Below are 57,281 nucleotides of genomic sequence, written 5' to 3'. Positions count from 1 at the left end.
TCCGGGGCCTGGAGCAGCGTGGCTGGGACGACTTCTGGGGCCGGTTCTCGACCCTGGACCGGAAGGTGGCGCAGCTGGAGAGCCGGGCCCGGCACCAGCTCGGCACCCTCGGTGGGGGCAACCACTTCATCGAGGTCTGCGTCGAGCAGGACGGTCCGGACGCCGGGCAGGTCTGGTTGATGCTGCACTCCGGTTCCCGCAACATCGGTAAGGAGTTGGCCGAGCGGCACATCGGGGTGGCCCGTGCCCTGCCGCACAACGCCGACCTGCCCGACCGGGACCTGGCGGTGTTCCTCGCCGGCACCCCGGAGATGGACGCCTACCGGCGGGACCTGTGGTGGGCGCAGGAGTACGCGCGGCGCAACCGGGCGGTCATGCTGGCCCTGCTCTGCGGCGTGGTGCGGGACACGTTCCCGCAGGTCAGCTACGGGGAGCCGATCTCCTGCCACCACAACTACGTGGCCGAGGAGCACTACGACGGGGTGGACGTGCTGGTGACCCGCAAGGGGGCGATCCGGGCCGGCCGGGGGGACCTGGGCATCATCCCGGGGTCGATGGGCACCGGGTCGTACATCGTGCGGGGGCGGGGGAACGAGGACGCGTACTGCTCGGCGTCGCACGGGGCCGGGCGGCGGATGTCGCGGGGGCAGGCGAAGCGGACGTTCACCGTTGACGACCTGGCGGTGCAGACCGCCGGGGTGGAGTGCCGCAAGGACACCGGGGTGGTCGACGAGATCCCCGGCGCGTACAAGGACATCACCGAGGTGATGGCGCAGCAGGACGACCTGGTCGAGGTGGTGGCCCACCTCAAGCAGGTGGTGTGTGTGAAGGGTTAGACCGGCCGACGCCCCCGGGCGTCGGTCGTGAGCCCCGGTGGCGCAGCGGACAGCGCGCCGGTCTACGAAACCGGAGAGCCCAGGTTCGAATCCTGGTCGGGGCACGGTCTGCGGGGCCCGTCCGCGCCGCACGGTCTGCGGTGCACGGTCTGCGGTGCACGGGCCGGCGCTGCGCGGTCTGCGAGGGCTCAGCCCAGGTGCGTCATGCCCCCGGAGCCCAGGTCGTGGCGGCGTACCCTGATCAGCAGCAGGGTGCTGATCCCGGACAGCAGGATCAGCCCGGCACCCCAGGCGAAGGCGACGGTGTAGCCGTGCACCAACGCCCGGACCTGGGTGACCGGGTCCGGCACCCGGGTCGCCAGGTACGCGGTGACCGCGCTTGTGTACATGGTGTTGAGCAGGGCGGTGCCCAGTGACCCGCCGATCTGCTGGGTGGCGTTCAGGGTGGCGCTGGCCGCCCCGGCGTCGTGTTCCGGCACGCCGAAGAGGGCCAGGCTGGACAGGGGCACGAAGGTGAAGCCCAGGCCCAGGCCCATGACCACCTGCGCGGGCAGCAGGTGGGTGACGAAGGACGTGTCAACGTCGATCCGGGTGAGCAGCAGCATGCCGCCGGCGGCGAGGGCGGCCCCGGCCAGCATCAGCGGCTTCGCGCCGAGGCGGGGCAGCAGTTGGCTGGCCGCCCCGGCGGCGATCAGCACGCCCCCGGTGACCGGCAGCGACGCCAGGCCGGCCTCGACCGGGGTGTAGCGCAGCACCACCTGGAAATAGAAGGTCAGGAAGAGGAACGCGCCGAACAGGCCCGCGCCGATCAGGGTGGAGGCGAGGTAGGCGCCACCCCGGTTGCGGTCGAGCAGGATGCGCAGCGGCAGCAGCGGGTGGCGGGAGCGCCTCTCGATCACCACGAAGATCGCCAGCAGGACCACCCCCACGGCGATGAAACCGATGGTGGCGGGGGCGTCCCAACCGTCCTCGGCGGCCTTGGTGAAGCCGTAGACCAGGCTGACCAGCCCGGCGGTGACCGCGATGGCGCCGGGGACGTCGTACCGGGTGTCGCCGTGCGCCCGGCTCTCCGGCACCAGCGGGATCGTGGCGGCGAGGGCGACGGCGGCGATCGGGATGTTCACCAGCAGGCACCAGCGCCAGTCGGCGTACTCGGTGAGCACCCCGCCGAGGACCAGACCCACGGCCGCGCCGCCACCGGAGATGGCGCCGTAGACGGCGAACGCCTTGGCCCGCTCCGTCGTCTCGGTGAAGATCACCGTGAGCAGCGCCAACGCGGCGGGGGCGAGCAGCGCGCCGAAGACGCCCTGGAGGGCACGGGCGGCGAAGAGCAGGGTGCCGGTGGTGGCCAGGCCACCGATGGCGGAGGCGAGCGCAAAGCCCACCATGCCGGTGGCGAAGGTGCGCTTACGCCCCCAGAAGTCGGCGATCCGGCCGCCGAGCAGCAGCAGCCCGCCGAAGGTCAGGGTGTAGGCGGTGACGACCCACTGCCGGTCGGCGTCGGAGATGCCGAGTTCGGCCTGGGCCTGCGGGAGGGCGATGTTGACGATGGTGGCGTCGAGGACGACCATCAGCTGGGCGACGGCGATGACCGCCAGCACCAGCCAGCGTCGCGGGTGCGCCGCAGTCGACGCCCCGGCGTCGGATGCGCCCGGCCTGGCCGAGGAGGAACCGGGCATGACGCGCCTTCCGTGACGGTGGGAACCTGCCCGAGGTGGGGAAACCCGAGCCGATCTCGGCCTCACGTTATCGACGGGGTCGGTGACCCACAGCCGGATCTGGAGCCGGTCGCACTTTCGGGGCAACGACGCCGACGGCGCGGGGCCGGCCGGAGAACCTGGGTGCGGAGCCCCGGGCGGGCCCGGTGTGCCGGCGTCGGTGACTCAGGCGGCGGCGAGCCGGACGGGGATCCGGACCACGTGCTCCGGGACCCCGTCGCGCGGGGACACCTGGTAGACCTCGACCGCGCCGACGCCGTCCTCGGTCAGTCGGTAGCCGACGGTGCTCCGGTAGTCGCCGCGACAACCGGTGCCGCAGTCGGCCGTGGTGAAGCCGGTGCCGAGGATCCGCCCGGCGGCGTCGAGGATCCGCACGGTCACTGTCGCCTCGTACACGTCGGCGGTGCCGGCGACGGTGACCGGTGAGCTGACCCGCCGGCCGACGGTCGGCTCGGTGACCACGATCGGCGGCAGCAGGTCTGCCAGGTCCGCCCGGGTGAGCACCACGGCGTCGGCACCGGTGAAGACGACCCGGCGGACGGTGGGGAACTGGGTAAGCGTCCAGACCACCTGGGCGCGGCGCAGCCGCAGCAGCGGGGCGTCGGCGGCGGCGAAGGCGGTGGGCGTGACGACGGTCGCGGTGCCGCCGTCGATCCGGGTGACCGCCACCCCGGCCGGAACCCCGGTGCGCAGGCCGACGGCGGCCTCCTCGGCGGTGGGACCGGTCGCCAACTCGGCCAGTGCCAGCCGGGAGGTGGCGGGCGTCGCCGGGCGGGTCCGCCGGGTCGGCGTCAACGTCCCGTCCCTGGTGAACCACAGCTCGACGGTGACGGTCCCGGTCGGTTCCCCGCCGGTGGGGCCGGCCGGGGGCACCGGTGCCGGCCCGGTGTCGTCGGGAGCGGTCGGCCGGCCGGTCGGAGCCGACGGCAGGGGTGCGGCCGTGCCGGGGGCCGTGGCGGTGTGGGCCGGTGCGACGGCGGTGGGGGCCGGCCCGAGGGTGCCGGACCGGGCGTCGGCACAGCTGCCGGTCAGCACCGCGAGCGCGACGAACAGGACGACCGCCCGGCGGTTCACGGGCCACCGTCGCCGGGTGGCCCGTGGTGCGGCAGCGTCAACCGGAACGTCGTGCCGACGCCGACGGTGCTGGTCACGGTGAGCTGCCCGCCCAGCAACCGGGCGTTCTCCCGGGCGATGGCCAGGCCCAGCCCGCTGCCCCGCCCCGACCGGGCCGGGTCGGCCTTGTAGAACCGGTCGAACAGGTGCGGCAGGTGCACCGGGTCGATGCCCGGCCCCTCGTCGGACACCTCGTACACCAGCTTCCCGCCGCTGGTCGAGGTGCTGGCGCGCAGCGTGCCCTCGCCGTGCGCGACGGCGTTGCCGACCAGGTTGGCCAGCACCCGTCGCAGCCGACGCGGGTCGGTCCGCACGGTGGCGGCGACCCCGTCGACGCGGACCCGGCCGGCCCAGCCGTGCCCGTCGACGAGGAGGCGCAGCAGGGCCAGCGCGTCCACCGACCGGACGGCCAACGGCTCGCCGCCGGCATCCAGGCGGGAGATCTCCATCAGCTCCTCGACCAGGGCCCGCAGCCGCACCACGTCCGAGGTCAGCAGCTCGGCGGCCCGCCGGGCGTCCCCGGGCAGCTCGTCGAGCTGGTCGGCCAGCAGCGAGGCCGCCGCCACCAGCGCGGTGACCGGGGTACGCAGCTCGTGCGCCACGTCGGCGGTGAACTGCCGCTCCCGGGCCTGGGCCTGGGACAGGTCGGCGATGGTCTCCTGGAGCGCCTGGGCCATGTCGTTGAACGCCGCCGCCCAGTCGCTGAACTCGTCGCGGCCCCGCACCGGCAGCCGGGTGGCGAGCATCCCCTCGGCGAGGGCCCGGGCGGCCCGGCTGGCCCGGCCCACCGGTTCCAGGGTGCGCCGGGCCAGGGTGTGGCCGACCAGCGCGGCGACGGTCACCACCGTCAACCAGCCGACCAGCAACGCGGTACGGAGTTGGGTCAGCTCCCCGACGACCTCGGTCTCGTCGGTGATCGCGTACAACTCGGCGGTGGCACCGGGAATCCGCCCGCCCACCACGAGCAGTTGTCGATGGTCACCGGCGGCGATCCGTTCGTAGCCGAGTTGACCGGCGGCGACGGCCGACCGCAGCGCGGGGCCGGGGGAGGGGGCGTACGACGGGTCGGAGGCGACGGTGTCGTCGGTCACCAGCAGCACGTGCCGGCCGGTGCCCTCGAAGCTGGCCAGCAGCTCGGCGCGGCGGGCCTCGGTCAGCGGCGTGAACTGGCCGGCCAGCACCAGTTGGTAGCGGGCGTCGGCGGCGGCGCGCTGCACGGAGGCGTCCAACCGGGCCTGCCGCAGCATCAGGTACGCCCCACCGGCCAGCGTCCCGGCGGAGACCCCGGCGACGAGCAGGAACGCCACGGTCAGCCGGCGGCGCAACCGTCCCGGCGGTACGGCGTCCCGGGCGGCCACGGTGTCCTCCCGTCACGCCGGGTCGAGCTTGTAGCCGACCCCGCGTACGGTGCGGACCAACCGGGGTGCGGCCGGGTCGTGGTCGACCTTGGCCCGCAGCCGTTGCACCGCGACGTCGACCAGCCGGGAGTCGCCGAGGTGGGAGTGCCGCCAGACCCGGTCCAGCAGCAGTTCCCGGGTGAACACCTGACCGGGCCGGCGGGCCAGCTCCAGCAGCAGTCGGAACTCGGTGGCGGTGAGGGTCAGCTCCCGACCGTCGCGGCGGGCCACGAACCGGCCCGGGTCGACCTCCAGCGGCCCTATCGTCAGGACGGGCTCGGTGGGCCCGGCGTCGCCCCGGCGCAGCGCCACCCGGACCCGTGCCACCAGCTCCGGCAGGTCGAAGGGTTTACGCAGGTAGTCGTCGGCCCCGCACTCCAGGCCGACCACCACGTCGATGGTGTCGGCGCGCGCGGTGAGCATCAGGATCGGCACCTGGCTGCTGCGCCGGATCTCCCGGCAGACCTGGAGGCCGTCGAGGCCGGGCAGCATCACGTCCAGGACGATCAGGTCGACGGGTTGGGCCCGCCAGGCGGCCAGCGCGGCCCGACCGTCGACGGCGGTGCTCACCCGGAACCCGGCCCGACGCAGCCCGAGGGCGGTGACCTCCCGGATGGAGGCATCGTCCTCGACCAGCAGCACCCGGCCGTCCATGACGTCCTCAGCGTAGTGCCGGGACGGCCGGTCCCGCCCCGGCGCAACGGTCGGTGCCGGGGGGCCGGTCGGTGCCGGCCTCCCGGCCCGGTGGTCGCTTGCCACGAGCGCTCACTCCTGCCACTGGCGGGCTGTCACTCCTGCCACTGGTGGGCGATGTCCAGCACGATCCGGCTGTGCGTGCCGGGGCCGGCGAGCAGCAGCACCCGGAACGGCAACTGGGCCCGGACGCCCACGGCGAAGGTGCTGTAACCCTCGAAGGTGCCGCCGTAGACGACGTCGCGCAGGGTGCGGTAGCCGAGCACCGTCGCCACGTGGTCGCCGGCCCGGTACGGGTAGCCCACGGCCGGCTCCCGCAGCTGCACCCGCAGCACCGCCCCGCCCGCCGTGTACGGCGACATCGCCAACCCCTGCCCCTCGGTGAACACCTCGCCGTAGCCGACCGAGTAGCCGTCGGCGTTCCCGTCGAACTCGAAGACCAGCCGGTCGTAGCAGTCCTGTTGGCCGGTGCGGGTGGTCAGCAGTGGGGCCGGGTTCAGGTCGCCCCCGGCCTTCCCGGTGCTGCCCCAGGTGATCCCGCAGTAGGGTGCGGCGGTGGCACCGGCGCGGAGCCGGCCGGCGGCGGTCGCCGTACCGACGGTGGTGAGCAGCACGGCCAGCACGGCCGTGACCGCCATCAGGGTCCTGGTGGTACGCATGGTGTCCTCCCGGTCGACGGTGTCCGGCCACGGTGGCCGGTCGAGGTCGACGGTGCGCCGCCCGTGCCACAGCGCCCGCACCGTGACGTAACAGCGGGGCAACAACCGTGACAGGCTCCCTGTCGCGATTTCTAGCCGAGGTCGTGTACCTCCAGCCCTCGCATGATCAGCATCTGCATCGAGCCGAACCCGTGGAGATCCGCGTCGGATGACAGGTTCGCCACCTCGCGCAGCACCGGTTCGACGTCGATGGCGCACTCGCGGGCTCGGTTGCACAGCGACCAGATCGCCATCAGCTCGTCGCGCGGATCGGCACCCTGATCCATCGCGGAGACATGGACGAGTCGTCGGCGGAACTCTCCGACCGAATTCCACGCCACCGGTAGGTGGGCGGCCCAGCGGAAGGAGGGGTAGGCCCGAAAGATGTCTCGGACCTCCGCACGGGCCGGCGCTCCGCCGGTTTCGTACGCCTCCAACAGCGCATCGAGCGCGGCGGACGCCTCGGCCACCACCCCGGCTTCTTCCAGCGGCGGCGGCGCTTGCCGGAGCTCGGCCATCCAGTTCGGATCGTTGAGGTCGACCGGGCGCTCGGCGATGTACCGCAACAGATCGTCGATCACGGCGACATCCGCACGGACCGGAGAGAGATTCATGCCGTCATTGTGCTGCCCCACAGGAGATCCATGGCTGGTCCGGCGACCAGGTGCACAGGTCAGGGCCGGGTCAAGCCGATGGTGGCGGCGAGGCGGGTGACGTCGGCCGGGGTGGGGCCGGCGCGGAGCACGGCGGTCAGGGCGGCCCGGGCGGCTGGGCGGGTGCGGACTTCGGCGGGGGCGATGTGGTCGGCGGTGACCAGGGCCCGCCCGGCAGCGTCGTGGTCACCGAGGTCGAGGTGGGCCCGGGTGATGTCGATGAGGTGGGCGGCGCGGTGTTCGGCGGGGAGCCGCCGCCAACCCTCCTGGTCGGTGGCCCGGCGGTGCAGGGCGACGGCCCGATGGTGGTCGCCGAGGCGGGTCGCGGTCAGGGCACGGGCGAGGTCGACGCTGGTGGGGCCGAACGTCACGCCGTCCTGGTCGTACCGTTCGTGGTCGGCGGCGAGGTGGGCGGCGCGTTCGGTCAGGTCGTGGGCGGTGACGGCGTCGCCGTGACCGGCGGCGGCGAGGGCGGCCTCGACGAGCAGCGTCCCGGTCAGGGCCGCCGCCGGCGGGTGGCCGTGCGTCACCGCCGGGTCGAGTTGGCGTACGGCGGTGAGCGCGGCGTTCGTGGCAAGCCGGCCCCGCCGCAGCGCGCGGAGCGCCTGCGCGAGCGACACCGCCGCGAGCCCGATCCGCATCGGGTCACCGCGTGTAGCGGCCATCATGGCCCGGTCGGCGGCCAGCCAGGCCAGGTGCGCGTCGCCGAGCTTGACCAGTGTCTGGGCGGTGAGCCGATAGACCCGCACCAGCAGAGCGAGCACGGGCGGGTCCACCAGGCTGACGTGGCAGGCGTGGCGGCTGTCGACGAGGAGGTCGGGCAGCATCCGCAACACCTGGGGGTGCTGCCCGTTGCGGTACGCCGTCCACGCGTAGCCCGCCTGGTCGTCGAGCTGCCGTACCGCCGCCCCGACCGGGGCGGACGCCGGGGCGTCGTGCCGGGCGAGGGCGGCCCGGATCCGTTCCACGGCGGCACCGACGTCGGTGACCGGTGCCGGCGGGTGCCGACCGGTGAGCAGGAGCTGCGGCGCGACGCCGAGCGCCCCGGCCACCGTCTCGATGACGGAGAGCCGATCGAGGGTACGCACACCCCGTTCGACCTTGTCGACCCAGCTCTTCGACTTGCCGATCCGGTCGGCGAAGACCTGCTGGCTCATGCCCCGGCGGGCCCGTAACTCGGCCATCCTCCGTCCGATCGGCGGCTCGCTGCCGGTGCGCTGCCGGCCGGGGCCGGTCACCTGTCGTGCCCCGGCACCGGCAGGGCGTGGGTGGACTCGCCGCAGCGGGGACACCACCGGGACTTGACCCGGAACGCGAGCAACCCGAGCAGGAAGCCCGGCACCAACCCCCCGAACACCATCGACAGGACGTTGGAGATCACGAGCGCCCCCGCTTTCCGGCCCCGGCGGCGGGACTGCCTGCCCGGGTGTGGTGATGGGACCAGGGGTTTACGACAGACTCCTGCTGCATCGGGCTGTTCCTCCGTGGGGTCGATCCCGGGTGTGAACTGTCGGCAGGCCGGTCGGGTCGGGTGTCGTCCGAGGTCGTGCGGCCCGGTGGCGCTACTACCAGTCGGCTTCGGCTGGCACGGTTGCGGCACGTCGCTGCTGTACTTCTCGCGGCTGCCTGGTCCAGCCGATGAAGCGGCCGTGCAGGGGGCCGGCAGGTGCCCAGGGCATGTCCTCGGCCGCTTGGACGAAGGAGGCCCCGAGGTAGAGGGCCAGCGACACCGGCGCGTCGGCGTACTCGGCACGCAGTTCCTGCCGGCGGGTCTGACACGGCCAGGGCCGGTCGCATCCGCCGCAGCTCCAGATCGGCAGCACCGGGCCGTGGCTGGTCACCGCACACCGCCAGGGAACAGAGCGACGCGTACCCGGCCCTGCCGGCTGGTCACCCAGTCCACCTGCCAACACGGGTACACCGACAGCCGCGCCAACCACACTCGACAACCGACACACAAACCGTCGAGCCCGCGAAGCTGGACCGCGAGGATCGCCTGCTCCGCGCCGCTGGTCACCGTCATGTGGCTGGCCCCCCGTCCTCAGAGCACGGGGGCACCTGCTGACGTGCCTCGTTCCGCGCCCGGCTTCACTGAGGTCCAGCGTCACGCCAGGCAGGCCACCGATCCAGAGGGTGAACGTCCGCTAACCGAGTGTCCTGTCCGCTGCTGGCTACCGCCCAGGTGCGTACTCCATGCACGCGTCACGCAGTGTCGCTGCCTCTGGTGCTCCCGACTGCTCCACCTTGGCCAACAACTCCGCAGCCCGCCACCAGTTCGAGGGCACCACCCGTCCGGACGTCACCGCCTGCGCCCCCAGGGCAACCGCCTCGTCCGGCTGACCGGCGGCGACCAGGGCGAGACCGAGGTCGAGGCGGGCCGACGCGGACCGGCGGGGCCGTGCTCCACCGTCGCCGTCCGGGTCCAACTCGGTCAGCACCGCCCGTGCCACCTGCTCGGCACCGGGGTCACCCGCCCACGCCAAAGTCGTGGCCGTGTAGGCGGCGGCCTTGGCCGGGTCGTAGCGATAGTGGTGCTCGGCCCGCTCTGGAACGGGCAGATTCGCCGTCAGCCGCTCCACCCGGTCCAACGCTCGCCGGGTCGCACCGACGTCCCCGATCCGCGCCCACGCGCGGGCCTCCTGAGCAGTCGCCTGAATGCGGGCGGAACTCCCCTTCGGAGCGACTCGCTGCGCTTGTCGGGAGAGATCGAGTGCTGCCCGGTAGTCACCTTGGGTCAACACGTCCCAGGCCCGGGTTTCGAGACACCACGCCTGGATCTCGCCATGCTCGGCATGTTCGGCAAGATCACGAGCAGCTCGCAGGTGAGCGACCGCAGCAGTCCGCTGCCGCAGATCGATGTGAACCGTCGCTCGTAGCACCGCCAGCCAGCCACCGGCAACCAGCAACCGCCGCTGCTGCGCGAGCGTCACCCGTCCGTCCAGCAGCCGCCCTACGTACGAAAGATGCCTCCGCACCAACGGCAGGAGATCCGCCGGGGCCATCGTCGGATAGGAACTGGCCAGATCGTCGACGCCCTGCTCTATCCGATCGAGCACGTCCGCGCTGACATCGCTGGCGGCAACCCTCGCTCGCAGTTCACCGGCCTCGGCCGCGTGGTCGACTGGCGCATCCGCCAACCGAGCAAGCACACCTCCCGCTTCGAGGACCCGGTCGAGGTGACGCGCAGTGTCGACCGTCGGAGCCTTGAGCGCCGCCTCCAACTCGTGCAGATGACTCTTGCTCCGATGAGCAAGCTGTCCCAGGAGGCGAAGTGACAACCCTCGCCGCTGCCGAAACTCACGCAGAGCTGCGCCGAAGCGCGGATCGACGGACGAGGCCATAGCGCCACTCCAAGATCACGAGGCCCAGGCAACCGAACCGGCCGCCACCTCGTCGGACGGTACCCCGACATGCCGCGCGCCGAGTCCCCCCTCGCCTGCAACTTCCGGATGTTCCGTTGGGGTCCGTCCACGGACATCACCCTAAGTCGAGATGATCTATTCGGCCCGTCGAGTGCGCCGCACCTGATTGGCGTTGACCGCTGCATGGGGCACGCTGCGAGCACGGCTGGCTGAGTGCTTACGCTGATGCCCATGGAGGGCATCGGGGCTGGGGTCATGTTGCTGTGTGGCGCGCTAAGTTGCCTGTTCGTCTGCCTCATGCTTTGCGCCGCCGCTGCGGCTTGGGCACTCGGCCCGAACGTGGGCGCTGACCCCACGGATCGACCTTCGCATCCCGAACGAATGATCCGGATCGATCAAGAGGAACTGTGCAAGCAGCCGAAGAACCAACCTCTATCGTCTACAGCCTGCGAGCAGACGGAGTCACCGGCACAGGGACGGGCAGATGAACGACGACCACGACGCCGCCGGAGTCATGCGCTTCATTTTCGAGGCCGGCGTACTCAAGCGCGCCGCCCGCACCGGTTGGTGGTTCGCCGGCGTCAAAGACCCCGAATCCATCGCTGACCACTCGTTCCGGACCACGCTGATCGGGATGATGCTCGCCGCCATGGAAGGTGCCGACCCGGCCCGGGTGTCGATGCTGTGCGTCCTGCACGACACCCAGGAAACCCGGATCACCGACATGCCGCACATCGCCAGGCGCTATCTCGCCGCCGCACCCAACACCACGGTCACCGCCGATCAGGTCGCCGCCTGCCCGCCGGCCGTCGCGGACCTCGTCAACGCCGCCGTCGCCGAGTACGAAGCGGGCGAGACACCGGAGGCCATCGTCGCCCGCGACGCCGACAAGCTGGAATGCCTCGTTCAGGCGGTCGAATACCGCCACCAGGGCATCGGCGACGTCCAACGCTGGATCGACAGCTCACGCGCGGCACTGAGGACCGCCGGCGCGCACCGCCTGGCCGACGCCGCCCTCAGCGGTCAACCCCTCGGCTGGCTCACCCCGCCCCCGGTGTAACCCCAGGCGTAAGCTGCGGGACGTGGTCTCGCAACACGTGCTTTCGTCGTCGGCTGCGGGCGGGGTCTGCGCGGAGGTGCCGTACTGGTCGGAGTCGCCCTTGACCACGTACACCTCCCAGCGCTCGTCGCCGGGGCCGCGAACCCAGACCTTGTCCTGGAGGGCGTAGCAGCAGGAGGTGTCGTTCTCGGTCAGGGTGATCAGCCCGGCCTCGGTGAGTCGGTCGGTGGCGGCGGTGACCTGCGCGCCGTCGAACACCTCGACCCCGAGGTGGTCGATCGCGGTGGCCTGGTCCGGGGTGCCTTCGAGCAGGACCAGCTTCAGCGGCGGCTCCTCGATGGCGAAGTTGGCGTAGCCGGGCCGCCGCTTGGCCGGCTCGGTGCCGAACAGCTTCGAGTAGAACGCGATCGACCCTTCCAGGTCGGAGACGCGCAGGGCGAGCTGGACGCGGGACATCCCACACCTCCGGTTGTTTAGATAACTATCTAGGCAGAGGATTGCACTCTGGTTTGATGCTTGTCAAACTAGACGGGTGTCGAGACAACAACTGCCGGTCCTCGCCGACCCGTCGGCCTGCTGCGCGCCGATGGTCACCGAGGCCCTGACGGAAGACGCCGCCGCCGGTCTGGCGCGCGGCTTCAAGGCCCTCGGTGATCCGGTACGGCTGCGGCTGCTGTCCCTGATCGCCGCGCGGGCCGGCGGCGAGGTGTGCGTGTGCGAGCTGACCGACGCGTTCACCCTGACCGGCCCGACGATCTCCCACCACCTGAAGGTGCTGCGCGAGGCCGGGCTGATCGACTGCCAGCGCCGGGGCACCTGGGTCTACTACTGGATCGTCCCGGCCCGCCTCGCCGTCCTGTCCCAGCTCCTGGACGTCTCGGCTGCCGTTGCGTCGACCGGGCCGACCCGGTGACGCCCGACCCGCCGCACGCCGTGCTGCGCCGGGCGTCGGCGGAACTGGTCGGCACCGGCCTGCTCGTCACCGCCGTGGTCGGCTCCGGGATCGCCGCCACCCGCCTGTCGCCGGGCGACGTGGGGCTGCAACTGCTGGAGAACAGCATCGCCACCGCGTTCGCCCTCGGCGCGCTGATCCTCATCTTCGGCCCGGTGTCCGGTGCCCACCTCAACCCCGTCGTGTCGCTCACCGACTGGTGGCAGGCCCGCCGTACGGGAGCGGGTCTGTCGACCCGTGATCTCGGCGCGTACGTCGTGGCGCAGGTGCTCGGTGCGATCGGCGGCACGGTGCTGGCACACCTGATGTTCGGGTTGCCCGCCGTCACGATCTCCACCCGCCAGCGGGACGGGGGCGGACTGTGGCTGGCCGAGGTCGTCGCGACCGCCGGGCTCCTCCTGCTGATCGCCGCCCTCACCCGTGCCCGCCGGACCGCGGTCGCTCCGGCGGCGGTCGGGGCGTGGATCGGTGGCGCCTACTGGTTCACCGCCTCCACCTCGTTCGCCAATCCGGCCGTCACGATCGGCCGCATGTTCACCGACACCTTCGCCGGCATCGCCCCCACCTCGGCGGCCGGGTTCGTCGCCGCGCAGCTCGCCGCCGTCGGGATCGCGGTCGCCGCGATCACCTGGTGGTATCCGACGGTTCGACAGCCGGACGGCGTGGCGGTCGAGCTGGCACCGGCGCAGCCGGAACGGGCCGCCTCATGACCGGCGTCCGGCCGCCCCGCCCCGATCTCGTGCCGATGACCGACGAGCACGCCTCGGCGGTGCTCGACATCTACCGGCACGGGATCGCCACCGGCGACGCCACCTTCGAGACCGAACCACCCACCTGGGCCCGGTTCACCGGCACCCGCCTGCCCGAACACCGCTGGGTCGCCGTCGACCACCCGGCTGCCGACCGCGTACTCGGCTGGGTCGCGTGCACCCCGGTGTCCGACCGGTGCGTGTACGCCGGGGTCGTCGAGCACTCCGTCTACGTCCACCCCGACGCCCGAGGACGAGGCGTCGGCCGGCTCCTGCTCCACCGACTCATCGACTCCACCGAACAGGCCGGCATCTGGACCATCCAGTCCGGGGTCTTCCCCGAGAACACCGCCAGCCTCGCCCTGCACCACGCCTGCGGCTTCCGCACCATCGGCGTACGCGAACGCCTCGGCCGCCACCACGACCGATGGCGCGACGTCATCCTCATCGAACGCCGCAGCCCCACCATCACCTAGCCACGTCAGCACCGGAAGAGGTCCACCACCCATGAGCACCCCCGCCCGGCCCACCACGCCATCGGTGCTGTTCGTCTGCGTCCACAACGCCGGCCGCTCCCAGATGGCCGCCGGCTGGCTGCGCCACCTCGCCGGGAACACCGTCGAGGTCCGCTCCGCCGGCTCCGAACCCGCCGAACACGTCAACCCCGTCGCGGTCGACGCCATGCGTGAGGTCGGCATCGACATCACCGCCGAAGAGCCGAAGATCCTCGACTGGGACACCGCCGAGGCCAGCGACGTGATCATCACGATGGGCTGCGGCGACGCCTGTCCCGTCTTCCCCGGCAAACGCTACGAGGACTGGAAACTCACTGACCCCGCCGGCCAGCCGCTGTCCGTCGTCCGCGAGGTCCGCGACGAGATCCGCCAGTACGTCGCCCGGCTCCTCGACGACCTGACCCCGGACGCCAGGATCGAGGCCTGACCGGACACCGGTGGCTCCCGCGTCACGAGCGCAGTGGAGGCTCCCGCCGACAGGCCTGGTGACCGACCTCGTTCGAAGGCCCTAAATGGTTTGCCGGTGGTCGGCGGGCGCTGGGATGCTGCGGCCGACCGGGAGCGGGGGAGGGGCCAGCATGCCGTCGGAGTCCGAGCCGGAGGTCCGTACCGTGGCCGGTGTGCTGCGCGGCTGCCGGGAGGCGGGCCGCGCGGTGTTCCGGGGCATCCGGTACGCCGAGCCGCCCGTCGGTGCCCACCGGTTCGCCGCGCCGCAACCGGTATCCCGCTGGGAGGGCGTACGCCCGGCGCTCGCCTTCGGTCCGCCGCCTCCGCAGCCCGACGCGTTCGGGACGTCCCCGCAGGGCACCGGCGACGACTGGCTGACGCTCAACGTGTGGACGCCGGAGCCGGACCCGGCGGCGGGGTTGCCGGTCCTGGTGTGGATTCCCGGTGGCGGTTACCTCGTCGGCTGTTCCGGCCTCCCGGAGTACGACGGCGGGCACCTGGCCGACGGCGGGACCGTCGTGGTGACGCTCAACTACCGCCTCGGTTTCGAGGGTTTCGGGCAGCTCGACGGAGTCCCGGCCAACCGGGGGCTGCTCGACCAGGTGGCGGCCCTGGAGTGGGTGCGGGACAACATCCGCGCCTTCGGTGGCGACCCGGGACGGGTGACGGTCTTCGGGCAGTCGGCCGGCGGCGGTTCGGTCGCCGCGCTGCTGGCCATGCCGCGCGCCGCCGGGCTGTTGCGGCGGGCGGTCGCGCAGAGCGTCCCGGGGACGTTCCTCTCGCCCGAGCTGGCCGCCGACGTCACCGCCGCCTGCGCCGCCGAGCTGGGGGTACGACCGACCCTGGCCGACCTGTCGGCGGTGGCTGCGGACCGGCTGCCGGCGGTGGGCGAGGCGATCTCGGCCGGGATCGTCAGGTGGCGGGAACGGTGGGGTCAGATCACCCACCGGCCGATCCCGTTCGCGCCGGTCGTCGACGGTGACGTGCTGCCGGCGACCCCGTGGCGGGCGCTGGCCGACGGTGCCGCCCGCGACGTCGACCTGCTCGTCGGGCACACCCGCGACGAGCACCGCCTGTTCAGCCTGCTCGACGGCGTGCTCGGCCAGGTCACGCCCGAGCAGACCGGGACCGCGCTGCGGATGCTGGCCCCGGGCCCGGACGGTGCCCACCGCTACCGGGAGGCGTTCCCGGCCGCGACCGACGAGCAGCTGTACGAGCTGGTCAACGCGGACTGGCTGTTCCGGATGCCGAGCCTGCACCTGGCCGAGGCGCAGGTCGCCGGTGGCGGCCGGGCCCACCTCTACGAGCTGACCTGGCCGGCGTCGGGCCTGGGCGGTGCCCTCGGTGCCTGTCACGGCCTGGACGTGCCGCTGGTCTTCGGCAACCTGACCAGCGGGCAGCCCGCGATGCTGATCGGTGATCCGCCTCCGCCGGCGGCTCACGAGCTGTCCAGGCAGTTCCGCCGGGCGTGGACGGCGTTCGCCGCGACCGGCGACCCCGGTTGGCCGCCGTACGACGCCGGTCGCCGTACCCGGATCTTCGACGAGCGGCCGACGGTCGTGGCGTACCCGGAGGAGACGTCACGGCTGCTGTGGCGGGACCACACCTTCGCCGCGCTCCCCCTGCTGGCCTGACCGCGTCCCGGCGGCGGAACCCGCTGACTTCCCGGCGGCGACACCACCGGTGGCGGTACGGGTGAACCGGCCGGCCAGCAGCGCGAACGCGTCGGTGAGCGGCGGCGGGCCGACGACGGTGATCTCGGCGTCGTAGCGGGCGACGGCGGCGGCGAGGCTCACCCAGGACCACGACCCGAGGGTGAGCCGGCACCGGTCGGGGGTGACCTCCTCGACGAGACCGTCGCGGGTGTACCGGGCGACGGTCGCCGCGGGCAGGTCGAGCAGCACGGTGCCCCGGCAGGGCCAGTCCGCCGACCCGCCGGCCGACCCCCGGAAGACCCCGGTGAGATAGGTGGCGACGTTCCCGCCGGGCAGCGGTCGGGGGGTGAAGCGCGGCCCGTGGGGTGGGCGCGGGGTGATCCGGTCGATGCGGAAGGTCCGCCAGCCGGCCCGGTCGAGGTCCCAGGCGACGAGGTACCACCGGCCGCCCCAGGTGACGACGTGGTGCGGTTCGGCGTGCCGGGCCGGGCGCTCGGTGCTGTCGGGCCCGTAGTCGAAGCGCAGGATCTCGCGGGTCTGCACGGCGGCACTGAGCGCCAGCAGCACCCCGCCGTCGACCGGCGGGGTCGGCGTGGTGGCGGGTCGTGCGACGGCGGTCACGCTGAGCGCCCCGACCCGCTGCCGCAGCCGGGTCGGCAGCACCTGTCGTACGGTCTGCAGCGCCCGCGCGGCGGCGTCCGCCAGTGCGTCGTCCGCGCCGGTCGCCGCGACCTGGAGCGCGACGGTGAGGGCAACGGCCTGTTCGTCGTCGAACAGCAGCGGGGGCAGTTCGGTGCCGGCGTCGAGCCGGTAACCACCGTCGGGGCCCTTGGCGGCGGCGACGGGGTAGCCCAGTTCCCGCAGCCGGTCGACGTCGCGGCGCACGGTGCGCAGGCTGATGCCGAGGCGTTCGGCAAGCACGGTGCCGGACCAGTCCCGGCGGGTCTGCAACAGCGACAGCAGGGCGAGCAGTCGGGCGGACGTGGTCGGCATGGGACCGATTCTGCCCGCAGTAGGTGCCACATCCTGTCACCTACTGCTGCAAATCTTGCTCCTGACCAGCCCACTTCCGGGCGTCGAGCACCATCAGCAAGGAGTCGACCATGGCCATCTCCGCCACCACGCACCTCAACTTCCGGGGTGACGCCCGTGCGGCGCTGGAGTTCTACCAGGCCGTCTTCGGTGGCCGCAGCACCGTCGTCAGCTACGGCGACCTGGGGATGCCGAAGGACCTGCCGGACGCCGACAGGGTCGTCTTCGGCCAGGTCACCGCCGACAACGGCTTCGCCATCATGGCCTACGACGTGCCCGCCGGCGCCCCCGCCGCAGCCGCGCCGACCACCACCACCCGCAAGAACGGCACGACGCTGACCGGAGAGCGGTTCTTCGTCGCCGTCCGGGGGGACGACGCCGACGAGGTCGGCGCGCTCTGGCACCGGCTCGCCGAGGGCGCCGACCTGATCGAGGAGTACGGCCCGTCGCCATGGGCCCCCGGTTTCGGCATGCTCACCGACCGGTTCGGCGTCACCTGGGTCCTCGACGTCGCCACCCCGTACGCCGGCTGACCGCCCTGATCCGGTCCGGGTCGGCGACGTCGCCGACCCGGACCGGTCGGTCACTCGGTGCGCAGCCCGTCGGCGCGGGTGAGCCGCCACAGCAGCGGCATGCTCAGCCCGCTGATCGCCAGGACGGCCAGCGCGCCGAGACCGACGGCGAAGCCCACCACCGGCCAGGCGACCGTGACGGGGGCCTGCACCATCCGCAGCAGGGCCGCGCCGAGGCCGAGCCCGAAGCCGACCGCCAGCACCAGCCCGACCCCGACCGGCAGGGCGGTCTGCCACAGCACCGACCAGCCGAGGGTGCTGCGTCGGGTGCCCACCGCCACCAGCATGGCCAGCAGCCGGCGGCGTTCCCGCAGCTGCTCCAGCGTGCCGACCAGCATGCTGGTGGCGATCAGCAGCAGGGTGACGACCGTGCCGATGGCCAGGCCGCGCCGGATGTCGGCGAACCGGGGTGACTCGATGGTCGAGGACAACACGGACACGGGGGTGGCCAGGTCGATCGCGGCGACGGCGTTGCGGACGTGTTCGACCGCGTCCGGCTTGGCGGGGTCGAGCTTGAGGTAGACGGTCGAATGCAGCGGACCGAGGGTCCGAGTGGCGGCGGCTGCGGGGGTGAGCAGGACACCGTTCTGCATCCAGCCGGCCGGGTCGGGCCGGGCCTGCGCGGCACGGGCCGCCGTGGGCAGCCGCCACCGGGAGTTGTCGCGGACGACCAGCATCGCGTCGGCGGGGATGACCGTCGGGTCGTTCGGATCGTATGCCAGGAAGGTGTCCCCGTCCGCGCACCGGTCGAGACGGGCGAACTCGGCCAGCGCGGCGCAGTCGCCGACCCGGATCTCCACCGGTGGGCCGTCCGGCGAGCCGATGGTGGCCACGGAGACGAGGGTGCCGGTCGCAGCGGTAACCCCGTCGGCCCCGCCGAGCTGCCGCAGGACCCGGGCCAGGTCCGGCTGGTCCAGGAACTGCACCTGCACCTGCGCCCGGGAGGTGTCCTGCCCGCTGGCGGTGGTGAAGTCCCCGGCGATCCCGGCGAAGAGCATCTGCAGACCGATCGTGCCGGCGACGGCCACGGCGATGCCGTTGACCAGCCGGGCGGAGGTGGCGCTGTCCAGCTGCACCCGGCGGACCGCCAGCTGCCAGGACACCGGACCACCGCGCAGTCGTCGTACCAGCAGGTCGGTCAGCCAGGGCAGCACGGTGACCGTGCCGATCAGCAGCAGCACCGCGCCGGCCGGCACCACCCACCGGGTGACCCCGCCGTCGCCCTCGCGCAGACCGGCCACGGGCAGGAGCATGGCCAGGCCGACGGCGGGCAGCAGCAGCCGCCACCAGAGCCGACGGCGGACCGGGGTGCTACGCCGGGCCACTCCGAGCGGCTCGACCACGACCGCGCGCAACGCCAGCATCGCCACCAGCACGGCCAGCGCCGGCACGGCCAGCACGACGGCCAGCAGCAGCGCGGTGGGGGGCTGGATGTCGTCGGCGTACACACTGATGTCGTAGAGGGTGACCAGCGGGACCAGTTGGCGACCGGCGAGCAGGAACCCGATGCCGACGACGACCCCGAGCAGGGCACCGGCGGCGGCCTCCCCGGCGGCGATCCGCCGCACCATGGTGGTGTCCGCGCCGACCAGGCGCAGCGCGGCGAGTCGCCGGTCGCGTCGCTCACCGCCGTAGCGCACGGCGGAGCCGAGGAACACCGCGATGGGCAGCAGCAGCACCACGAAGATGACCGCCACCAGCAGCATCAGCACCGGGCCGAGACCCTCGCCGGGCAACCCGCCGCCGAACCTGTCCAGCCGGGTCGCCCCGGACGTGTCGGACAGCCGGTCATCGCCCTGGTAGTAGGCCAGTTCGTTGGGGCCGGCGAGGCCCTCGTCGGCGATGGTCCCGGTGACCCGCGCGCCGCCCAGCCGGGGGGTGAACAGCGGGCCGTCGGGGGAGTCGAGCAGCCGGCGCAGGGCGGGGGAGACGACCACCTCCCCGGGGGCGGGCAGGGCGGTCAGCCCCGGCGGGACGGGGGCGGCCGGTCCCTCCGGCCGCAGCAGTCGGCCCCGCACCGGCCGGCCCCGGAACTCGGTGTCCAGCGCGTGCACCAGCAGGGTGCCGGGACCGGCCGCGATCTGTTCGCCGAACCGCAGGTCGTCGCGGGCGTCGCCGCGTGCCTGCCGGGCGTCGAGCGCCCCGGGCACGGCGGTGGCCAGCAGCAGCATGGCCACCCCGATGCCGACGCCGACGGCGGTGAGCAGCGCCCGGGTCCAACCCTCCCGGCCGCCGGTGACGGCCATCCGGGCACCCATCGCCAGGTCCGCGAGCGCGCCCCGACCGGTCACGCCGCCACCTCCAGGTTGCGGGTCCGCCCGTCGCGCACCACGATCTCCCGGTCGGAGTACGCGGCCACCCGTGCCTCGTGGGTGACCAGGACCACCGCCGCCCCGCTGTCCCGGGCGGCCTCGGTGAGCAGCCGCATGACCCGTTCGCCGTTGAGTGAGTCCAGCGCTCCGGTCGGCTCGTCGGCGAAGATCACCCGGGGGCGGGTGACCAGCGCGCGGGCCACGGCGACGCGTTGCCCCTGGCCGCCGGAGACCTCGCCGGGGCGCTTGCCGGCCACGTCGGTGACCTCCAGCCGTTCCAGCCACTGCCCGGCCCGCTGCTCGGCCGCACGCCGGGGGACCCGGGCCAGCCGCAGCGGCAGCGCGACGTTCTCCAGGCAGGTCAGCTCGGGCACCAGCTGGCCGAACTGGAAGACGAACCCGAAGGCCTCCCGGCGCAGGGCGCTGCGCCGGGCGTCACTCATCGTCACCAGGTCCTGGCCGTCGAAGACGACCCGGCCCCGGTCGGGGCGGACGATCCCGGCCAGGCAGTGCAGCAGGGTGGACTTGCCGGAGCCGGACGACCCGAGCACCGCGACCACCTCGCCCTCGTCGATGCGCAGCCCGGCGTCGACCAGTGCGGCCGTCTCGCCGAAGCTGCGGTGCAGGCCCTCGGCGACCAGCAGCGGGGCGCTCATGCGCGCACCCGCGCGGCCAGGTCGTCGAGGCGGGCGGTGGTCAGTTCCAGCCAGCGCAAGTCGGCCTCCAGGTGGAAGAGCGCGTGATCACAGATCAACTGTTCGGCGAGATCGCCGCCGCGCTTGCGCCGGGTCAGCTCCCGCATCAGCCGCAGGTGCTCGGCGCGCTGCACGTCGAGCAGTTCGGCGGCCTCGCGGCCGGTGAGCAGGGCGAGCACCACCTTGGTGTAGAGGATGCTCTGCAGATAGGGCTCGGGCTGTTCCGGGCGGGCCAGCCACTGCGCCACGTCGGCGACGCCGGCCTCGGTGATGGCGTACCGCTTGCGGTCGGGGCCCTCGCCGGGCTCGACCGCCTCCACCTCGACCAAGCCGCCGCGCAGCAGCCGGGACAGGGTCGCGTAGACCTGGCCGTAGGCGACCGGGCGGGAGTGGCCGAAGTGTTCGTCGTAGCGCCGTTTGATGTCGTAGCCGTGCCGGGGGGTCGCCTCCAGCAGGCCGAGGAAGGTCTGGCCGATGGACATGCCGGCGACTATACACACCGCGTATACGCGCGTTGTCTACACCCAGCGCCGACGTGGTCGTGGCCGGCTCCCGGTGACCCCCGCGGTGTCGCCCGCGAATGTGACACCGTCCGACGGATTGACCCGCAGATTGATACATGTCAGTGTTTGCTTCCCCGGCGTTTCCGCCGCGATCCCACCCCCGGATCGCGGGTCGCCCGTCCACCCCCGGTCACATCCGACAGACGGGACGGTGACGCCCGGGCGGATGCCCCGCCGACCCCCATGAGGAGCACGCATGAAGCGCAGAACCCTGGCGATCGCCGCCGTCACCGCGGTGACGCTCGCCCTGGCCGCGCCACCGGCCACGGCCGCCCCGACCGCCCGGCCGGCCACCGCCGCGCCGGCCGTCGCCGCGCTCGCCGCGCCGGACGTCCAGGTCGCCAACGTCCAGGCGCACCTGGCCCAGTTCCAGAGCATCGCCACCAGCAACGGCGGCAACCGGCGGGCCGGCTCGGCCGGCTACACCGCCTCGGTCGCCTACGTGAAGTCCAAGCTCCAGGCCGCCGGCTACACGGTCACCGAGCAGACCTGCACCAGCTGCACCTACCAGGGCAACAACGTGATCGCCGAGTGGCCGCAGGGCCCGACCACCGACGTGGTCATGTTCGGCGCGCACCTCGACGGCGTCGCCGCCGGACCGGGCATCAACGACAACGGCTCCGGCTCGTCGGTGCTGCTGGAGAACGCCCTGGTGCTCGCCCAGCAGAACCCGACCATGAGCAAGCGGGTCCGGTTCGCCTGGTGGAACGGCGAGGAGCAGGGCCTGCAGGGCTCCAAGTTCTATGTCAACTCCCTGACCACCGCCCAGAAGGGCTACATCAAGGGGTACTACAACTTCGACATGGTCGCCTCGACCAACGGCGGCTATTTCATCAACCGGGTCACCTCCACCACCGCCGCGCCGCTCAAGGCGTACTGGGACTCCCTCGGGTTGTCGCCGGAGGAGAACACCGAGGGCCAGGGCCGCTCCGACGACTACTCGTTCCAGCAGGCCGGCATCCCCACCTCGGGCTACGCGATGGGGGCCAGCGCCCGCAAGACCAGCGCCCAGGCCAGCAAGTGGGGCGGCACCGCCAACGCCGCGTACGACCCGTGCTACCACTCGTCCTGCGACACCACCAGCAACATCAACGCCACCGGGCTCAACCGCAGCGCCGACGGCGTCGCGTACGCCATCTGGGACCTCGCGGTCGGCGGCGGCACCCCGACCAACGACTTCTCCGTCGCGGTCAGCCCGACCTCGGGTGGCGTCACCCGGGGCGGCTCCACCACCGCCACGGTCAGCACCGCCACCACCAGCGGCAGCGCCCAGACCGTCGCCCTGTCGGCCTCCGGTGCACCCAGCGGCGTGAGCGTCTCGTTCAGCCCGTCGTCGGTCACCTCCGGCGGCTCGGCCACCATGACGGTCAGCGCCTCGTCGAGCGCCAGCCTCGGCAGCTTCACCCTCACCGTGACCGGCACCGGCTCGGCCACCCGCACGGCCAGCTACACCGTCACCGTCACCGGCACCGGTAGCTGCACCGGCGGGCAGGTCGTCGGCAACGGCAGCTTCGAGTCCGGCACCACGCCGTGGACGGCCACCTCCGGCGTCATCACCAACTCGTCCAGCCAGCCGGCCCGCACCGGCTCCTACAAGGCATGGCTCAACGGCAACGGCAGCACCAGCACCGACACCCTGTCCCAGTCGGTGACCGTGCCGGCCGGCTGCTCCTCCTACGCCCTCGCCTTCTACCTGCACATCGACACCGCCGAGCGGACCACCACCGTCGCGTACGACAAGCTGGTGGTGCAGGTCGGCAGCACCACGCTGGCGACGTACTCCAACCTCAACAAGGCCAGCGGCTACACGCTGCGCTCGTTCGACCTCGGCGCGTACGCCGGCCAGACGGTGACCCTGAAGTTCACCGGCACCGAGGACTCCTCGTTGCAGACCAGCTTCGTCATCGACGACGTGACGTTGCAGGTGAGCTGACCGACCCGGGTGGGGTGGACGCCTGGTCCACCCCACCCGGACCGTCATGGCGATAAATGTCATACCCCGGTCGGACCATGGGGACATGGCTGCCCCCGCGCTGTCCCACCACAGTGGTCAACCCCGATCCGTGCCGCTGCGCGAGCTGCGTACCCGGCTGACCCAGCTGATCGCGATGGCCGAGCTGACCGACACGGTCACCCTGGTCACCCGCGACGGCGACCCCCGGCCGGTCGCCGCGATCGTGCCGGCCTCCGCCGCCCGCAGCGCCGCCCAGGCCCGCGCCGACGACGAACGCCTGGGCACGGTGACCGCGGGTTGGGCCCGCCGGCTGGAGGAGTCACACCGGCAGGGCGCCCGCCGGCACGCCGCCGAGCTGCGGGCCATGACCGACGCCCTCGCCGAGGTCTGGGCCGAGCTGGACCGGCACGTCCCACCCGGCACCGACCCCGCCGTCGACCGGCTCCGCGCCGCCCAGGCCGACCTGCGCCGCGACTGACCCGGGCACACCCGACACCCAAGGCCACCGCGTCAACCCCGACGCCCGGGCCGCTCCCGACCCGTGCCACGACCGGCACGCCCGCCGGTAGACGCGTCATGCCCACCCGACTCCACTTCCCGCCCCGCTCGCCCCACCCCACCCCGGTGATCAAGAAGTTTGCGTCAAGTGATCAAGAGGTTTGCGTCAATCTGAAGATCGAAGCTGACGCAAACCTCTTGATCACCGAGAACGGGAAGGGGCACGGGGCCTGGGTGGGTGGGGTTCAGTTGACCGGTGTGGGGGCTCGTGTTGGGCGGGTGGGGGTGGTCGGGTGGTCCATCGTGCGCCAGGGGCCGCCCAGCAGTGGGGTGAGCACCACCAGCAGGTAGCAGCCGCCCACGGTGAGCAGGACGGGCGTGGTGCCGAAGCCGTCGACGGCCACCCCGGCGGCGAGCGCGCCCAGCGGGATGCCGGCCCAGCAGCCGGCCCCGATCACCCCGAAGACCCGGGCGCGCAGGTGGGCCGGCACCCGTTCCAGCTCCACCGCGCCGAGCAGCGGGTTGATCGCACCGGCGGCGAAGCCGGACAGGGCGAAGACCGCGACGATCCAGGGCAGCGGCGGCGCGGCGGCCAGCGCCCAGAAGGGCGGCGCACCGGCCAGGGCGAACGCGGTGACGAGGGTGGCCCGGCGGGGCAGCCGGTGGCCGACCCCGCTGAACAGCAGCGACCCGGCCAGCGCGCCGCCACCCATCGCGCCGACCAGCAGGCCGAACGCGGTGGGCCCGCCGAGTTCCCGGTCGGCCACCACCGGCAGCAGCACGTTGCTCTTGGTCGCGTCGAAGAAGTTGGTCACCAGCACCAGCAGCACCACCGCGCGCAGCAGCGGCTCCCGGCTCAGGAACCGCACCCCGGCGGCGAATTCCCGCCAGTAGCCGCCGCCGGCCGGATCGGTCGGCGTGGCCGGACGCAGCGACCGGGGCACCAGCACCGTCACGACCAGCGCGGAGACCGCGAAGGTGACGGCGTCCAGGGCCAGCACGGGGAGCGCACCGAGGGTGGCGACGAGCAGGCCGGCAATCGGGGCGCCGATCAGCCGGGCGCCCCGCTCGCTGGCCTCGTACCAGCCGACGGCCCGTTCCAGCGGCACCCCGGCGGCGGTGGCCGCCTCGGGCAGCAGGGCGTTGCGGGCGGTCTGCCCGGGGGTGTCGAGCAGGCCGCTGGCGAAGACCAGCCCGAGCAGCGCCCAGAACGGCAGGCCGACGGTGGCGTCGAGCAGCGGCACGGCGGCGACCGTCAGCCCTGACACCACGTCGGCCAGGACGCTGGCCCGGCGGTAGCCGATCCGGTCCACCAGCACCCCGCCGAGCGCCCCGCCGAGCACCACCGGCACGGCGGCGACCGCACCGGTGAGGCCGGTGGCGGCGGGCGAGCCGGTCTCGGCGAGCACGTAGAGCGGCAGCGCGATCAGGGTGAGCATGTTGCCGGTGAGCGAGACCGTGTGACCGACCAGCAGGCCGACCAACGGCCCACGGTGGCGCGGCGTCACCGCTGGTCCCGGAAGGCGTGGTACATCAGCGACACGGTCTCGGCTCCCGGCCGGGCCGGGTCGCTGCGGGCCTGCCAGCGGGCGGCCAGCGCCTCCAGGTCGGCCCGCAGCTCGATCAGCTCGTCGCTGGTCAGGTGCAGCCAGGAGTCGCTGCTGGCGGTGCCGCGTACCCACTGCGGGTCGAGGGTCGCCTCGACGTCGAGGTAGTGGCCGAGCCGTTCGGTGTACCGGTCGAGGACCGCGCGGCGGAGCAGGTCGGAGGCGGCCCGGCGTTCCGGGTCGGCGAGCAGCTCGACCGGCTCCCAGGAGGTCCGGGTGTGCGTCGCCCGCCACCAGCGTTCGCGGCGGTCGCGGGCGTGCTCGGGGGCCTCCTCGACGAAGCCGTGTTCGGCCAGCTTGCCCAGGTGGTAACTGACCGAACCGACCGCCTCGTCGATGGCGTCGCTGAGCATGCCGACGCTCTGCGGACCCCGCACGCGCAGCTCGCCGAGCAGCCGCAACCGGGTCGGGTGGGCCAGCGCACGCATCGCCCGGGGGTCGGTCAGGTGCCGGGGGTGCTCCTCTGTCATGCCGCCACGGTAAAAGAACAAGACATGAAGTACAAGAGTTCTTGTATAGCTGGTCCGGTGGGCCGCCGGTCGACGCGCTGCGGACCGCACGCGGGGCGGGGACAATCCGACGGGAGCATCGGCCGGGGGACCGGCCGGCCCGCGAGCCGGAGGCGGTGTCGATGAGCGGATCGGCGGTGGCGGCCGGACCCGACCGGGCCGGGAGCGGGCGGTGACGTCCGGGCTCGCGCTGACCTTCGCGCTCGGCGCGGCATTCGCCTACGGCGTCGGCTCGGTCCTCCAGGCCGTCGGGGCGCGGCGCGGCGCCAGCACCCTGCGTGCCCTCGGGCACCCGCTCTACCTCGCCGGCCTGGCCTGCGACACGCTGGCCTGGCTCGCCTCCCTGGTCGCCCTCCAGAAACTGCCCGTGTACGCGGTCCAGTCGGTGACCGCCGGCTCCCTCGCCGTCACCGTGGTCATCGCCCGGATCGTGCTCGGCGCGCGACTGCGCCGCCGCGACACCGCGGCGATCCTGCTCACCGTCGCCGCCCTGACCGTCATCTCGCTGGCCGCCGGCCCCGAACCGCCGGTCACCGCGTCGACGGCGCTCCGGGTCGGCCTGGCCGGTACGGCGGTGCTGACCGCCGCCGCCGGGGTCGCCGCCCTGCGGGTGGCCCGACCGGTCGTCGCCGCCACCCTGGCCGGCCTCGCCTGGGGGATCACCGCGCTGTGCGCGCGGGCGCTCACCCCGCCCCCCGACCCACTGGGCCACCCCGGCGCGGCGGCCTGGGACCTGCTGCGGGAGCCGGTCAGCTGGGGACTCGTCGTCTCCGGGGTGGCCGGGACGATCCTCTACGCGCACGCGCTGCGGCACGGGTCGGTCGGGCCGGTCACCGCCGTGCTCTGGGCGGTCGAGATCGTCGTCCCGTCGGTCGCCGGGGTGCTGCTGCTCGGTGACGGGGTCCGGCCCGGTTGGCTGCCCTGGGCGGTCCTGGCCACCCTGACCACGGTGGCCGCCGCGATCGTGCTGGCCGGTGCCCCGGGCACCGCCGACACCGCCGCAGCCGACGACCGCGCCCCCGGCTGAGCCCGCAGGGCACTCCGGGAGAAGGTCAGCCCTGCCGGCGGCCCCCGCCAGCCGGGCGGCGACCTTTGAGCCGACGACCCAGCTCCCGGGCGATCTCCCGGTTGGCGTCGCGTTCGGCGAGGACCTGGCGCTTGTCGTACGAGCGGCGGCCCCGGGCGAGCGCGATCTCCACCTTGGCCCAGCCGTTGCTGAAGTACATCGACAGGGGCACCAGGGTCACCCCGCCGTCGCGCAGCTTCTCCAGGATCCGGTCGATCTCCACCCGACGCAGCAGCAGCTTGCGGGTCCGCCGGGGCTGGTGGTTGGTCCAGGTGCCGTAGCCGTACTCGGCGATGTGCAGGCCGTGCAGCAGCAGCTCGCCGTCGCTCTCCTGGGCGAACGCGTCGACCAGCGACACCCGCCCCTCGCGCAGCGACTTGACCTCGGTGCCGGCCAGCACGATGCCCGCCTCGTAGGTCTTCAGCACGGTGTAGTCGTGGCGGGCCTTCTTGTTGGCGGCGATGAGCTTGCGCTCCGCTTCCCGCGACACGACGACCACCTCCGCTCGGATCTGCCAGCGGCGTACACCCTACCGTCGGTTGCGGCCCGGCCCCCGCGTGGCAGGATCGCCGCATGTCGGAATGGGCGGCGATCACACCGGAGGACCGGGACTGGACCGGCGTCATCGACGACGGCTGCGCCGAGTGCGGCTTCGTGCCGCAGCGGGCCGACGCCACCGGGGGCCGGCTGCGCGCCACCGTCCCGGTCTGGCGGGACGTGCTGTCCCGGCCCGACGCGACCCGGCGGCCCGCGCCGACCGTCTGGTCGCCGGTGGAGTACGCCTGCCACGTGCGGGACACCTGCCGGATCTTCCGGGGTCGGCTGGCGCTGATGCTCGACGAGGACGACCCGGTCTTCCCCAACTGGGACCAGGACGCCACCGCCGTCGAGGACGACTACTTCCACCAGTCACCGGCCCGGGTGGCCGGGGAACTCGCCGCGCAGGCCGAGTCGACCGCCGCCGCCTTCGACGCCGTCACGCCCGTGCAGTGGGACCGGCCGGGCCGGCGCAGCAACGGCTCGGTGTTCACCGTGCGCCGCTTCGCCGTCTACTTCCTGCACGACGTGGTGCACCACGTACACGACGTCACCCGCCCGACGACCACCCGCTGACCCCCCGGGGCGACGTCGCGGGCGGGGGCCGCCCGGGGCCGACGTCGAGGGGCGGTGTGGCGCAGCCCCCGGCGCAGCCGCCCGGCGGTAGGGTCCGCGGCCGTGACCGACTTCCTCGCCGAGACCCGCGCCTCCTACGACACGATGGCCGCCGAGTACACCACCCGCAACCGTGGTGAGTTGGCCGCCCGGCCGCTCGAACGGGCCGTGCTCGCCGCGTTCGCCGAGACCGTGCTGACCGGCGGGGGCGGCCCGGTGCTGGAGGTCGGCTGCGGCCCTGGCCGGATCACCGGTCACCTGCGCGACCTCGGGTTGGCCGTCACCGGGCTCGATCTGTCCCCGGGCATGCTGGCGCAGGCCCGGCTCGCCCACCCCGACCTGACCTTCGTCGAGGGGTCCATGCTGGACCTGCCGGTCGCCGACGGGGTGCTGGCCGGGCTGGTCGCCTGGTACAGCGTCATCCACGTGCCCGACGAGTGGCTGCCCCGGGTGTTCGCCGAATTCCGCCGGGTCCTCGCCCCCGGTGGGCACGCCCTGCTCGCCTTCCAGGTCGGCGACGAGACGGTCCGCTACACCGAGGCGTGGGGCCACCCGGTGGCGCTGGCGTTCCGTCGCCGCCGCCCGGACCACGTGGCCGCGCTGCTGAGCGCCGCCGGACTGCCGGAGCAGGCCCGGATGTGCCGGGCGCCGCAGGAGTTCGCCGGTGCCATGGAACGCACCCCGCAGGCCAGCCTGCTGGTTCGTCGGGACGACGACCGGGCGTGACCGGGCCGCCACGATACCTCGTATCCTGTTGCGCGGATCTGGCCCACCGTACGAGGAGGTTGGTGTGAGCAGTCGGACCGAGACGCTGGAATTCCAGGCGGAGACACGCCAGCTGTTGCAACTGATGGTGCACTCCATCTATTCGCACAAGGACATCTTCCTGCGCGAGTTGATCTCCAACGCCTCCGACGCGTTGGACAAGCTCCGGCTGGAGTCGCTTGTCGACTCCGACCTCGACGTGGACACCACCGACCTGCACATCGAGCTGGTGATCGACCCGGACGCCCGGACCCTGACCGTCCGGGACAACGGCGTCGGGATGTCCCGCGAGGATGTCGTGTCGCTGATCGGCACCATCGCCCGTTCCGGCACCGCCGAGCTGCTGCGCAAGCTCAAGGAGTCCAAGGACAACGCGGGCAACGAGCTGATCGGCCAGTTCGGCGTCGGGTTCTACTCGACGTTCATGGTCGCCGACCGGGTCACCCTGCTCACCCGGCGGGCCGGGCAGACCGAGGGCACCCGGTGGGAGTCCAGCGGCGAGGGCACGTACGTGGTGGAGACGGTCGACGACGCCCCGCAGGGCACCTCGGTCACCGTGCACCTCAAGCCCGCCGACGACGAGGACAACCTGCACGACTACGCCGACCTCGCCACGGTCCGGCAGATCGTCAAGCGGTACTCGGACTTCATCGCCTGGCCGATCCGCACCACCGTGCCGGGCGTCGACGGCGGCGAACCCACCGAGGAGACCCTCAACTCCCGCAAGGCGCTCTGGGCGCGTCCGCGCGACGAGGTCGCCGAGGAGGAGTACCGGGACTTCTACCGGCACGTCAGCCACGACTGGACCGACCCGCTGGAGACCATCCACATGCGGGGGGAGGGCACCTTCGAGTACGAGGCGCTGCTGTTCCTGCCCGCGCACGCACCGTACGACCTGTACCAGGCCGACGGCCGGCGCGGGGTGCAGCTCTACGTCAAGCGGGTCTTCGTGATGGACGACTGCGCCGCGCTGATGCCGAACTACCTGCGCTTCGTCAAGGGCGTGGTGGACGCGCACGATCTGTCGCTCAACATCTCCCGGGAGATCCTCCAGCAGGACCGGCAGATCCAGATCGTCCGTCGCCGGCTGGTCCGCAAGGTGCTCGCCACGGTCAAGGACATGCGCACCGGCAACCCGGAGCGTTTCGCCACCTTCTGGGGCGAGTTCGGCCGGGTGGTCAAGGAGGGCCTGCTGGAGGACGCGGACAACACCGAGACGATCCTGGAGCTGGTCTCGGTGGCCTCCACCCACCACGACAGCGACCCCACCACCCTGGGCGAGTACGTGGCGCGGATGAAGGACGGCCAGGGCGAGATCTACTACGCCACCGGCGAGAACCGCACCATGCTGGAGAACTCGCCGCACCTGGAGGCATTCCGGGCCAAGGGCTTCGAGGTGCTGCTGCTCACCGACCCGGTCGACGAGGTGTGGGTGGAGCGGGTCGGCCAGTTCGACGGCAAGCCGCTGCGCTCCATCGCCAAGGGCGAGGTCGACCTGGAGACCGAGGAGGAACGCAAGGACACCGAGGTCGCCCGGGAACAGCAGAACAAGGAGTACGCCGAGCTGCTCACCTTCCTCGGCGGGGCGCTCGCCGACACGGTCAAGGAGGTTCGGCTCTCGTCCCGGCTGACCACCTCGCCGGCGTGCATCGTCGGCGACGCCCACGACATCACCCCGACCCTGGAGAAGATGTACCGGGCGATGGGGCAGGAGTTGCCCCCGGTCAAGCGCATCCTCGAGCTCAACCCGACCCACCCGCTGGTCAGCGCCCTGCGCGTCGCCCACCAGCGGGGCGACGACACGTCGGGGCTGACCGAGACCGCCGAGTTGGTCTACGGCACGGCGCTGCTCGCCGAGGGGGGCGACCTGGCCGACCCGGCCCGGTTCGCCCGGCTGCTCGCCGACCGGTTGGCCCGTACCCTCTGATCCGGCACGGTCCCGGCCGGGAGGTGCCCGGCCGGGACCAGCGCACCGCGTCTCGTCGGACCGTGCCGAGCGCCCCTCCGACCGGGTGACCGGGCCACCCGGTCGGGGAAGCGGTACGGGAATTACCCGGCGCGCGGGAGCTTGTGCGGGCCGCCGCGGGTGCTGGCCGCGTCCGGGCCTCGTGCCCAGGTCGCGAACGTCGATGTGTTCGCCGCGTCGGCGGATAGGCTGGGTCCTGGTGTGCCGGGAAGTCTGGTCGGCGATGGATGACGCGACCCCTGCCGACGAGGAGTTTCCGTGACCGACGCCGACCGGCGCCGTACCAGCCTGTTCGCCCGCCGCTCGTGGGGCGAGACCAGCCGCATCTCCACCATTCTCCGCAAGGAGACCGTCGGCGGGGCACTCCTGCTCGTCGGGGCGTTGATCGCCCTCGTCTGGTCCAACACTCCCTGGTCGGAGCAGTACCAGGCGCTACGGGACCTCACCGTCGGCCCGGCGGCGCTGCACCTGGATCTCAGCCTCGCCACCTGGGCCGCCGACGGTCTGCTGGCCGTTTTCTTCTTCGTGGCCGGTCTGGAACTCAAGCGCGAGTTCGTCGCCGGTGACCTGCGGGATCCCCGCCGGGCTGCGGTGCCGGTGGCGGCGGCCGTCGGCGGGGTGGTCGTGCCCGCCGTCCTCTACTACGTGATCGCCGCCGGCGCGGGTACCGACGCCGGCCGGGGCTGGGCCATTCCGACCGCCACCGACATCGCCTTCGCCCTGGCGGTGCTCGCCGTGGTGGGCCGGTTCCTGCCGTCGGCGCTGCGGACCTTCCTGCTCACCCTGGCGGTGGTCGACGACCTGCTCGCCATCATGATCATCGCGGTCTTCTACACCTCGGACCTTTCCGTCGGCCCGCTGCTGGGCGCGCTGCTGCCGCTCGCCGCCTTCGCGTTCCTGGTGCAGCGCCGCGTCCGGTCCTGGTGGCTGCTGCTGCCCCTGGCGGCCCTCACCTGGGTGCTGGTGCACGAGTCGGGCGTGCACGCCACGGTGGCCGGCGTCATGCTCGCCTTCACCGTCCCGGTGGTCCGCAGCGCGGCGGCCGGTGGCCCGGACGCCGGCCCCGGCCTGGCCGAACACTTCGAGCACCGGGTCCGGCCCATCTCCGCCGGGATCGCCGTTCCGATCTTCGCGTTCCTCTCCGCTGGCGTCACCGTCGGCGGCCTCGCCGGCCTGGCCACCGCGTTGACCGACCGGGTCGCGATCGGCATCGTCGTCGGCCTGATCATCGGCAAGCCGGTCGGCATCCTGATCGCGACCTGGCTGGTGTCCCGGTTCACCCGCGCCGACCTCGACGAGGGCCTCAACTGGCTCGACGTGCTCGGTCTCGCACTGCTCGGCGGGATCGGTTTCACCGTCTCGCTGCTGATCGGGGAACTCGCCTTCGGCCTCGGCAGTGAGCGGGACGACCACGCCAAGATCGCCGTACTCGCCGGCTCACTGCTGTCTGCGCTGCTGGCCAGCGTCATCCTGCGCGCCCGGGGACGCGTCTACCGGCGGGTGCACGACGCGGAGAGCATCGACCTGGACCGCGACGGCGTACCGGACGTCTTCGAACCGGAGTCGGAGCGGCCCACCGGGCGGTGACCCGGCCATCGCAGCGGTGCCCCCACCCGGTCGCTATGATCACGGCGATCCGAGGAGCGCCGGGAAGTCTGGTCGGCACCGTGCTGGTCCGTGCCCCTGGAAGGTCTCGCCGTGCTGCTGCTCTGCTTCGCCGCCGTCCTGCTCGCCGCAGTGCTGGTTTCCGCGTTGGCCCACCGGACGATCCTGTCCACCGCGGCGCTGTTCCTGGTCGCCGGGTTCCTGCTCGGTGAGAACACCGGCGGGGTGCTGCACCTACGGGCCGACTCGCCGATCGTGGCGCAACTGGCCGAGCTGGCGTTGTTCGCGGTGCTGTTCACCGACGGGATGCGGGTCGGCTGGGCCGATCTGCGCGCGGCCTGGCGGCTGCCGGGCCGCGCGCTGGGCTGGGGCCTGCCACTGACCCTGCTGGTGACGGCGGTGCTGGCGCACTACGTGGCCGGGCTGGACTGGCCGGAGGCGTTGCTGATCGGCGCGATCCTGGCCCCCACCGACCCGGTGTTCGCCGCCGCGCTGGTCGGCAACGACAAGGTACCGTCCCGGCTGCGGCACCTGCTCAACGTCGAGTCCGGTGTCAACGACGGCCTGGCGCTGCCGTTCGTGGTGGTGCTGCTCGCGGTCGCGGCCGGCTCGGACGACCTGCACCTGGGGGAGTTGGGCACCGAGTTGGCGGTGGGGTTGCTGATCGGGGTGCTGGTGCCGTTGGCGGCGATCGCGTTGGAGCGGACCCGGTGGTTCGCCGCTTCGGCGGCGTACGCGCCGCTCAACGGGGTCGCCATCGGTCTGCTCGTGCTGGCGCTGGGCAAGGTCACCCACGGCAACCTGTTCCTGGCCGCTTTCGCCGCCGGCATCACGGTGGCCACGTTCGGGCCCCGGGAACGGGCCGCGTTCGAGCACTTCGGGGAGAACGTCGCCGAGTTGCTGAAGCTGGCCGCGCTGCTGGTGTTCGGCGCGTTGATCTCGGTGGAGTTCCTCGGCGAGATCTCGTGGGCCGGCTGGCTCTTCGCGGTGCTGGCGATCGTGGTGGCCCGCCCGCTCGCGTTGTGGATCTCCTTCCTGCGCTCGGGGCTGAGCCTGCGCGAGCAGGCCGCCGCGATGTGGTTCGGGCCCAAGGGGTTCGCCTCGGTCGTCTACGGACTGCTGGTCCTGGAGTCCGGTATCGCCGCCGGTGACGAGGTGTTCCACCTGGTCGCGCTGACCATCGTCATCTCGATCCTGGCGCACTCCTCCACCGACGTGGTGGTGGCGCGCGCCTTCGACGAGGCCCGGGAGGCACCGGCGTGGCACGGGGTGGTGCACCGGTGGCGGCGGGCCGCCCGCCCCGCGCCCGTCTCCCGGCCGGGACCGGGAGACGGGCCCGACCGGACCGGCGACACCGACGACGCTCAGGCCAGCACGAAGTAACGCAGCCACAGGTACGGCACGGCCAGCCCCACCGTGACCAGGGTCACGATCAGCCCGTACCGGGTGAACTGCCAGAAGGTGATCCGCTGCCCGGCGCGTTCGGCCAGTCCCAGCACCACGACGTTGGCGGAGGCGCCGACGGCGGTGGCGTTGCCACCCAGGTCGGCACCGAGGGCCAACGCCCACCAGAGCACCCGGGACTGGGCGGTGTCGCCGTTGGCGTTGACCATGTCGGCGACGACCGGGCTCATGGTGGCGACGTAGGGGATGTTGTCGACGATCGCCGACAACGCGGCCGATCCCCACAGCAGCACCATCGTGGCGGGCAGCAGCCGGTCGGCGGTGGCGTCGATCGCGGCCCGGGAGATCTGCTCGACCACCCCGGTGTTGACCAGCGCGCCGACCATGATGAACAGGCCGGCGAAGAAGACCAGGGTGGGCCACTCCACGTCCCGGCTGACCTCCCCGGCGTCGAGGCGGGACAACGCGAGCAGCAGCAGCCCGCCGAGCAGGGCGACCACCGCCGGTTCGAGGTGCAGGGTGGTGTGCAGGACGAATGCGGCGGTCACCGCGCCGAGTACCGCCAGCCCGAGGATGAGCAGGCGAGGGTCCCGGATCGCGTCCTTCTCCCGCAGCGAGGCGATCTGCGCGGCACGGGTCGGGTCGTAGCGGAAAGCCCGCCGGAACAGCACCCGGCACAGGCCCAGGAAGACCACCAGCAGCAGCACCACCAGTGGGGCGAGGTGGATCAGGAAGTCGTTGTAGCTCAGCCCGCCCCGGCTGCCGATGATGATGTTCGGCGGGTCGCCGACCAGGGTGGAGGTGCCGCCGATGTTCGATGCCATCGCCTCGGCGATGAGGAACGGCACCGCCGGCACGTCCAGGCGTTCACACACCAGGAAGGTCACCGGGGCGATGAGCAGCACGGTGGTGACGTTGTCCAGGGCCGCCGAGGCGACGGCGGTGATCAGCACCAGGATCACCATCACCCGAAACGGTCGCCCCTGGGCGCGCTTGGCCGCCCACACGGCGACGTACTCGAAAGCACCGGTGCGTTTGAGCACCGCGACGATGAGCATCATGCCGATGAGCAGGAAGATGACGTTCCAGTCGATGCCGGACCGCTCGGAGAAGAAGGCGTGTTCGGTGTCGGTTGCCCCGATCAGGAACATCACCGCCGCGCCGCCGAGGGCGGCGGCCACCCGGTGGATCTTCTCGGTGGCGATCAGCATGTACGCGACGGTGAAGACGGCCACCGCCGTCCAGGCCAGGCCGCTCACGCCGTACCCAGCATCCGGTCGAGCAGGGCGTCCAGGGTGATGCCGCCCGTCACCGCCGCGCCCCGGGCCGCGACCGCGACCAGTGGGCTGCGTTTCTGGGCCATCACCGCAGCGACCTCCAGGACGGTGGCCTGCGGTTCGACCACGGGCGGTCCGGGCTGCTCATGGGGCAGCAGCTCAGCCACGGAACGACCCTCCGCCCCACGCAGGAAGACATCCGCCGACGGCTCGTCGATCATCCGGGCCAGCGTCGGATCCTCCCGGCAGTAGCCGGGGATGACCAGACGCAGCACCTGGGTGCCGGGCAGCACCGCGACGGGACGACCGGCGGCGTCGACGACGATCAGCCCGGGTAGGTTGTGCCCGGCGAGCAGCCGGGCAGCCTCCAGCACCGGGGCGTCGAGGGTGATCGTGGGAAACGGCACCGCCAGGTCCTTGGCGCGCACGGCGACTCCTCGAAGGTGTTTCGGGCATGGGCTACCGCACGCCGACCAGTCTTCCCGGCACACCTGCCGTCACCCTAGTACGAGATCCGTCGGTGGACAGGAGTCGGCATGTCGCCCGAGAAGCCGAAGCCCGGTCTTCTCCCGGGCACCGCCCGTCGCCGTGCCGGCCCGCTGTCGCACGCCCCGGCGGGAGAGGGGCACGGTCGCCGACCGGGATGGCGCTCAGACCGGGTAGACGCGCGTCGCGGCGGTCTGGACGCTCGCCCAGACCTGCTGCCCGGGGAGCAGCCGCAGCCCGGCGGCGACGACCGGGGTGACGTCGGCGACGGTGCTGACCGTCCCGGTGAGCTGCACCCGCAGGTGGTCCCCGTGCCGGTGCACCCCGGCGACGGTGGCCGGCCAGGTGTGCGGGGCGTCGCCCTCGGGCCGCTCCGGGTGCAGGGTGACGGCGGTGGGCGGGAAGACCACGAAGGCGTCGCCGTCGAGCCGGTCGGTGGTCGGCACGGCGCACCCGTCGGCGAGGTGGACGAGCCGGCCCTCGGCCCGGCCCCGGTGCAGGTTGAGCCCGACCAGCCGGGCCACGTAGTCGGTGCGCGGCCGGGTGGTGACCGTGCCGGCGTCGCCCTCCTGGACCACCCGGCCGTCCTCGACGATGACCAGCCGGTCGGCCAGTGCCAGCGCGTCCAGTGGATCGTGGGTGACCAGCACGGCCGCCCCGGCGTGGTCGGTGAGGTGGCGGTGCAGGTGGGCCCGGGTGTCCAGCCGGGTGCGCGCGTCGAGCGCGGCCAGCGGCTCGTCGAGCAGCAGCAGGGTCGGTTGCACGGCGAGCGCCCGGGCCAGGGCGACCCGCTGGGCCTGCCCGCCGGAGAGCTGCCGGGGTCGGCGTCCGGCGTGCGCGGCCAGGCCGACCCGGTCCAGCCAGTCGGTGGCCCGCTCCCGGGCGGCCCGCCGGGGCAGCCCCTGCCGGCGGGGACCGAAGGCGACGTTGTCCCGGGCGGTCAGGTGCGGGAAGAGCAGGTAGTCCTGGAACACCACGCCGACCGGTCGATGCTCGGGCCGCACGAACCGCCGCGCGTCCGGGCGGTCCAGTTCCATCCCGTCCAGGCGCAGCCACCCGGCGCTGAGCGGGTGCAACCCGGCGAGGGTACGCAGCGCGGTGGTCTTGCCGGCGCCGTTCGGGCCGAGCAGCGCGACCACCTCACCGGCGGCGACGCGCAGCCGGACGTCCAGCCGGAAGTCGGCCCGGTCGACGACCAGGTGCCCGTCCAGCAGCGGGCCGGTCACGGGCCGGTGATCCAGCGGTCGCGCAGCCCGGCGAGGATCAGCACCGAGACGGTCAGCAGCACCAGGCTGAGCACGACGGCGGCTTCCACGTCGGTCTCCAGGGCCAGGTAGACCGCGAGCGGCATGGTCTGGGTGCGGCCCGGATAGTTGCCGGCGAAGGTGATGGTCGCGCCGAACTCGCCGAGCGCGCGGGCCCAGCACAGCACCGCCCCGGCGGCGACGCCGGGGGCGACCAACGGCAGGGTGACCCGGGTGAAGGTGGTCCACCGGCCCGCGCCGAGGGTGGCGGCGGCCTCCTCGTAGCGGTGGTCGGCGCCGCGCAGCGCCCCCTCCACCGCGATGATCAGGAACGGCATCGCCACGAACGCCTCGGCGAGCACCACACCGGTGGTGGTGAACGGCAGGGTGACGCCGAAGGTGGTGTCGATCCAGCCGCCGACCGGTCCACGCCGGCCGAAGACCAGCAGGAGGGCCACCCCGCCGACCACCGGCGGCAGCACCAGCGGCACGGTGACCAGCGCCCGGACCCACCGCCGCCCGGGGAACTCGACCCGGGCCAACAACCAGGCCAGGGGTACGCCCAGCGCGAGGCAGAGCAGCGTGGCGAGGGTGGCGCACTGGACGGACAACCGCAGCGCGGTGAGCACGCCGGGCGCGGTGAGGCGCGGTCCCAGCGACGTCCACGGGGTGCGCAGCAGCAGGCCGCCCAGCGGCAGCACCAGGAACAGCAACCCGAGCGCAGCTGGTACGAGCAGCGCGACCGGCACCCGTTGACCGGTGCCGCGTCGGCGGGCGGGGGCGGTCACGGGCCCGACGGGGGCTGGAACCCGGCGTCGGTGAGGACCGTCCGGCCGGCCGCGGAACGGACCAGCGCGACGAAGGCGCGGGCGGCCGTCGGGTTCGGCGCGTCGGCCAGCACCACGATCGGGTAGTCGTTGACGGCCCGCGTGGCCTCGGGGAAATCGATACCGTCGATCTCCCGGTCGGCCGCGCGGGCGTCGGTGCGGTAGACCAGGGCGGCGTCGACCTCGCCGAGCTTCACCTTGGCCAGCGCGCCCTTGACGTCCTGTTCGAGGGTGACCGGGGTGACCCGGACGCCGGCCCGGTCCAGGGCGGTGGTCGCCGCCGCCCCGCATGGCACCTGGGTGGCGCAGAGGGCGACCTTCAGCCCGGGCCGGGTGAGGTCGGCCAGCCCGGCGAGCCGCTGCGGGTTGCCCTCGGGTACGGCGATGACCAGCTGGTTACGGGCGAAGACGGTGGGGGTGCCGGCGGCGTGGCCGGCGTCGGTGACGGTGGCCATGTTCCTCGGGGCGGCGGAGGCGAAGACGTCGGCGGGCGCACCCTGGGTGATCTGGGTGGCCAGCGCGGAGCTGCCGGCGAAGTTGAAGGTGACCGTGCTGCCCGGGTGGTCCGCCTCGAACCGTCGGCCGAGGGCGGTGAACGACTCGGTCAGCGACGCGGCGGCGAAGACGGTCACCGTGCCGGTCGGGCCGCCGTCGTCAGCCGGACCGGTGCGGTCCACGCCACATCCGGCCAGGGCGAGGGTGGCCGTGGCGAGCAGGCCGACGACGGCGCGGACCCGCCGGCCGACCGCGCCGCCGCCGAGCCGGTGCAAGCAAACGGCCGGGCCGGTCCCGGCAGTGCCGTCGGCGGGACCGGCGTTGGCAGGGCCGGCGGTGGCGGTGGCGGTGCCGTTGGCGGTGCCGTTGGCGGTGCCGTCGGTGGCGTGGCGGGGGGCCGGGCCGGCGGCGGGGTGGGTCACGGCTGGATCCTTCCCCTGGCCGGACCGGTGGGCGCGGGTCGCTCCACCACGACGGTGGTCGACTTGATCACCGCGACGGCCACCGAGCCGACCTGGAGTCCCAGCTCGTCGACCGCCTCGCGGCTCATCAGCGAGACGATCCGGAACGGCCCGGCCTGGATGTCGACCTGGGCCATCACGGTGTCCCGGACGACGGCGGTGACGATCCCGCGCAGCCGGTTGCGGGCCGAGGAGAACTCGGCCCCCTCGTCCGGGCCGGCGGACTGGGTGCGGACGAAGGCGGCCAGCTCCACGCCGTCGACGAGCCGGTGCCCGTGGGCGTCCCGGTGGGCGGGGAGCCGGCCGGCGTCGACCCAGCGCCGCACGGTGTCGGCGCTGACGCCGAGCAGCTCGGCGGCCTCACTGATCCGAAACACGCTCACCCGGTCACCCTAGCCACTCGCAGTTACCGGCGGAAGGCGGTCGTATCACTAGTAGAAGCCAAGTGCGATGCCGTCCTATCGTCGCATGTGCGGCCGGCTGTGGCAGGCGGCCGTGACGGCGGCGGCCAGCTCGACCTCGGTGGGCTCCGCCCCGGAGGCCGGAGAGCGGTTCGCCGTGCCGGGCCGGGCGGGGTCGGGCGAACGAGGCGATCGGAGATCAGCGAGCCGGATCGTGGGCCGCCGCAGGTGTCGCCGCGACCGGGCAGACACGTCGCGGACTGCCGGGTGGGGGCCGACACGCCGACGGCCGGCCGTCGCGGGTGCGACGACCGGCCGCTGCCGGCAGTGTGGGGTCAGCTCAGGGTAAGCGCGGTGTCGTCCACCACGAAGGACGTCTGGAGGCTGCTGTCCTCCACCCCGCTGAACGAGATGGTGACGGTGCTGCCGGCCGACGCCGACACGTCGAAGCTGCGCTGCACGTAGCCGCTGGCGGCGTTGACGTTGGAGTACGTCGCCAGGGTGGTGCTGCCGGCCTTGACGGTCAGCTTGTCGTACGCCGTGCTGCCCGACTCGGCCGTGTCGATGTGCAGCCAGAAGGACAGGGTGGCCCGGCAACCGGCCGGGATGCTCACCGACTGGGTGACGGTGTCGGTGTGGGTCGAGCCGTACCCGTTGAGCCACGCCTTGTACGAGCCACCGTGCGCGGCCTGGCTGGCCGACGAGGTGATCACGCCCGAGGTGGCGGTCCAGCCGGTGCCGCCGGACTCGAAGCCGGGGTTGGTCAGTTTCTGGCCCGAGCAGCCGCCCGAGGTCGGGGTCGGCGTCGGGGTGGAGGTCGCCGTCGGGGTGGGCGTCGGGGTGCCGCCGGTGCAGGTCGGGTCGGCGGACTGGGCGGGCACGCTCACCGCGTCCCAGGCGGCCTTGACCGTGTTGAACTCGGTGCAGCTGCCCGGGTAGAGGGTCTTGGCGGCCTGCAACGTCCAGGTGCGGTACTTCAGGTACGACGAGGTGGTCGTCTTGAGCAGCATCGCGTTGTACATGATCTTGATAGCCTTCTGGATGCCCAGACCGGTCACCGTGCTGCTGTTGCAGGTCGGGCTGGTCGGCTGCCCGTTGGTCGGGTTGCTGCCCATGGCCAGCAGGTAGAACCAGTGGTTGCCGGGGCCGGCCGCCGCGTGCACCTCCTGGCTCGGGATGCTGCTGGAGTAGCAGTTGGCGTCGCCGAGCGCGGACGGGTTGTACATGTTGCGGATCGGCCCGCTGCCGACCAGGTTGATCTTCTCGCCGACGAGGAAGTCCGGCGCGTCGTAGCTGGCCGGCTCGTTGGCGAACCACTCGGTGGCCGCGCCGAAGGTGTCGGCGACGAACTCCTGGGTGTTGCCCCGGGAGATGCCGCCGGGGGTGGTGTCGTCGATGCCGTGGCCGATCTCGTGGGCCACCACGTCGAGCGAGCCGATCCACTGCCCGGCGGTGTTCTTGCCGATCTGCACCTGGCTGCCGTCGTAGTAGGCGTTCTGGTCGTTGAGGCCGACCCGGATGGGCCACGCGCCGCCGCTGCCGTTCGCGCCGTTGCGCCCCAGCCACTGCGACAGCATCTTGTGCTCGGTCTGCGCCGAGAACAGCGCGTCGACGCAGCCGGTCTCCTTGCTGGTGCCGGTGCCGTTGCCCCAGACGTCGTCCGGGCCGGAGAAGGTGGTGTTGTTCGCGGCGTCCTGGCAGCTCAGGTTGGTGGTGCCCGGGTCCTTCAGCGAGTAGGTGCTGCCGGACTGGGTGGTGGTCAGGGTGACCGGGCCGTTCCACGCCCCGGTGCCGGTGCCCCGGACGACGTGTTCCTGGGTGCCCAGCACCGCGCCGGTGACGGCGTCCACGTCGACGGTCAGCCGGCTGGGGCCGTCCGTGCCGGTGCCGGTGACGGTGGTCTCCCAGGCCAGCGCGGGCCGGGCGCCGAGGGTGTGCACGACCAGCGTGGTGCCCTCGACACCGGTGACCTTGCGCAGTTGGGCGCGGGCGATCCGCTCGGCCGCCGTGGTGGTGAGCTTCGGTGTGGTCGACAGGTCGCCGATGCTCTGCTGCTGGGCGACGGAGGCGTAGGTGACCTCCCCGGTGGCGGTGGTCGCCAGGACGAAGTCGCCGCCGACCACGGGCAGGCCCCGGTAGGTGCGTTCGTACGGCACGTACTGCATGCCCTCGGAGGAGATGACCGGCCGCTGCACGAACGCGTCGTCGGCGCTGGCGTGCAGGTAACCGGGGCGGCTGGCGACCAGCGAGCCGGCTGCGCCGACGGCGGCGGCGCGGGCCTGGGCGGGGTCGGGGGTGGGGTGGGAGGGCGCGGCCTGTACCGCTGCGGTGGTGCCCGCGGCGATCAGGCCGGCCGCGACCGCGCCGGAGAGCGCGACGAGGCGGGGTGAGAGCTTCAAGGGGGGTGCTCCTGTTCTCGGGCGGCGCTGCGAGACCCGGTGGGGTCGCGCGCCGATGCTGCGCTGAGGCGTGGTTGCGTCGGGCGGTCTCCGGGCTGCCGGCGGCCCGGTGGGGGTGACTGTCCGTCGCAGGTCGCCGGGGGTTGGCGACCACTGGAGGCACGATCACACGGGTAGGCACCCATATCAATGGGTTGACCGGGGCAACCATCGGACACTGTCGTCGGTACGACTGTTGCCGCTCGATGAACGACCGTCATGCACCCCGCCCTGAACAGGTCGTCCTCTCCGGATCCTGTCCGGTCGGCCGCCCCAGTTGATCGTTTTCGCCGGAACGCGCGGCCGATGCGCATACACCCGGTCGACCAGCAGTACGACAACGTCGTCATGTCCGTCGTGCTCGGCCCAGCGGGCACGAGTCGGATGCGCGGGTCACCTACCATTCGGGGCGTGCCGGACATCGACGGAACTCTCGCCGCCGCCGAGGTGTGGCGGGGGCAGGGCATCTGGTCGCAGGCCGCCCAACGGGCCAAGCGACGGATCACCAGGGGACGACGGCTGGTCGCCGCGTTCACCGTCACCGCCGCCGTCGCCGGCACCGCGGCGGCCCGACTGGCCGAGCCCGCGCCCACCGCCGGGCGGGTGCTGGCACTCGTCGCCGCCACGTCGCTGCTGCTGGTGCCGGTGGCCGGCCGCGCGGCCTCCCGGGACGCGGTGGCGGCCTGGACCCGGTTCCGCGCGACCTCCGAGGCGATGAAGGCGGAACTGCACCGCTACCTCGCCCGCGTCGCCCCGTACGCCGACGCCGATGCCGACGCCGTCCTGCTGCGCCGCCACGACCTGCTCCTGGCCGACGGCGGCGACCTGGTCGGGCACACCCTCGACGTCGCGGCGGGGCGGCGTCCGCTACCGCCCGTCTCCGACGTGCCGAGCTACCTCGTCGAACGGGTGCAGCGGCAGGTCGAGGGCTACTACCTGCCGGCCGCCCGGCGGGCCGGCCGGTCCGCCGCGCGCATCGGCCGGGCCGCGACCGGGCTGACCGTGCTGGCCGCACTGCTCTCCGCCGCCGCCGGGGTGCTGGGTGACGGGTGGGGCCTGACCGCCTGGGTGGGGGTGGCCGCGGTGGTCACCACGGCGCTGGTCGGCTACGGGGCGGCCCAGCGTTTCGAGCAGCAGCACCTGGAGTACGCCCGGACGGCCGACCAGTTGACCCGGTTGCGGACGACCCGCGCGGCCGGCCTGGGCTGGACCGACGACGACGCGCTCGTGGCCGAGGCCGAGCGGATCATCGCCCAGTCCAACGCCGCCTGGATGGCCAAGATGATCGAGGAAGATGGCGCTGCGCAGCAGTGACATGACGCGCTGTGGCGGATAGCATCATCGATATCTGTGATTGGCCGTCGACGTGGACGGACCTCCGTCCACTCCCGACACGAAATGGGGCCCCACGTGGACCGCACCCAACGCCTGTCCGATCCGTTCCCGGCGCCGATGAGCGACGTGCGGCGTACGCCACTCGGCCAGATCCCGGTCGACCGGGCCGTCGCCGTGGCCCGCATCGACGACCGCCGGGCGGCCCACCCGACCCGGGTCGACGTCGCCTCCTTCGGCTCGACGGTCTGACCTGGTCGACCCGCCCGTGCCTCCGGTCGCCCCGCTCAGCCAGTACGTCCTCAAGCTGACCAGCCGATGCGACCTGTCCTGTGACCACTGCTACGTCTACGAACACCCCGACCAGTCGTGGCGTCGTCAGCCCCGGTTGATGACGCCCGACACGGTCGAGGCCACCGCGCGGCGGATCGCCGAACACGCCGCCGACCACCGGCTCGGCACCGTACGGGTGGTCCTGCACGGCGGAGAGCCGCTACTCGCCGGCGCGGCCCGGCTCGCCGCCACCGCCGACACCCTGCGCCGGACCATCACCCCGGTGGCCCGGCTCGACCTGCGGATGCAGTCCAACGGGGTGCTGCTCACCCCCGAGATCGCCGACGTCCTCGTCGCCCACGAGATCCGGGTCGGCGTCTCCCTGGACGGCGACCGTTCGGCCAACGACCGGCACCGCCGCTACGCCACGGGTGCGAGCAGTTACGACCAGGTGCGCCGGGGGCTGGCCCTGCTGCGCCGCCCCGACTACCGCAGCGCCTACGCCGGCCTGCTGTGCACCGTCGACCTGGCCAACGATCCGCTCCGGGTCTACCAGGCGCTGCTCGCCGAGCAACCACCCCGGATCGACTTCCTGCTGCCGCACGCCAACTGGGACCGGCCGCCCACCCGCCCCGACGGCGCGGCCACCCCCTACGCGGACTGGCTGCTGACGATCCACCGGCGTTGGCTGGCCGACGGGCGACCGGTGCCGATCCGGTTGCTGGAGTCCCTGCTGGCCACCGCCGCCGGGGGCAGCACCAGCACCGAGGCCGTCGGGCTCGCCCCGGCCGATCTGGTGGTGGTGGAGACCGACGGCACCTTCGAACAGGTCGACTCGCTCAAGTCCGCCTTCCACGGCGCGGCCGCCACCGGCCTGGACGTGTTCCGCCACCCGGTCGACGAGGCGGCCGCCCATCCCGGCATCGCGGTGCGGCAGACCGGCCTGGCCGGCCTCTGCGCCACCTGCCGGTCCTGCCCGTTGGTACGCCGGTGCGGCGGTGGCCTCTTCGCCCACCGGTACCGCTCCGGCAGCGGCTTCGACAACCCGTCCGTCTACTGTGCCGACCTGGCCGCGCTGGTCCGCGCGACCACGACGCCCGCCGGCCCGGTGCCGGACCGGTCGGCCGACGCGCTGCCGTCCGCCGTCCTGGACGACCTCGGCTCCGGGCGGGGCGGTGCGGAGTCGATGGGTCAGCTCGCCGCCGTGCACCACGGCATCGCCCGCGCCCTGACGGTCGCGCTCAGCCCCGCCGCCACCGCCGACCCGGTCGCGGCAGCCGGGTGGCGGCTCCTGGTGGACCTGGACGTGGCCGCGCCCGACGCCGTCCAGACCGTGCTGACCCACCCCTTCGTGCGGCGGTGGGCCCAGCGGTGCCGGGCCGGGGAGACCGGTGAGCTGCCCCACCTCGCCGCCGTCGCCGCCGCAGCAGCGGTCCGTGCCGGCGTCGACACCGACCTCGTGCTGCCGGTACGGGCCGGCACGGTGCACCTGCCGACGCTCGGCACGCTCGTCGTGGACACCCCCGTCGACACCATCGCCGTCGCCATCTGCGCCGGATCGGTCGAGCTGCGGGCCGGCCGGCGTCGGATCCGGGTCCGCCCACTGCGGGGGCCGAACCCGGACCGGTGGCAGCCGACCCGGACGGCGTACACCGGCGACGGGACCATCCTCCTGGAGGACACCGACCCGTACCGGGACTGCTTCGACCTGTCGGTGGCGGCCCGGCTCACCCCGGCGGTCGCCGACCGGTGGACGACGCAGGTCCGGCAGGCGGTGCACCGCCTCGACGCCGAGGCCGTCGGCTACGCCACCGGCGTCCGTGCCCTGCTGCGCGCCGTGGTGCCGCTGCGACCCGACCCGTCCGGCCGGTCCCGCAGCGCCGCCGCCCGGTCCGCGTTCGGCGCGGTCGCCGTCACCCCGACGGTCGACGCCGCCGCACTGGCGGTGCTGCTCGTCCACGAGGTGCAGCACCTCAAGCTCGACGCGATCCTCGACGTCTGCGACCTGTTCGACCCCGCCGACGCCCGGCGGCTGCGGGTGCCCTGGCGCGACGACCCGCGCCCGGTGGAGGGCGCGTTGCACGGCGTCTACGCCCACCTCGCCGTCGCCGACGTGTGGCGGCACCGCCCCGGGGCCGAGGCGGTGGCGCACCACCGGCGCTACCGGGAATGGACCGACGGCACGGTCGACGCGCTGCTCGACCTGGGCAGCCTCACCGCCGACGGCCAGCGCTTCGTCCAGCGGATGCGTGCCACCCTGGACGACTGGCGGTGACCCCCGCCGGAGCGGCCGGCGGGGATCGTCGTGGTGTGCAGCGTCGCGACCCGGTGCGCCGGCCACGGACCGTCCCGGGTGCCGGCCGACCCCGGCCCGGATGCCCGTCGCCGACGCCGCCGGACCCCGACCGGCAGGAACGGGACAGCGCGGAGTTGGCGGCGATCGATACTGTGGTCGGTCGGGAGTGGCGGCGCCGGGCGGGAGCGGTAGGTGGCGGAGGAACAGTTCCGGGAGGACGAGAGCGCCCCCGTGTTCTTCCTCAGCTACGCCCGTACCGGCAACCGGGTGGCGGCACCCCCACGGGACACCAACCAGAAGGTCTTCCAGCTCTTCGTCGACCTCTCCGACCACGTCGTCGAGCTGCTCGGCCTGGGCCCCGGACGAACGGCGGGTTTCATGGACCGGATGCTCGACGGGGGACAGCTGTGGACCGACGACCTGGCCTTCGCCGCCGGGCACTGCCAGGTGTTCATCCCGCTGATCTCACCGCAGTACCTGCGCAGCGCGTGGTGCGCCCGGGAGTGGAACGCCTTCACCCGGCGGCGGGTCGTACCCCGCCCGGACGCCGAACCGTCGGCGGGGGAGACCCCGGTCATCCCCGTCAACTGGTCGGTGGTGGAGCGTCGGCGGATGCCCCCACCCGTGTCGCAGCGGCAGATGTTCACCCCCACCCGGTTACCCTCGGACATCGCCCCGCAATATCACGAGGAGGGCATCTACGGACTGCTCAGCCTCGGCAGCAACGGCAAGGACGCCTACGACGCGGTGGTCTGGCGACTGGCCCAGCGGGTCGCCCGCGCGTACCGCACGCACTGGGTCGAGGCGGCGGTGCCGACCGATCTGCGGCAGCTGCCCGACCAGTTCGAGGAGGACGGGCATGACCTGGCCTGACCCCTCCTCCCCGGCGGGCGTCGTCGGGCAGGAGACCTACTTCTTCCTCAGCTATGCGCACTCCGTCCCGCTGTCCGACGCCGCCCGGCCGGACACCGACTACTGGGTCAGCCAGTTCTTCCACCAACTCGCCGACGCGGTGCGGGAACGCGCCACCCGGCTCGGCCCGCTCGACGCGGGATTCTTCGACGGCCAGGTCAGCCCCGGCGTCGACCTGAGGCGGACGCTGACCAACGCGTTGAGCCTCGCCCACGTCTTCGTGCCCCTCTACTCACCGAACTACTTCCGCAACGCCTGGGCGCTCGGTGAACGCGACTCCTTCCGCAGCCGGCTGGTCCGGCTGGCGGCCGGCCGGGCCGAGCGGCACGTGCTGCCGGTGCTCTGGATGCCGCTGCCGTCCTGGGGGGACCGTCCCGAGACCGTCCAGGCGTTGGACCTGGTGGGTGACCCCGGCGACCGCGCCGACTACGCCGACAACGGGCTGCGGGCGTTGTGCAAGCTGAGCGCCTACCGCACCCAGTACCGCACCCTGCTCGGTGCGTTGGCCGACCGGATCGTCACGGTGACCGAGAACGAGCCGCTGGCCCCGTCCCGGGCGACGACGCTGACCAGCAGCCCGGTCCCCGACGGGCCGGGCGCCGCGCTCGTGGTCACCACCCTCACCGCCGACCGGGCGCGCTGGCGGCCCTACGGCGACCAGCACCAACTGGCCGTCGCCGACTACGTGGCCGCGACCGCGGAACGGCTGGGCCTGCCCACCCGGGTCGTCGAGCTGGCCGAGGCCCGGGACCGGGCCGCCAGCAGCCCGGCGGTGGTGCTGGTCGACGCCGGCGTCGGGGTGGCCGCCGCCCGGTCCGCACTCGACGGGTTGCCGCGGTGGGCGGTCCCGCTCGTCATCGCCGCCGACCACGCGCGTGGCGAGCCGACGCCCGAGGCGATCGCCGGTAGTTTGCAGGACGCCCGGTTCCCCTGGGTGCTGCCGGTGCGCACCATCGACGAGTTTGAGCGCTGCGCCCCGCTGCTGGTCACCGAGGCGCGTAAACAGTTCCTCCGGCACGGTCCGGTCGATCCGCCGCAGGGCCCGCACGACCCGAAGCCGACCCTGGGGGCGACCGGACCGTTCGACGTACGGCGAGGGAAGGCATGACGATGACTCCACCCCACGACGGCCAGGTCGTCACCTTCTACTCGTACAAGGGCGGCACCGGGCGCACGATGGCGTTGGCGAACACCGCCTGGATCCTCGCCGCGAACGGCCACCGGGTGCTCGTCGCCGACTGGGACCTGGAATCCCCCGGCCTGCACCGGTTCTTCGCACCGTTCCTCGACCCGGAGCAGGTCGCCTCCACCGGCGGGGTGATGGACCTGATCCTGGAGTACGAGTGGGAGAACGCCCGCCGCCGGCAGGAGGGCGTCGACACCCGCCCCGGCGACTGGCACCGGCAGTACGCCCGGGTCCACAAGTACGCCTTCTCGGTGGGCTGGGAGTTCCCCGGCGGCGGCACCCTGGACCTGCTGCTCGCCGGCCGGCACAACCCCGACTACGCGACCAGCGTCACCGGACTCAACTGGGAGAACTTCTACAACCGGCTCGGCGGGGCGCAGTTCTTCGACGCGCTGCGCGCGGACATGAAGCGGCACTACGACTACGCCCTGATCGACAGCCGCACCGGCATCAGCGACGTCGCCGAGATCTGCACCATCCACCTGCCGGACCTGCTGGTCGACTGCTTCACCCTCAGCGACCAGGGCATCGACGGCGCCGCCACGGTCGCCGCCCGGGTCCGCAGCTACGAGGGGCGACGGGCCCGCCGGGTGCTGCCGGTGCCGATGCGCGTCGACGAGGGGGAGAAGACCAAGACCGACGCCGGCCGGGCGCTGGCCATGCAGCGGTTCGTCGGGTTGCCCAGCGGCATGACCGACCTGGAACGGCAGGACTACTGGCTCTCCGTCGAGGTGCCCTACCGGGCCTACTACGCGTACGAGGAGACCCTGGCGACCTTCGGCGACGTGCCGGGCAGCCGGGGCCTGCTGTCGGCGTACGAGGCGTTGACCCGGCACATCACCGGTGGTGCGGTCACCGGGCTGCCCCGGATGGACGACGGGCTGCGCCGGCAGACGATCCAGCGTTTCGAACGCAAACCGGTGATCGTCGACGAGTTGATCGTGCTGCGGTACGTGCCGGAGGACCAGGCGTGGGCGGAGTGGGTGCAGTCCACGTTGCACGCGGTCGACCTGCGGGTGTTGGCCACCCCGCTGGGTGTCCCGGCGTCGGTGCCGGCCGGCACGCCCTCGCGTGAGCTGCACCTGGTCTCCCGGTCCTACCTCGCCGCCCGCCGGGCGTTCGGCGGGGCCGCCCGGCAGGCGGGTTCTCCCGTGCTCGCGTTGCATCTGGACGACACCACCCCGTCGGTGGACACCCCGCCGGGAAGCTGGGCCACCGTGCACGAGCGCGGCGTCTCGGCCGCCGCCGAGCAGGTGTGGGAACTGGTCGGGCGGTCCGTCGACGGGCGGAACCGGCCGGTGCCGGCGACCCGCTACCCGGCCGTCGAGCCGATGGTCTTCTACGCCCCGGCGCGCAACGTCCGCTTCACCGGCCGGGAGGGCCTGCTGCTGGCCCTGCGGGAGGAGCTGAAGGCGGCGGCGCGCGAACGCGTCCCGGTGGCGCTGCGGGGTGGCGCGGGCATCGGCAAGACCCAGGTCGCCACCGAGTACGCCTACCGCTTCCACGGCGCGTACGACGTCGTGTGGTGGGTGGACGCGGACCCGGCGCAGTTCATCGACGTCCGCTTCGCCGACCTGGGGCGGCGGCTCAACCTGCCGGACCTGCAGCACGTGCCGGACAACACCCGGGCGGTCCGGGACTGGCTCAGCCACGGCGGCGGCCGGGGTGCCGACGAGCCGCCGCTGCGCTGGCTGGTCGTCTTCGACAACGTCGACCAGTACGACCACGTCAAGGACTTCCTCCCCCAGGGCGAGGGGCACGTGCTGGTGACCACCCGTAACCCGGACTGGGGCGACCTGGCGCGGGCGGTCGACGTGGAAGCCTTCCAACGGGGCGAGAGCGTCAACCACCTGATCGGTCGTACCGGCCGTCGCGGCATGACGGCCGCCGAGGCGCAGCAGGTCGCCGAGGCGGTGGAGGACGTCCCGATCCTGGTGGCGCTGGCCGGGGCATGGCTGGCGGAGAGCCCCGACTCGGTCGCCACCTACCTGGCGGGCCTGGCGCGTACCGGCCCGGACAGCGACGTGTGGGGCCGGTCGCTGGAGGGCCTGCGGGAGCAGTCCCCGGGCGCCTACCGGCTGCTGCAACTCGGTTCGGTGCTGGCCCCCGACATCGCCCTCGACCTGCTCTTCAGCGACCAGGTGGCGAAGGTCATCGCCCCGCACGACCCGTCGGTCGCCGCGCAGGTCACCGACCGGGTCTCGGAACGCGACATCGCCGCGGCGCTGGTCCAACGGATCAACCGGCTCGCCCTGATCAAGGTGGACCTGCACGCCCAGCGGGTGCAGATCCACCGACTGCTCCAGGCGGCGCTGCGGGCCCGGATGTCCGAGCGGGAACTGGCCGAGGTCAAACACGACGTGCACCGCATCCTCGCCGGTTCCCGCCCCTCGGGTGAGGTGGACGACCCGGTCTTCCAGGTCCGGTACCGGCACCTGTGGCCGCACCTGGACGGCTCGGACGCGGTCTCCTGTCACGACGACACCGTCCGGCAGTTGGTCATCGACCGGGTCCGGTACATCTTCCTCAACGGCGGTTTCGCGCAGGGCGCGCAGTACGCCCGGGAGGTGGACACGACCTGGACGACGATGCTCGATGGGCTCTCCCCGGATACCGGCGCGCACCGGGCGCTGCGCGTGCAACTGCTCAACCTGCGCTTCAACCGGGCCAACCTGCTGCGCAGCCTCGGCCGCTTCGAGCAGGCCCTGGCGCTCGACGAGGACACCCTGCACCAGCAGGAGGAGCTGATCGGCCAGAGCCACCCCTACACCCTGATGACCGCCGGGGGGTACGCGGCGGACCTTCGGGCCCTCGGCCGTTACCGGCCGGCCCTGGAGCGCGACCTGCGTACCCACGGGGCCTGCGTGGAGGTGTTCGGCGAGGACCACCGGCGGACCCTCAACGCGGCCAACAACCTGGCCGCCTCCCACCGGTTGGCCGGCGACTTCACCCGGGCCCTGGACCTCGACGAGGCCACCTACCGTCGGCTGCGGGTGGTGCTCGGCCCCGACCACCCACGCACCCTGCTCTCAGCTGGCAACTACGCGCGCGACCTGCGGGAGACCGGCGACTACCAGGGTTCGGTGACCCTGCTGCAGGACGTGATCGAGGGCTACCGGCGGCTGTTCGGCGACCAGTTCCGGGAGCTGCTGATCAGCCAGGCCAACCTCGCCACGTCGCTGCGCAGCACCGGCCGGATCGCCGAAGCCGGCCGGCTGCTCGACGACGCCTACACGCGGCTGCGGGCCACCCTGGGGGCGACCAACCCGGACACCCTGCTCAGCCGGTTGAGCCGGACGGCCAACCTGATGCTCGAGGGGGACGGGGCGCAGGCCCGCGCGGAGCTGGAGGAGGTGCAGCAGACGCTCGCTGAGGTGTTCGGGGCGCGGCACCCCTACACGCTGGTGTGTGAACTGAACCGGGGGGTGGCGCTGTGGGACATCGGTGAGCAGGACGAGGCGTACGCGCTCACCGTGTCCGCGGCGGACGGGCTACGGGAGGTGCTGGGGCCCGAGCATCCGTTCAGCATGGGCGCGGACAACAACCTCGCCGTCTTCGCCATCCTCACCGGCCAGGACGAGGAGGGCTTTGCCCGGTTGCAGGCGGTGGTGGACCGGTTGACGGCGGCGTTGGGCGTCGACCACCCGGACACCCTGCGCAGCCTGGGCAACCTGGAGACGGCCCGACAGGCGGCTACCGGCGGGACGGTCAGCATCGGACGGATGCGACTGGCCGACCGGCTCGCCGACCGGATCGGGCAGGAACACCCGAGTGTGGTGGTGCTGCGCGCCGGACGGTACGTGCGTCGGGTCCTCGACCCGCACCCCTACTGACCGGGTCGGGCCCCGATGAGCACGTCGGTGCCCGTCGGGGCCTGCCCGTCGACGAGCCAGCGCAGCATGCGCGGGAGCTGCTGCATGGCGTCGAAGTGGGCCGCGCCGGGCTGCACCTCGATCTCGGCCCCGGGGATCCGGGCGGCCAGCCACCGGCCGTGGCTGGCCGGCGCGAAGGTGTCCTCCTCGCCGTGCCACAGGCGTACCGGGGTGACCGTGGTGTCGATCGCGTCGAGGTCGAACTTCCAGTCGCGGCGCAGCGCCAGCACGTCGTCGATCCAGCCGTACGGGCCGGCCCGCAACGCCTCCTGGTAGGTGTCGAAGATGATCCCGCGCAGTGCCGCGTCGTTGATCGCCCGGCGGTCCGGTGGCCCCATCTGGGTCATCAGCTCCCGCAGCAGGAACCGGGGGTCCTCGGCGGCCCGGGCGGCGCGCTGGCGGATCTCCTCGACCACGATCTCGGTGTCGTGCCGACCGTCACCGAAGCCGCGCTGGTTGTCGCGGTTCATGCCGTCGAACCAGTCCAGCCCGATGGCCTCCGACGGCGCGAAACTGACCAGCACCGCCACCCGGCTCACCCGGCCGCGTAGGCGCTCGTCGGCGGCACAGGCCAGCGCGTGCGGCCCGCCCCCGGAGCGGCCGGCCACCGCGAACCGGCCGAGCCGGAGCTGGTCGGCGATGGCTTCCACGTCCCGCGCGGCGTCGGCCACGTCCCGACCCTCGAACCGGTCGGAGTCGCCGTATCCGGGGCGGTCGTAGGCGATCAACCGGATCCCCATCCGATAGAGCACGATGCCCCGGGGCTTCGGCCCCCGCCGGCTGCCGGGTGTGCCGTGCATCAGGAAGACGGGGAACCCGTCGGGAGCACCGGACTCCTCGTACGCCACCCGCTTGTTGTCCGCACGGTGGGCGTATCGCGGCCCAGGCTCACCTTCTCGGGTCACTGCAGCCTGCCTTCCAGTGCCACTACCAGCCGTTACTCGCGATTTGCATCGAGCAGCTACGATGGTTTCCGTCGGCTCCGCTCAGCCTTCGAGCCTAACGGTCGAGCCCGCCGCACCGCTATGCCGAGCCCGACAACAGGCCGGATCTGTCGGAAGCGACACCTGTCGGCCAGGACGGGCCGGCCTTGCGGGCGGCCTCCGCCCGCCCGCGCCGCCGGGGCGCCCCGGCGGCGGTGCTCAGCAGGCCAACGGTCGGATATCCGTCGGCGCGTCGACCAGCGCGGCACGCGGGTCGGCGTAACGCCAGTCGACCCGGTACTGCGCGCGCAGCCGGGGCCGGGACACCACCCACCGGTACGCGACCCGCCCCTGCCCCTCCCGGCGGTCCGGGTGCACCTCGACGGTCGACTCCGAGGTGAACGAGGTCTCGGAGCCCCAGACCGTCGGGCCGGTCTCGACCGGAAAGTCGAGCCGGATCACCAGGTTGCGGGTGGGCAGCCGGATGTCACGCTGCAACCAGTCACCGAACTTCCACGCCGGCACCCGGTAGGCGTAGTCGACGACGGTGCGCTGCCCGGGATAGAGCGGCATCGGGGTGCCCCCACCGTCCAGCAACAACACGATCTTGAGAAAGGCGTCCCGGCTGCGACTCACCCGCCACCGCATCGGTTCGGCCTGCTCGGTGCCGATGGTCGCCCGGAAAGCCACCTCGTCGATGGTGAGCGGGTGGTGGCTGTGGAAAAGAGCGGACCGGGCCGGATCCTCGGGGAACCGGTCGATGTCGATCTGCACGGTGTGCCGGGTGATCGGCTCGGTGCCCACGCTGTGCAGCACCCGGCGGAACCGGCACTCGTACACCCCGTCCACCAGGGAGAGCATGGCCTGCTCGTCCTCGATCACCAGGTGCGAGCCGGCCGGCGGCGGCACCGCGGTCGGGCCGAGTGCCGAGCGGCGTCCCCCCGACCCCCGGGCGTCGGCGAAGGTGACGTACTGCTGCCAGATCCGGTTGCCGCTGTCCAGCACCAGCTCGACCCGACGGGCGAACTCCTCGGTGGGCTGGTGCCGCCCGTTCTCGATGTGACTGACGTACGACGGGTCGAAGCCGGTGCGTTCGGCCAGCTCCTTCTTGGACAATCCCCGCTGGCGTCGCCAGTGGGCCAGTTCCCGCACGAATTCCGCCGCCGCATCGTCCTGTGTGGAACCGCCCATGCCCCCGTCCTCGGTGTCGGGCCTCAAGTCTGTCCCACCGACGGCATCCGCGCCAGGGGTGCCCGCCGACCGACTCCGCCGCCGCCGGCCCTCCGGCAGCGGGCAGGATGACCACCATGGATCCCGCCGTACGCCGCTACCTCGCCGACCTGGTCACCTGTGCGCGGGACGTGCTCGGACCGGAGCTGGTCGGTGCCTACGCGGCGGGTTCGGTGGCGCTGGACGCCTACCGGCCGGGCCGCAGCGACGTCGACGTGGCGCTGGTCTGCCGGGGCACCCTGCCCCGACGGACCAGCCAGGCCCTGGTGGACCGGCTGCGGCACGAGACCCTGCCCTGCCCGGCGCGCGGCCTGGAAATGGTGACCTACTCGCGGGAGGTGGCCGCCTCGGGCACCCCCGAGCCCGGTTTCGAGGTGGAACTCAACACCGGGGCGCGGATGTCGTCGCGGGTCACCTTCACGCCGGCCGACCGGCCCGCCGCCGACGGCCACTTCTGGTACGGCCTGGACCGCAGCATCCTGCACCAGCGGGGGTTGCCGGTGGCCGGGCCGCCAGCCGGTGAGGTCTTCGCCGAGCTGGCTCCGGGTGACCTGCGACAGTTGCTGGTGGCGGCGCTGCGGTGGTGGCTGGCCCGACCAGCCCCGCCCGGCGACGGCCCCACCCCCGGCGCCGAGGACGCGGTCCTGGCCGCCTGCCGCGCCCTGGTCCGGGTCCGTGACGGCGACTGGCTGTCGAAGGTCGCCGCCGGCCACCGGGTGATCGCCCTCGGCCGCGAACCGGAGCTGCTACGCCGCTGTGTCCGCGCCCGCGACGGCGGCCCACCGCCGACCGCCGCCGAAGCCCGCGCCTTCCAGCAGCAGATCCTGGCCGAGATCACCGCCGGCTGACCGGTCACCGCGGCACCGGTGGCGGCCCGACGCTCGACGTCGGGCCGCCACCGCCGGGGTCACCGCTGCAACAGGGCGAAGACCCCCCACCCCAGGTACTCCCGCCGGTACCGCACGTGCTGGACCGGGTCCTCGGTCAACTCCTGCCGGAACCCCTCGGCGAGGTCGTCGTCCGGATGGGCGTCCAGCCAGCGGCGCAGGGTGAGCCAGTGCGCCGCGGCGTACCGGTCCCAGCTGTCCTGGTCGGCGAGGACCATCTCGACCACGTCCCACCCGTGCGCCTGGACCCGGCGAATCAACCCGGGCAGGTCGTCGAAGTCGTCCCGGGCGGTGGCGTGACACGCGGCGACGGTCTCCTGGTCCGGCGGTTCCCGCCGCCAGTACGGCTCCCCGACCAGCAGCATCCCACCGGGCCGCAGCGCCCTGGCCAGGATGTCGATGGTGCCGACGACGCCCCCACCGATCCAGGTGGCACCGACGCAGGCGGCCACGTCCACCTTCTCGGGATGGACGTACCCGGCGGCGTCGTCGTGCACGAAACGGACCCGGTCGGCCACGGCGAGTTCGACCGCACGGCGCCGGGCGGCGGCCGTGAACACGGTGCTGAGGTCGACACCGGTGCCCCGGACCCCGTGCGTACGGGACCAGGTGCACAGCAGTTCACCCTTGCCGCTGCACAGGTCGAGCAGGGTGTCGTCGGGGCGGAGCCGGATCGCCCGGCCCAGGGCGGCGAGCTTGTCGTCGTCGAACGGGTTGAGGATGCGAAGGTCGCCTTCGCGGATGACGAAACTACGATCGAGGTCCATGTCGATGACTCCAGGGGTGCGGCAACGGGCGCGGGAAGCGGACGGTCGGCACGCGGAGCACGGGCACGGAAGACACCTCGATCGGGGGACGTGGTGACGGGCCGTCAGGCTACGTCCCCACCGGCCCGGAGCCCAGCGATTTCGCCCCGGGTGGCCCGCCACCCGGCAGTTCCAGGGCCATGGATGCCTACGGGACACCAACGGAGCCCAGCGATGTCACCCCGGCTCGCCCGCCACCTCTCAGACGTTGGTCGGCACCCGGTCGGCCGGCGGCTCGCTGACCGCCGCGTCGGCAACTGGCTCCGCAGCCGGCTCGGCAGCCGGTCGGGCCGCCACGGTCGGATACTCGGCGGTCTCACCGCCCCCGGCGGCAGCCGCCATCACGGCGGCGGCAGCCAGGTCGGCGACCCGCTTGGCCTCCCGCTGCACCCGGGCCCGCACGTCCTTGGCGTGCCGCTCCACACTCTCGGCGGCCTGCCGGGCCTCGTCCAACCGTCGGTTCTCCGCGGTCAGGTCGCGCCGGACCTCCTCCAACCGCTGTCGGGTACGCACCAACTCCCGCTCGACGGTGTCGCCCTCATGCTGGATCTCAGCCAACTGCGCACGGGCCGTGTCCAGCTCACCCTGCACCTCGGTGAGGGCCTTCTGCCGCTCGGCGATCTCCCGCTGCACCGTGGTCAGTTGCTCCTGGTGGCTGCTGGCCTGCTCGTCGGCCCGCTGCCGGACCTCCGTGGCGTACTGCTGCGCCTCGGCGATCAGCGCGGCGATCTGCTGCTCGGCGGCGCTGTGCTGGTTGGTCAGCTCCCGCTCCGCCGCCGCCCGCTGCTCGCCCAGTTCCTGCTCGACGGCGGCGCGTCGCTCGCCGACCTCCCGCTCCACGGTGGCCTGCCACTGCGCCAGCTCCTGCTGGCTCTGGGTCCGGGCCGCCTGGATCTCCTGCTGGATCTGGGTCCGGGCGGCCTTGGTCAACGCCTCGGCGGCGGCCCGGGTCTGGGTGATCTGCTTGGCGGTCTGTTCGCTGATCCGCTTCGCCTCCTGCTGGGCCCGCTCGTGGGCGGCTTCCCCTTCGGCCCGCAGCTTCTCGGCCCGCTCCCGGACCTCGGTCAGCTCGGCGTCAGCCGTCGACCGGCGCTGCTCGTACGCCTTGTCCTGCTCCTCGCGCCGGGCGGTCAACTCCTCCTCCAGGTCCCGCAGCGCCTGCGCGGTCCGGTCCCGGGCGTCGACCAGTGTCTTCTCCGCCTCGCCCTGGAGCTGGTTCGCCCGCTGGGTGGCCGAGTCGGTGATCACCGCAGCCTGCTTCTCGGCCAGGGCGAGGATCTGGTCCACCATCGGGCCGAGATCACGGAAGGACGCCCGGTCCACCTGGGCCGGCCGTTGGCGCAACTCGGTCAGCTCCGCCTGCAACCGTTGGATGTGCGTGGTCAGCCCCTGGATCTGGCCGGCGGCCCGGGCCCGGTCGGCGGTCAGCGTCGACAGTGCCCCGTCCATCTGCTCGACGTAGCGGTCCACCTGCCGCTTGTCGTAGCCCCGCAACGCGAGCTCGAAGCTCGGCCGTGACGTCCCGTCGTCACGCGACGCGTACGGCTCCTCCCCGGTGGACATAGAGCCAACCTCCGTACTCCTCGGCGATCCAGGTCCGCGTGGGCGACTCCGCGGGCCACGACGGGGCGAAACACTACCGGCGACCGGTGCCGCGGGTGACCGGGCCCCGAGCGCGGTCCACGCACCGATCCGGGCGGGACGGCTGCTCGTCCGCACGGTCGCGTTCCGGTCGGGTCCACCGGTGTCCGGGGGTTGCCCTGGCCGGTGCGTCCACCGTGCGCACCGGGTTTTGTCCATTCGGCCCACCTGGCCTCGTCCCCGTGGACTTTCCGCAGCTCAGCGCGGGTCACCAGTGGAGTCCCGCCGGCCGTCCCGGGTGGTGTCGGGGCACCCGGCCGCAGGTGACCGGGGGTGTGGCCGGGAACGCACCGGCTGGATTTGACGGTCAACTCGGCGAGCGCGTAACTTTCTCTCTGTCAGCGCGGAACGGACGCACCGGGGTGAAAGCCCCGAAGGCCGGAGCGCGACCACTGATCTCAGGAATGCCTCCCGATCGACCGTGGGTCGATTTGGTGGGCAGAGAGCAGTCGAGTAGGGTGAACAACCGGCAGGGCACCGGGCGAGCGTGCGGGAGACCGCAGCGGCCGGCTTGTCGATAATCGCGGGGTTTCCGGTGTGAGCCGGGGTTTCGTGGTGTGTGGAATTGTGGTTGATGTGGTGTTGATCGTGACAGAGCGGTTTGACACGGCTGATACCACCGGGTAACGTAGTAAAAGTGCCTGGCGCGGAAGCGCTGGTCATGGTGGATGAGATACCCCAGTTCGGGGGTCCTGTTGGTCGGGGCTTTCGGGTGGTGTGTGGTTGTTCTTTGAGAACTCAACAGG

The 57,281-nt window shown here is 73.0% G+C and carries 51 protein-coding genes, 1 tRNA gene and 1 pseudogene (1 of these 53 running past the window's edge); 24 read left to right on the top strand and 29 right to left on the bottom strand.

The annotated features are described in order from the left end of the window. A protein-coding gene (locus tag AB0K25_RS27875) for an RtcB family protein (RefSeq protein WP_219462295.1) crosses the window boundary here: on the top strand, nucleotides 1–836 show its 3' portion. It extends 364 nt beyond the left edge of the window; only the last 836 of its 1,200 coding nucleotides appear in the window; its start codon lies off the left edge, out of view; its stop codon occupies nucleotides 834–836. Nucleotides 837–867: 31 nt separating this feature from the next. Further along, nucleotides 868–940: transfer RNA gene (locus tag AB0K25_RS27870), tRNA-Arg, on the top strand. Between the two features lie 84 nt (nucleotides 941–1,024). Here AB0K25_RS27870 and AB0K25_RS27865 read toward each other — a convergent pair. From AB0K25_RS27865 to AB0K25_RS27820, 10 genes are all read right to left on the bottom strand, one after another. Then, nucleotides 1,025–2,515: an MFS transporter gene (locus AB0K25_RS27865; protein ID WP_219462292.1), complete on the bottom strand. Its 1,491-nt coding sequence runs from the start codon at nucleotides 2,513–2,515 to the stop codon at nucleotides 1,025–1,027. 204 nt (nucleotides 2,516–2,719) lie between these two features. Further along, a complete protein-coding gene (locus tag AB0K25_RS27860; protein ID WP_363823564.1) occupies nucleotides 2,720–3,628 on the bottom strand; it encodes a Gmad2 immunoglobulin-like domain-containing protein in 909 nt (302 codons plus the stop codon). Continuing rightward, entirely contained in the window at nucleotides 3,625–5,025 is a 1,401-nt protein-coding gene (locus tag AB0K25_RS27855; RefSeq protein WP_363823561.1) for an ATP-binding protein, read from the bottom strand. Before AB0K25_RS27855 ends, AB0K25_RS27860 begins: the two co-directional genes overlap by 4 nt. A 12-nt stretch (nucleotides 5,026–5,037) precedes the next feature. Then, on the bottom strand, nucleotides 5,038–5,718 hold the full coding sequence (locus AB0K25_RS27850; protein ID WP_363823559.1) for a response regulator transcription factor: 681 nt from the start codon (nucleotides 5,716–5,718) through the stop codon (nucleotides 5,038–5,040). 134 nt (nucleotides 5,719–5,852) lie between these two features. After that, entirely contained in the window at nucleotides 5,853–6,521 is a 669-nt protein-coding gene (locus tag AB0K25_RS27845) for a hypothetical protein (RefSeq protein ID WP_363823556.1), read from the bottom strand. A 26-nt stretch (nucleotides 6,522–6,547) separates the two neighbouring features. Beyond that, nucleotides 6,548–7,069, bottom strand: coding sequence for a hypothetical protein (locus AB0K25_RS27840; protein ID WP_363823554.1), 522 nt, complete (start codon nucleotides 7,067–7,069; stop codon nucleotides 6,548–6,550). Between the two features lie 59 nt (nucleotides 7,070–7,128). Next, entirely contained in the window at nucleotides 7,129–8,292 is a 1,164-nt protein-coding gene (locus AB0K25_RS27835) for a helix-turn-helix transcriptional regulator (protein ID WP_219462281.1), read from the bottom strand. Between the two features lie 50 nt (nucleotides 8,293–8,342). Then, entirely contained in the window at nucleotides 8,343–8,489 is a 147-nt protein-coding gene (locus AB0K25_RS27830) for a hypothetical protein (RefSeq protein ID WP_363823551.1), read from the bottom strand. 184 nt (nucleotides 8,490–8,673) lie between these two features. Beyond that, nucleotides 8,674–8,949: a hypothetical protein gene (locus AB0K25_RS27825; protein ID WP_363823548.1), complete on the bottom strand. Its 276-nt coding sequence runs from the start codon at nucleotides 8,947–8,949 to the stop codon at nucleotides 8,674–8,676. A gap of 330 nt (nucleotides 8,950–9,279) precedes the next feature. Next, nucleotides 9,280–10,449 (bottom strand): helix-turn-helix transcriptional regulator, encoded by a 1,170-nt coding sequence (locus AB0K25_RS27820; protein WP_363823545.1) that lies wholly within the window; start codon nucleotides 10,447–10,449, stop codon nucleotides 9,280–9,282. 505 nt (nucleotides 10,450–10,954) lie between these two features. On the opposite strand from AB0K25_RS27820, the gene AB0K25_RS27815 reads away from it, so the two are divergent. After that, a complete protein-coding gene (locus AB0K25_RS27815; RefSeq protein ID WP_363823543.1) occupies nucleotides 10,955–11,530 on the top strand; it encodes an HD domain-containing protein in 576 nt (191 codons plus the stop codon). On the opposite strand, the gene AB0K25_RS27810 is transcribed toward AB0K25_RS27815, so the two are convergent. Next, nucleotides 11,435–11,986 (bottom strand): ArsI/CadI family heavy metal resistance metalloenzyme, encoded by a 552-nt coding sequence (locus AB0K25_RS27810; RefSeq protein ID WP_363823540.1) that lies wholly within the window; start codon nucleotides 11,984–11,986, stop codon nucleotides 11,435–11,437. The two genes, AB0K25_RS27815 and AB0K25_RS27810, sit on opposite strands and share 96 nt — an antisense overlap. A 130-nt stretch (nucleotides 11,987–12,116) precedes the next feature. Between AB0K25_RS27810 and AB0K25_RS27805 the strand changes: the two genes are divergently transcribed. The 5 genes and pseudogenes from AB0K25_RS27805 to AB0K25_RS27785 all read left to right on the top strand — a co-directional run bounded on the left by AB0K25_RS27805 (nucleotide 12,117) and on the right by AB0K25_RS27785 (nucleotide 15,827). Next, nucleotides 12,117–12,443, top strand: coding sequence for a metalloregulator ArsR/SmtB family transcription factor (locus AB0K25_RS27805; protein WP_219469989.1), 327 nt, complete (start codon nucleotides 12,117–12,119; stop codon nucleotides 12,441–12,443). Further along, nucleotides 12,440–13,123, top strand: a pseudogene (locus AB0K25_RS27800) (aquaporin); the annotation flags it as partial. The gene AB0K25_RS27805 and the pseudogene AB0K25_RS27800, both read left to right, overlap by 4 nt. A gap of 104 nt (nucleotides 13,124–13,227) precedes the next feature. Next, entirely contained in the window at nucleotides 13,228–13,707 is a 480-nt protein-coding gene (locus tag AB0K25_RS27795; protein WP_363823574.1) for an N-acetyltransferase family protein, read from the top strand. 31 nt (nucleotides 13,708–13,738) lie between these two features. Next, nucleotides 13,739–14,173, top strand: coding sequence for an arsenate reductase ArsC (locus AB0K25_RS27790; protein WP_219462268.1), 435 nt, complete (start codon nucleotides 13,739–13,741; stop codon nucleotides 14,171–14,173). Between the two features lie 151 nt (nucleotides 14,174–14,324). Further along, a complete protein-coding gene (locus tag AB0K25_RS27785; RefSeq protein WP_363823537.1) occupies nucleotides 14,325–15,827 on the top strand; it encodes a carboxylesterase family protein in 1,503 nt (500 codons plus the stop codon). Here AB0K25_RS27785 and AB0K25_RS27780 read toward each other — a convergent pair. Beyond that, nucleotides 15,774–16,841: a WYL domain-containing protein gene (locus tag AB0K25_RS27780; protein WP_363823534.1), complete on the bottom strand. Its 1,068-nt coding sequence runs from the start codon at nucleotides 16,839–16,841 to the stop codon at nucleotides 15,774–15,776. The two genes, AB0K25_RS27785 and AB0K25_RS27780, sit on opposite strands and share 54 nt — an antisense overlap. Nucleotides 16,842–16,951: 110 nt before the next feature. On the opposite strand from AB0K25_RS27780, the gene AB0K25_RS27775 reads away from it, so the two are divergent. Continuing rightward, complete coding sequence (locus tag AB0K25_RS27775) at nucleotides 16,952–17,413, top strand: VOC family protein (protein ID WP_219462260.1); 462 nt, start codon at nucleotides 16,952–16,954, stop codon at nucleotides 17,411–17,413. Between the two features lie 50 nt (nucleotides 17,414–17,463). Here AB0K25_RS27775 and AB0K25_RS27770 read toward each other — a convergent pair whose 3' ends face one another. The 3 genes from AB0K25_RS27770 to AB0K25_RS27760 are packed head-to-tail and all read right to left on the bottom strand — an operon-like array spanning nucleotide 17,464 to nucleotide 20,941. Beyond that, complete coding sequence (locus tag AB0K25_RS27770; RefSeq protein ID WP_357536647.1) at nucleotides 17,464–19,743, bottom strand: ABC transporter permease; 2,280 nt, start codon at nucleotides 19,741–19,743, stop codon at nucleotides 17,464–17,466. After that, nucleotides 19,740–20,420 (bottom strand): ABC transporter ATP-binding protein, encoded by a 681-nt coding sequence (locus tag AB0K25_RS27765; RefSeq protein WP_219462254.1) that lies wholly within the window; start codon nucleotides 20,418–20,420, stop codon nucleotides 19,740–19,742. The genes AB0K25_RS27770 and AB0K25_RS27765 overlap by 4 nt, the downstream gene beginning before the upstream one ends. Beyond that, the gene (locus AB0K25_RS27760) at nucleotides 20,417–20,941 is read right to left on the bottom strand and encodes a PadR family transcriptional regulator (RefSeq protein WP_208570643.1); all 525 of its coding nucleotides are present in this window, start codon (nucleotides 20,939–20,941) and stop codon (nucleotides 20,417–20,419) included. Before AB0K25_RS27760 ends, AB0K25_RS27765 begins: the two co-directional genes overlap by 4 nt. 277 nt (nucleotides 20,942–21,218) lie before the next feature. Between AB0K25_RS27760 and AB0K25_RS27755 the strand changes: the two genes are divergently transcribed. After that, nucleotides 21,219–22,955, top strand: coding sequence for a M28 family peptidase (locus tag AB0K25_RS27755; RefSeq protein ID WP_219462251.1), 1,737 nt, complete (start codon nucleotides 21,219–21,221; stop codon nucleotides 22,953–22,955). 85 nt (nucleotides 22,956–23,040) lie between these two features. After that, complete coding sequence (locus tag AB0K25_RS27750) at nucleotides 23,041–23,454, top strand: type II toxin-antitoxin system Phd/YefM family antitoxin (RefSeq protein ID WP_219462250.1); 414 nt, start codon at nucleotides 23,041–23,043, stop codon at nucleotides 23,452–23,454. A 265-nt stretch (nucleotides 23,455–23,719) separates the two neighbouring features. Here the strand turns inward: AB0K25_RS27750 and AB0K25_RS27745 are convergent, their stop codons facing one another. After that, a complete protein-coding gene (locus AB0K25_RS27745) occupies nucleotides 23,720–24,982 on the bottom strand; it encodes an MFS transporter (RefSeq protein ID WP_308290757.1) in 1,263 nt (420 codons plus the stop codon). Next, entirely contained in the window at nucleotides 24,979–25,551 is a 573-nt protein-coding gene (locus AB0K25_RS27740; protein WP_219462249.1) for a helix-turn-helix domain-containing protein, read from the bottom strand. The genes AB0K25_RS27745 and AB0K25_RS27740 overlap by 4 nt, the downstream gene beginning before the upstream one ends. A 211-nt stretch (nucleotides 25,552–25,762) precedes the next feature. Here AB0K25_RS27740 and AB0K25_RS27735 point away from each other — a divergent pair, with 211 nt between their 5' ends. After that, complete coding sequence (locus AB0K25_RS27735) at nucleotides 25,763–26,617, top strand: hypothetical protein (protein ID WP_363823528.1); 855 nt, start codon at nucleotides 25,763–25,765, stop codon at nucleotides 26,615–26,617. A 25-nt stretch (nucleotides 26,618–26,642) separates the two neighbouring features. Here AB0K25_RS27735 and smpB read toward each other — a convergent pair whose 3' ends face one another. Beyond that, entirely contained in the window at nucleotides 26,643–27,146 is a 504-nt protein-coding gene (gene smpB / locus AB0K25_RS27730) for an SsrA-binding protein SmpB (RefSeq protein WP_219462247.1), read from the bottom strand. Between the two features lie 83 nt (nucleotides 27,147–27,229). Between smpB and AB0K25_RS27725 the strand changes: the two genes are divergently transcribed. The 5 genes from AB0K25_RS27725 to AB0K25_RS27705 all read left to right on the top strand — a co-directional run bounded on the left by AB0K25_RS27725 (nucleotide 27,230) and on the right by AB0K25_RS27705 (nucleotide 33,527). Further along, the gene (locus AB0K25_RS27725; RefSeq protein ID WP_219462239.1) at nucleotides 27,230–27,769 is read left to right on the top strand and encodes a DinB family protein; all 540 of its coding nucleotides are present in this window, start codon (nucleotides 27,230–27,232) and stop codon (nucleotides 27,767–27,769) included. 102 nt (nucleotides 27,770–27,871) lie between these two features. Further along, nucleotides 27,872–28,534, top strand: coding sequence for a class I SAM-dependent methyltransferase (locus AB0K25_RS27720; protein ID WP_357536639.1), 663 nt, complete (start codon nucleotides 27,872–27,874; stop codon nucleotides 28,532–28,534). A 64-nt stretch (nucleotides 28,535–28,598) separates the two neighbouring features. Continuing rightward, on the top strand, nucleotides 28,599–30,500 hold the full coding sequence (gene htpG / locus AB0K25_RS27715) for a molecular chaperone HtpG (RefSeq protein ID WP_357536637.1): 1,902 nt from the start codon (nucleotides 28,599–28,601) through the stop codon (nucleotides 30,498–30,500). 297 nt (nucleotides 30,501–30,797) lie between these two features. Further along, nucleotides 30,798–32,126 (top strand): Na+/H+ antiporter NhaA, encoded by a 1,329-nt coding sequence (gene nhaA / locus AB0K25_RS27710; protein ID WP_219462234.1) that lies wholly within the window; start codon nucleotides 30,798–30,800, stop codon nucleotides 32,124–32,126. A gap of 90 nt (nucleotides 32,127–32,216) precedes the next feature. Further along, the gene (locus tag AB0K25_RS27705) at nucleotides 32,217–33,527 is read left to right on the top strand and encodes a cation:proton antiporter (protein WP_308290754.1); all 1,311 of its coding nucleotides are present in this window, start codon (nucleotides 32,217–32,219) and stop codon (nucleotides 33,525–33,527) included. Here the strand turns inward: AB0K25_RS27705 and AB0K25_RS27700 are convergent. The 7 genes from AB0K25_RS27700 to AB0K25_RS27670 all read right to left on the bottom strand — a co-directional run bounded on the left by AB0K25_RS27700 (nucleotide 33,509) and on the right by AB0K25_RS27670 (nucleotide 41,138). Further along, entirely contained in the window at nucleotides 33,509–34,807 is a 1,299-nt protein-coding gene (locus AB0K25_RS27700; protein ID WP_219462232.1) for an ArsB/NhaD family transporter, read from the bottom strand. The genes AB0K25_RS27705 and AB0K25_RS27700 overlap by 19 nt on opposite strands. Beyond that, nucleotides 34,804–35,253, bottom strand: a complete 450-nt coding sequence (locus AB0K25_RS27695; RefSeq protein WP_219462230.1) for a CBS domain-containing protein — start codon at nucleotides 35,251–35,253, stop codon at nucleotides 34,804–34,806. Before AB0K25_RS27695 ends, AB0K25_RS27700 begins: the two co-directional genes overlap by 4 nt. A gap of 222 nt (nucleotides 35,254–35,475) precedes the next feature. Beyond that, entirely contained in the window at nucleotides 35,476–36,537 is a 1,062-nt protein-coding gene (locus AB0K25_RS27690; protein WP_363823522.1) for an ABC transporter ATP-binding protein, read from the bottom strand. Then, nucleotides 36,534–37,343, bottom strand: coding sequence for a molybdate ABC transporter permease subunit (modB, locus tag AB0K25_RS27685; RefSeq protein WP_363823519.1), 810 nt, complete (start codon nucleotides 37,341–37,343; stop codon nucleotides 36,534–36,536). The genes AB0K25_RS27690 and modB overlap by 4 nt, the downstream gene beginning before the upstream one ends. Next, on the bottom strand, nucleotides 37,340–38,098 hold the full coding sequence (modA, locus tag AB0K25_RS27680) for a molybdate ABC transporter substrate-binding protein (RefSeq protein WP_255598174.1): 759 nt from the start codon (nucleotides 38,096–38,098) through the stop codon (nucleotides 37,340–37,342). Before modA ends, modB begins: the two co-directional genes overlap by 4 nt. Nucleotides 38,099–38,295: 197 nt before the next feature. Further along, nucleotides 38,296–38,721 carry a helix-turn-helix domain-containing protein gene (locus tag AB0K25_RS27675; protein ID WP_219462217.1) on the bottom strand — a complete coding sequence of 142 codons (426 nt, stop codon included), beginning with the start codon at nucleotides 38,719–38,721 and terminating at the stop codon, nucleotides 38,296–38,298. Between the two features lie 353 nt (nucleotides 38,722–39,074). Continuing rightward, entirely contained in the window at nucleotides 39,075–41,138 is a 2,064-nt protein-coding gene (locus tag AB0K25_RS27670; protein ID WP_363823516.1) for a M4 family metallopeptidase, read from the bottom strand. Between the two features lie 450 nt (nucleotides 41,139–41,588). Between AB0K25_RS27670 and AB0K25_RS27665 the strand changes: the two genes are divergently transcribed. From AB0K25_RS27665 to fxsT, 6 genes are all read left to right on the top strand, one after another. Beyond that, entirely contained in the window at nucleotides 41,589–42,491 is a 903-nt protein-coding gene (locus tag AB0K25_RS27665) for a DUF4231 domain-containing protein (RefSeq protein WP_363823513.1), read from the top strand. A gap of 138 nt (nucleotides 42,492–42,629) precedes the next feature. Then, nucleotides 42,630–42,761 carry a hypothetical protein gene (locus AB0K25_RS27660; protein WP_279632934.1) on the top strand — a complete coding sequence of 44 codons (132 nt, stop codon included), beginning with the start codon at nucleotides 42,630–42,632 and terminating at the stop codon, nucleotides 42,759–42,761. A 16-nt stretch (nucleotides 42,762–42,777) separates the two neighbouring features. Next, entirely contained in the window at nucleotides 42,778–45,057 is a 2,280-nt protein-coding gene (locus AB0K25_RS27655) for an FxsB family cyclophane-forming radical SAM/SPASM peptide maturase (RefSeq protein ID WP_357536622.1), read from the top strand. Between the two features lie 213 nt (nucleotides 45,058–45,270). Next, nucleotides 45,271–45,951 carry a TIR-like protein FxsC gene (locus AB0K25_RS27650; protein ID WP_208570628.1) on the top strand — a complete coding sequence of 227 codons (681 nt, stop codon included), beginning with the start codon at nucleotides 45,271–45,273 and terminating at the stop codon, nucleotides 45,949–45,951. Beyond that, entirely contained in the window at nucleotides 45,938–47,098 is a 1,161-nt protein-coding gene (locus AB0K25_RS27645; protein ID WP_219462212.1) for a TIR-like protein FxsC, read from the top strand. The genes AB0K25_RS27650 and AB0K25_RS27645 overlap by 14 nt, the downstream gene beginning before the upstream one ends. Nucleotides 47,099–47,100: 2 nt before the next feature. Further along, nucleotides 47,101–51,009, top strand: a complete 3,909-nt coding sequence (fxsT, locus tag AB0K25_RS27640; RefSeq protein ID WP_363823508.1) for an FxSxx-COOH system tetratricopeptide repeat protein — start codon at nucleotides 47,101–47,103, stop codon at nucleotides 51,007–51,009. On the opposite strand, the gene AB0K25_RS27635 is transcribed toward fxsT, so the two are convergent. Beyond that, entirely contained in the window at nucleotides 51,003–51,953 is a 951-nt protein-coding gene (locus AB0K25_RS27635) for an alpha/beta hydrolase (protein ID WP_219462208.1), read from the bottom strand. The two genes, fxsT and AB0K25_RS27635, sit on opposite strands and share 7 nt — an antisense overlap. Nucleotides 51,954–52,190: 237 nt before the next feature. Next, nucleotides 52,191–53,162 carry a helix-turn-helix transcriptional regulator gene (locus AB0K25_RS27630; RefSeq protein ID WP_208570624.1) on the bottom strand — a complete coding sequence of 324 codons (972 nt, stop codon included), beginning with the start codon at nucleotides 53,160–53,162 and terminating at the stop codon, nucleotides 52,191–52,193. 107 nt (nucleotides 53,163–53,269) lie between these two features. Between AB0K25_RS27630 and AB0K25_RS27625 the strand changes: the two genes are divergently transcribed. Then, the gene (locus AB0K25_RS27625) at nucleotides 53,270–54,049 is read left to right on the top strand and encodes a nucleotidyltransferase domain-containing protein (protein WP_363823505.1); all 780 of its coding nucleotides are present in this window, start codon (nucleotides 53,270–53,272) and stop codon (nucleotides 54,047–54,049) included. A gap of 59 nt (nucleotides 54,050–54,108) precedes the next feature. Here the strand turns inward: AB0K25_RS27625 and AB0K25_RS27620 are convergent, their stop codons facing one another. Both AB0K25_RS27620 and AB0K25_RS27615 read right to left on the bottom strand, forming a co-directional pair. Then, nucleotides 54,109–54,855: a class I SAM-dependent methyltransferase gene (locus AB0K25_RS27620; protein WP_363823502.1), complete on the bottom strand. Its 747-nt coding sequence runs from the start codon at nucleotides 54,853–54,855 to the stop codon at nucleotides 54,109–54,111. Nucleotides 54,856–55,095: 240 nt separating this feature from the next. Continuing rightward, nucleotides 55,096–56,457 (bottom strand): DivIVA domain-containing protein, encoded by a 1,362-nt coding sequence (locus AB0K25_RS27615; RefSeq protein WP_363823499.1) that lies wholly within the window; start codon nucleotides 56,455–56,457, stop codon nucleotides 55,096–55,098. Between the last annotated feature and the right edge of the window lie 824 nt (nucleotides 56,458–57,281).

It is taken from the genome of Micromonospora sp. NPDC049257 (genome assembly GCF_040678915.1).
In the GTDB taxonomy this organism is placed as follows: Bacteria; Actinomycetota; Actinomycetes; order Mycobacteriales; family Micromonosporaceae; genus Micromonospora; species Micromonospora antibiotica.
The sequence above is the reverse complement of the archived record's forward strand: the minus strand, read 5'-3'. Positions and strand labels throughout refer to the sequence as shown.

Excerpts from the sequence above, each read along its gene's own strand:
- AB0K25_RS27865 (WP_219462292.1), bottom strand. The coding sequence starts at position 2,515 with ATGCCCGGTTCCTCCTCGGCCAGGCCGGGCGCATCCGACGCCGGGGCG.
- AB0K25_RS27850 (WP_363823559.1), bottom strand. The coding sequence starts at position 5,718 with ATGGACGGCCGGGTGCTGCTGGTCGAGGACGATGCCTCCATCCGGGAG.
- AB0K25_RS27840 (WP_363823554.1), bottom strand. The coding sequence starts at position 7,069 with ATGAATCTCTCTCCGGTCCGTGCGGATGTCGCCGTGATCGACGATCTG.
- AB0K25_RS27835 (WP_219462281.1), bottom strand. The coding sequence starts at position 8,292 with ATGGCCGAGTTACGGGCCCGCCGGGGCATGAGCCAGCAGGTCTTCGCC.
- AB0K25_RS27820 (WP_363823545.1), bottom strand. The coding sequence starts at position 10,449 with ATGGCCTCGTCCGTCGATCCGCGCTTCGGCGCAGCTCTGCGTGAGTTT.
- AB0K25_RS27815 (WP_363823543.1), top strand. The coding sequence starts at position 10,955 with ATGAACGACGACCACGACGCCGCCGGAGTCATGCGCTTCATTTTCGAG.
- AB0K25_RS27810 (WP_363823540.1), bottom strand. The coding sequence starts at position 11,986 with ATGTCCCGCGTCCAGCTCGCCCTGCGCGTCTCCGACCTGGAAGGGTCG.
- AB0K25_RS27805 (WP_219469989.1), top strand. The coding sequence starts at position 12,117 with ATGGTCACCGAGGCCCTGACGGAAGACGCCGCCGCCGGTCTGGCGCGC.
- AB0K25_RS27795 (WP_363823574.1), top strand. The coding sequence starts at position 13,228 with ATGACCGACGAGCACGCCTCGGCGGTGCTCGACATCTACCGGCACGGG.
- AB0K25_RS27790 (WP_219462268.1), top strand. The coding sequence starts at position 13,739 with ATGAGCACCCCCGCCCGGCCCACCACGCCATCGGTGCTGTTCGTCTGC.
- AB0K25_RS27785 (WP_363823537.1), top strand. The coding sequence starts at position 14,325 with ATGCCGTCGGAGTCCGAGCCGGAGGTCCGTACCGTGGCCGGTGTGCTG.
- AB0K25_RS27780 (WP_363823534.1), bottom strand. The coding sequence starts at position 16,841 with ATGCCGACCACGTCCGCCCGACTGCTCGCCCTGCTGTCGCTGTTGCAG.
- AB0K25_RS27775 (WP_219462260.1), top strand. The coding sequence starts at position 16,952 with ATGGCCATCTCCGCCACCACGCACCTCAACTTCCGGGGTGACGCCCGT.
- AB0K25_RS27765 (WP_219462254.1), bottom strand. The coding sequence starts at position 20,420 with ATGAGCGCCCCGCTGCTGGTCGCCGAGGGCCTGCACCGCAGCTTCGGC.
- AB0K25_RS27760 (WP_208570643.1), bottom strand. The coding sequence starts at position 20,941 with ATGTCCATCGGCCAGACCTTCCTCGGCCTGCTGGAGGCGACCCCCCGG.
- AB0K25_RS27755 (WP_219462251.1), top strand. The coding sequence starts at position 21,219 with ATGAAGCGCAGAACCCTGGCGATCGCCGCCGTCACCGCGGTGACGCTC.
- AB0K25_RS27750 (WP_219462250.1), top strand. The coding sequence starts at position 23,041 with ATGGCTGCCCCCGCGCTGTCCCACCACAGTGGTCAACCCCGATCCGTG.
- AB0K25_RS27740 (WP_219462249.1), bottom strand. The coding sequence starts at position 25,551 with ATGACAGAGGAGCACCCCCGGCACCTGACCGACCCCCGGGCGATGCGT.
- AB0K25_RS27725 (WP_219462239.1), top strand. The coding sequence starts at position 27,230 with ATGTCGGAATGGGCGGCGATCACACCGGAGGACCGGGACTGGACCGGC.
- AB0K25_RS27660 (WP_279632934.1), top strand. The coding sequence starts at position 42,630 with ATGAGCGACGTGCGGCGTACGCCACTCGGCCAGATCCCGGTCGACCGG.
- AB0K25_RS27645 (WP_219462212.1), top strand. The coding sequence starts at position 45,938 with ATGACCTGGCCTGACCCCTCCTCCCCGGCGGGCGTCGTCGGGCAGGAG.
- fxsT (WP_363823508.1), top strand. The coding sequence starts at position 47,101 with ATGACTCCACCCCACGACGGCCAGGTCGTCACCTTCTACTCGTACAAG.
- AB0K25_RS27630 (WP_208570624.1), bottom strand. The coding sequence starts at position 53,162 with ATGGGCGGTTCCACACAGGACGATGCGGCGGCGGAATTCGTGCGGGAA.
- AB0K25_RS27625 (WP_363823505.1), top strand. The coding sequence starts at position 53,270 with ATGACCACCATGGATCCCGCCGTACGCCGCTACCTCGCCGACCTGGTC.
- AB0K25_RS27620 (WP_363823502.1), bottom strand. The coding sequence starts at position 54,855 with ATGGACCTCGATCGTAGTTTCGTCATCCGCGAAGGCGACCTTCGCATC.
- AB0K25_RS27615 (WP_363823499.1), bottom strand. The coding sequence starts at position 56,457 with ATGTCCACCGGGGAGGAGCCGTACGCGTCGCGTGACGACGGGACGTCA.